This is a genomic window from Stenotrophomonas sp. Br8 (assembly GCF_014763005.1).
In the GTDB taxonomy this organism is placed as follows: Bacteria; Pseudomonadota; Gammaproteobacteria; order Xanthomonadales; family Xanthomonadaceae; genus Stenotrophomonas; species Stenotrophomonas lactitubi.
On sequence record NZ_JACGTN010000016.1, the window covers coordinates 1 to 54,987 of the forward strand.

Below are 54,987 nucleotides of genomic sequence, written 5' to 3' on the forward strand. Positions count from 1 at the left end.
AAAGAGGTTCCCGTCTATGTCACTCCGACCGCTGATGCCGCTTGCGCTGTGCCTGTTGGCTTCGTGCAGCTCCACAACGCCGCTGCGGCAGGCATCGCCCCCACCGGAACTGCCGGCGATCCTGATGCGCCCGCTGCCGGCGCTACGCTCTCTGCCGTCGCCGAAACCACCGCAGCCAACTACGGCCAGTACCACGCCGCCGCCGAGCAGGTGACGGCGCTGCAGCAGCTGGTCACCCAGCTGCACACCGCCCTGGCCGAGTGCGCGCGGCGATGAAGAAGCCCCAACTGCTCCGCCAGCACCTGGTCGCGGCCATGCCGTCACTGGCCACCGACCCGGAACGCCTGCTGGTGTTCGTGGACGACGGCGGGCTGGTGGCCAGCTTCACGGCGGGCCTGTCCTTCCAGTACCGCTATACCCTCGAACTGATCCTGCGCGACTTCGCCGGCCCACCGGAATCCGTCATGGTGCCGCTGCTGCAGTGGCTGACGCGGCACCAGCCCGAGCTGCTGGCCAACCCCGACAACCGCGAGAAGCTGGCCTTCGAGGTGGATGTGCTGAGCGACACCGTTGTCGACCTGGCCATTCGGTTGCCGCTCACGGAGCGCGTGCGTGTCGCGCAGGACGATGCCGGCGTGTTCCAGATGCAGTACCTGCCCGAGCCACCCGCAGAGTGGGAACACCGCCATTCGCTGGCTGGCGGCCCGCTGGTGGCCGATGGCCAGCTGCTGGCAACACTGCCGGCGGTCGACGCGTGAGCGAGGATCTGCAGCGCCTTGAGGCATGGGTGGCACCGCTGCTGCAGCGGCTCAAGCCTGCCGAGCGCAGCCGCCTGGCTCGCAAGGTCGGTACCGCCGTGCGCCGCTCGCAGCAGAAACGCATCGCCGGCCAGCAGAACCCTGACGGCACACCGTTTGCCAGGCGCCGCAACACACCCCCGCGCCGGGCCAAAGCGGGCCGCATCAAGCGCGGCGCCATGTTCGGCAAGATCCGGCAGGCCAAGCACCTGCGGGTGCGCGGCAGCGCCAACGAGGCGGCTGTGGGCTTCGCGGGGCGCGTCTCGCGCATTGCTCGCATCCACCAAGAAGGCCGCACCGATAGCGTGAGCAAAGGTGGTCCCCGCGTCACCTACGCGCGCCGCGTGCTGCTCGGCTTCACCAATGCCGACGAACAGCTGATACGCGAGCTGATCCTCGATCACCTGCACACGCTCTAGCGTAAGCGGCGGCGCTACACGCCACATTCCACGGCCTCGCGCGCGCGCGATGGGAATCTGGACCGGACCCATCAGCCGGTGCATCCGTGTCCTCATTTACCGCCATCGAAGTCGACAAGCTGCCGGCGCCGGATATCTTCGAGCAGCGAACGTTCGAGGCCATCTTGGCCGAGCGCCTGACCGAGTTCCGGCGCCTGTGCCCCGACTACACCGCCCTGGTCGAATCCGATCCGGTGATGAAGCTGCTGCAGGCCAGCGCATACCGCGAGCTGGTGCTGCGCGAACAGTTCAACCAGCGCGCTCGGGGCCTGCTGCTGCCCTACTCGAACGGCGCCGATCTGGACAACCTCGCTGTGCCGTTCGGCGTGCAGCGCAAGCTGCTGACCCCCGCAGACCCCAAGACCAACACCCCGGCCGTCTACGAGAACGACACAGCGTTTCGCCGCCGCATCCAGCTGGCGCCGGAAAGCCTGTCGGTGGCCGGTCCCGAGGGCGCCTACATCTTCCACACGCTCTCCGCACACTCGGACGTGCTCGATGCGAGCGTGGCCAGCCCGTCGCCGGGCAAGGTGGTGGTCACGGTGCTATCGCGGCAGGGCAATGGCACGCCGTCGGCGGCGCTGTTGAAGACCGTCGAGGCTGCGCTGCTCAACGACAACGTGCGCCCCCTGACCGACTACGTGACCGTGGCCCCGGCCACCGTGAAGCCCTTCGAGATTCGCGCGCGGCTGGTCACCTTCAACGGTCCCGACAGCGCCCTGGTGTTGGCCGAGGCCCGCCGCCGCGTGTCGCTGTTCCTGCAGCAGACCCAGCGCCTGGGCCGCGACGTGCCCCTGTCGGCGCTCTACTCCGCCCTGCACGTCGATGGCGTCCACCGCGTGCAGCTGCAGATGCCCACGGCGGATATGCCGGTGGATGCGCAGTCGGCGCCGTTCTGCACCAGCGTGGTGATCGAACACGGCGGCACCGATGCCTGACGCCACGTCCCTACTGCCCCCCAACTCGACGCGGCTGGAACGCGCAGTGGAGCGCGCCGATGCTCAGCTGTCGGCAGTGCCCATGGTTCACGACACGCTCTGGAACCCGTGGAACTGCCCGGCGGAGTTCCTGCCGTTCCTCGCGTGGAGCGTGTCCGTAGACACCTGGGACAGCAACTGGCCAGAGCGCATCAAGCGCGCCCGCATCGCCAGCTCGTTCCAGATCCAGCGCCACAAGGGCACCGCCAAGAGCATCGCAGACCTGATCGCCAGCTTTGGCGGTCAGATGCAGATCCGCGAGTGGTGGCAGACAACGCCGCAGGGTGAGCCGCACACGTTCAACCTGTTTCTGACCACCAGCGGCGACGGCGGACAGGAGTCGTCAGCCGAGTTCGTCCACCAAATCGTGGACGCGGTGAACCGCACCAAGCCCGTGCGCTCGCACTTCACTTTCACCCAAGGCATTCAGGCCGACAGCCAAGTCGGAACCGTCGCAGGTGCCCAAGCGGCGGTCTACCGCCGCCTGACGATGACCGGAGATTGACCCCCATGCGCATGAAGATCACCAACGCCGGCCGCGCCAAGCTGGTCAACGGCACCAACACCGGCACCAACACGGTGCTGATTTCTCAGATCGGGCTGACCTCTACCGGCTTCACCCCCACTGCGGCGATGACGGCGCTGCCGGGGGAGTTCAAGCGGATGACCAGCTTCGGCGGCGAGTCGGTCGCGGCCGATACGATCCACGTCACGCTGCAGGACAGCGGTACCGACAAGTACCCGCTGCGCGGCTTCGGCCTCTACCTGGCCGACGGCACGTTGTTTGCTGTGTACGGCCAGGCCGACGCGATCATGGAGAAGGCGAGCATTTCAACGCTGCTGCTTTCGGCCGACGTGGTATTCGCCGATATCGACACGGCGCAGATCAAGTTCGGCAGCACGCAGTTCCTGAATCCGCCGGCGACTGAAACGGTCGCAGGTGTGGTGGAGCTGGCTGATGGGGCAGAGACCACCAACGGCACGGATGCGGTTCGTGCGGTGACTCCGCGTGGCCTGAAGACCGCGCTGAACAATCGCTTCGGCGGCGACGCTCCGACCCCGTTCGTCAAAACGCTGCTATCCCTGGCCACCGCCGCGGCTATCCGTGCCTCCCTCGAATTGAAAGGCGCTGCGCTCAAGGACATGGGCCACGGCAAGGGACTGGACGCCGACACGCTCGACGGCATGCACGCCGCTGACTTCCCGCAGGTGGGGAAGGTGCAGACCTATGACGCTATCCCCGGAACGTTCAATCAGACACGCTGGATCAAGCTGGGCACGCTGCCTTGGACCGGCACTGCTGCCAGCGTACTGATGCTGGAACTCACCAACGGAGGTGTGGGTAGCCCGCGATATGTGTGGGAGCAGGTCGCTGCTTCGACCCGCTCGGCCGTCGACACCATCACCACGCTCAGCCAGGCGCAGGCCGATGGCATGGTCCACCAGACCCGCATCGGCCTCGGTGACGCTCTCGACCGTCCGTCGCGCGTCGGCCTCACGTTGACCCGCGATTCCGCAGGCAAGTCCACAGGCGTGGATCTGTGGCTGCAGCAGCGTGAGTACAGCCACGGTCATGCCGTGCGCGTGGTCAACGTCACGGGCACGACGTACCACGGGGTTGAGACGTTCGTCACCACGGAGCCTGCAGGCATCGTCTACGTCACGCCGCAACCCGTCGCCTACATGAGCGACGTACGCCGCCTGGTCGATGCGACGGAGAATCGCTGGGGCCGGCGCCAGACGTTCGCCCTGGGTGCGGCACTGGCAGACGATCAGACCATCGACCTTGGTAGCACAGGGGCGGCGCTGCGCGGTAGCGCGGTCGGCAGCGTGGTTCTGTCTGCCGCCGCCAGTGGCGACGGTGGCTTCGTCTACCTGCGCCCCAATGGCAACACCAGCACAGCGGGCCAGCTGGTGGTCTACAAGAACGGCGTGGCGGAGATGGCCAGTGCGCGTGTGGGTACTGGCGCGGGCGATGGCAGCGTGCTGCTTGAGCTGTATTCCCAGCGTCCGTGGCAGTTCAAGCAGGGAGGCGTTGACGGCCTCACCGGCTTGGAACTGCACGACACCACCGGTGGAAAAGAGTTCCGACTGACCACAACCGCCAACGCCAGCAAGATCGTGCTTAACCCCACCGGCAGCTGGATCAGCGCCGCCGAGTTCAGGGGCAAGCTGACGGGCAACGCGGACACTGCCAGCAAACTCGCCGCGCCACGCTCGATCAATGGGACCAACTTCGACGGGGCGAACGGCATCACTACTACGACGTGGGGTACTGCGCGCACGATCCAGATCGGCGATGCGTCCAAGTCGGTCAATGGTGGCGCGAACGTGTCGTTCACGCTGGCCGAGATTGGCGCCGGGTCCGCAGCCGATGTAGCTGCGCGCGTGGCCTACCTCACCCCGACCAACAACGATGACACCTGGCTCGATACGTGGAACGCGCTGCGAATCAACAGGCAGAGCAACCCCTCGCCTACCACCATGCCGGCGCAGTACACCATCGCCTGGTCACTGCCGAGCTATGACAACTCCCGTGGCCTTGCCCTCGCTGCCGACTACGGCGGCAGCAATCGCTTCTGGTTGCGCTCGCGCCGCGATACCGCACCGGCCGATCAGCGCTGGAAGGCTTGGGTGGAGGTGTGGACAGATGCCAATTTCAACCCAGCCACCAAGGCAAGCCTTGCCGGTGCCGATTTCACCGGAGCCGTTACAGCCCCGTCCTTCAAGGCAACGTCGAACGGGTTCATCGGCGGCGCAAAGTACGCAGTGCTCGCCCCCGATGCGCAGGACGGTGAAGTTCTGCTGCGCCCGAATGGCGGCGGCTCCGTTGTCGGCCAGCTGAGCATCACCAAGGCGGGCATGCGCTGGGATCAGAAAACCGTCTGGCACTCGGGCGTCTTTGATCCGGGCACCAAGGCCAATCGCATCGCTGGCCAGGTCATCATGTTCGCCGGCAAAAGCGCCCCGGCCGGCACCCTGCTGTGCGACGGCGCCCCCGTGTCCCGAACCACGTATGCCGACCTGTTTGCAGCTATCGGCACGTTGTACGGCTCAGGCGACGGCAAGACGACCTTCAACCTGCCGAACATGCACGAAGGTGCCGTCGTCGCGCACACCACCAAGCCCGATTCGGTCGGCACCGCGACCGTAGGCGAAGTGATCGGCCACACCCACACCGGTAGCGCCGCGAGCGCCGGCGCACACACCCACACCGTAAGCGTCGCAGCTGGTGGCGCGCACTCCCATGGCGCGAGCGCCAGCGCAGTAGGCGACCATGCGCACGGTGCTTGGACCGACCAACAGGGTCACCACGCGCACACTGGCGGCACGTCCTGGATAGGCGATCACCAGCATTTGACCGCGTTCGCCGAGTCGGGCATCGCTTACCCGTGGGGCGCTGACTACGGCCAGCACGCCGGCTCACGCGGTAATGCCGACAACGACAATCCGTGGCCGAACACCAGTCCGGCCGGTGGTCATGCGCACAGCTTCACCACGGACGGCGCTGGTGGTCACGCCCATAACATCGGCATGAATGGGGCCGGCGCTCACTCGCACGACATTTCCATCGCCCAGGTCGGCGACCACGGCCATACCGCAACTGCTGCCAGCGGTGGTGCTCACGCGCACACCGTCACCGTGGACAGCACTGGCGGCGAGCGCAACCTGGCTGCAGGTCTGCGAATGATCTACTGCATCACGTACTGAGGAACGGAGCATGTCCAACCAACCCCGCTTTGCCCACGCCTTCGACCCCATCACCCGCGCCTACATGGGCGCGGTGCGGCTGCAGCCATCCCCGGACGGCGCCTGGCACCTGCCGGAGCGCACTGTGGACGTGGCACCCAAGAGAAGCGCTGGCGAGTGCCAGGCACTGCGCCTTTCCGACGACGGTAAGCGGTGGGATGTGTTGGCCGACTACCGCAACCGGATGCTGTGGGACACGCGCACCGCGATGCCGGTCCCCAACCGCCTCACGCTCGGGGAGCTGCTGCCCGAAGGGCTCACCCTTGCCGAGCCGTTCCGGCTCGATGGCACCACGCCACAGTGCAACGCGTGGGACGATGGCAAGGCCGCGTGGGTACTGCTCCCCGACTACAGCGGCCGGCCGATCTGGAACAAGGCCGATGGCACCTTTGCGGCCCCGGTCACGCGTGGCCAGCACCTGCCGCCGTCGGTCACAGACCACGCCCCGCCGTCAAACCGCAGCGCGCCGATCACCTACGACGACGCGACAGAAATGTGGGTTGCCACCGCAGTGGCCGAGCCGGAGGATGCTCCACCGGCCAGCTGATCCGGTACTGATCGGATCTCGGCGGCGCGACACGCTCGCCCGCCGTTGTAGCAGCCCTATCTACCGCCCGCGCCACGTGCGCGCGCGAGGGGGCGTCGGGAATATGGGGGCATGGATAGTGCGCTGCCCCAACAGATCAACAACCTGCTCCGCGACGGCGTGGTGACCGAGGTCGATTACGACCGGCATCTGTGCCGCGTGCAGACGGGCGAGGCGCACACCGACTTCCTTCCGTGGTTCAGCGCTGCCGCCGGCGAGCTGCGCACCTGGGCACCGCCGAGTAGTGGCGAGCAGGTGGCACTGCTGTGCTGCGACGGCGACCTGGCCAACGCCATCGTGCTGCGAGGGCTGTACTGCGCGCAGTACCCAGCACCCTCGGCCAGCGCAAGCCTGACCCTGATCCAGTTCAAGGATGGCGCCGTGGTCAGCTATGACCACGACGCGCACGCACTGTCCGCCGTTCTGCCCGCCGGCGGAACCATCGCCATCACCGCCGACGGCGGAACCACCATCACCGGCCCGGTGACTATCAAGGGCGCCACCCGCATTGAAGGCGCGGTGACGGTCAGCGGCAAGGTCGAAGTGCGCGATGACGTGACTGCCGCCGGCATCAGCCTGACCAAGCACAAGCACCCCGGCGTGCAGCCGGGCGGTGGCACCACCGGGGCGCCGGCATGATCGGCATGGACGGCCGCACTGGCGTTTTCAGCGACGACCTGGCGCACCTGCGCCAGTCCATCGCCGACATTCTGACCACGCCCATCGGCTCGCGCGTGCAGCGCCGCGAGTACGGCTCGCTGCTGCCCGAGCTGATCGACCAGCCCTTCAACGATGAGACCCGCCTGCGCCTGTTCGGCGCCACGGCCACCGCGCTGATGCGTTGGGAGCCGCGCATCAGCCTCACCCGTATCGACCTGGCCCACGGCGACGTGGCCGGCTCGTTCGTCCTCGATCTACAGGGCCAGCTGGCCACACCGAGCGGCGCTTCGCGCAACACCCGCCTTTCCGTACCACTCCGCTTTCACACCCCCTAACCGAAGGAGAAGCCCATGGCCGCCAGTGGCTATCATCACGGCGTTCGCGTCATCGAAATCAACGGCGGCGTCCGGCCGATCCGTACCGTATCCACCGCCGTGATCGGCGTCGTCTGCACGGGCGAAGACGCAGACAAGACCGTATTCCCGCTGGATCGTCCGGTGCTGATTACCGACGTGCTGAGCGCAGTCGGCAAAGCCGGCATGACCGGCACCCTGCGCGCCACGCTGCAGGGCATCGCCGATCAGGGCAACCCGATTGTGGTCGTGGTGCGCGTGGCCAGCGCCAGCAATGACACCGACACCACTGCAAAGGTCATCGGCGGCGCCAATGGCGGCAGCTACACCGGCCTGCACGCACTGCTGGTTGCGCAGGCACAGCTGGGCGTCCGTCCGCGCATCCTGGGCGCGCCGGGGCTGGACACCCAGCCGGTGACCGCCGCCATGGTTCCCATCGCCAAGAAGCTGCGCGCCATGATCTACGCCAGCTGCGCCGCCAGCGCCACGGTGTCGGAAGCCATCGCCTACCGCGAGCAGTTCGCGGCCCGCGAGCTGATGCTGATCTACCCCGACTTCATGGCGTTCAACACCACCTCCTCCTCGACCGGCATGGCCTTCGCCGTCGCCCGTGCACTGGGCGTGCGCGCCATGACCGACCAGCAGCAGGGCTGGCACAAGTCCATCTCGAACGTACCGGTTGCCGGCGTGACCGGCATCAGCCGCGACGTGCATTGGGATCTGCAAGACCCCAACACGGATGCCGGCCTGCTCAACGCCGGCGACGTGACCACCCTCGTCAATTCCAACGGCTACAAGTTCTGGGGCTCGCGCACCTGCAGCGAAGACCCGTTGTTCCAGTTCGAGACGGCAACCCGTACCGCACAGATCCTCGCCGACACCATCGCCGAGGCGCAGGAGATCTACATCGACAAGCCGCTGCACCCGACGCTGGTCCGCGATCTGCTGGAAAGCATCAACGCCAAGTTCCGCGAGCTGGTCTATGCCGGCTATCTGATCGGCGCCAGTGCTTGGTACGACGATGGCGCCAACCCGTCGCAGTCGCTGGCCAGCGGCCAGCTGGTGATCGACTTCGATTACACCCCGGTACCGCCGCTGGAAAGCCTGCAGCTGAACCAGCGCATCACCGACCGCTACTTCGCCGACTTCCCGGCCCGCATCAGCGGCTAAGGCCGCATAAGGAATCCATGCCATGGCTCTGCCCAGCAAGCTCAAAAACCTCAACCTGTTCAACGATGGCCTGAGCTACATCGGCCAGGTCACCGAATTCAAGCTGCCCACCTTGACTCGCAAGATGGAGGAATACCGCGCCGGCGGAATGCTCGGCCCCATCGACATCGACCTGGGCCAGGAAAAGATCGAAGCCGAATGGAAATGCGGCGGCCTGATGCTCGATGTGCTTCGCCAATACGGCGCTGTCTCGCACAACGCAGTGCAGCTGCGCTTTGCCGGCGGCTACCAGCGCGAGGACAGCGGCGAGGTGGATTCGGTCGAAATCGTCATCCGCGGCCGCCACACCGAGATCGACGCCGGCACCGGCAAGGTCGGCGATGACACCGAGTTCAGCGTCAAGACCACCGCCAGCTACTACAAGCTGACCGTCAACGGCCGCACCGAGATCGAAATCGACCTGGTCGGCATGGTCTTCATGGTCAACGGCGTTGACCGTCAGTCCGCCCTGCGTCGCGCCATCGGCGCCTGATCCCTTCCCCCCTTGCCCAGCCTTTCCCATGGCTGGGCCAACCCTGTGAGAGACACACCATGAACACCGAACCCACCACCACCGTCGCCGACGAAACTACCGGCACCAACGTGATCGTGCTCGAAACGCCGATCCAGCGCGGCGAGCAGGTGATCCGCTCGGTTCGCCTGCGCAAGCCCACCGCCGGCGACCTTCGCGGCATCAAGCTGTTCGACCTGGCACAGATGGATGTGACCGCGCTGACCACGGTCCTGCCGCGCATCAGTCAGCCGATCCTGACCACCGCCGACGCCGGCAAGCTGGAACCGGCCGATCTGATCGAGTTTGCCCGCGTCATCGGCGATTTTTTCGTGCCGAAAGCGGAGAGGGAATCCCTGTCTGCGTAGAGGATCTGATGGCCGATATCGCGGTGATTTTCTCCTTCACCCTCACCGAGCTTTCGGCCCTCTCCCTGTCTGAATTGATCCAGTGGCGTCAGCGCGCCTATGAACGAAGTGGAGCCCAGCAGTGATACAGTCCGCCCATGGACACCCTTATCGCCATCGTCTTTGCGCTGTTTCTGCTGACCACGGTCGGTGGGCTGTTGCTGTGGGCGTTCAGCGCTGCGTGTCGCCTCCTGGCCGCGCTGGTAGCCGATCCTACGGACACCACGACGCCGTAACACCCGCATCGGTTGTCGTCGCATGAGCGGCGGCAACCTTCGCCTGCAGGTGGTGCTGGAAGCGCTCGACCGTGCCAGCGCCCCGTTCAAGAAGGTCATGGCCGGCAGCAAGGGCCTGTCCACTGCCCTGCAGGAACAACAGGCCAACCTACGGCGCCTCAATGCCGCCCAGCGTGACGTTGCGGCCTACCGTCAGCAGCAGCAGGCTGTGCGTGCCACCGAACAGAGCCACCTGGCCGCGCAGCTGCGCGTTGCCGCTCTCGCCCGTCAGATCAAAGAGGCCGGCACCCCTACCCGCAAGCTGAGTCGTGAGTTCAATCAGGCGCGCGCCGCCGCCGCCCAACTCAAGGGCCAGCATCAGCAGCAGTCGGTTGAGCTGCAGCGCCTGCGCAGCGGTCTGGACCGTGCCGGCATCAGCACGCGGCAGCTCGGCACACATGAGCGCAAGCTGCGAGGCGAGATTGCCGCCGTCTCGACGCAGATGGATGCCCAGCGCACGCGCTTGGCTGCGCTCGATGCGGCGCAGGCCCGTAGCCGCAAGATCCACAGCGCCGGCATGAATGCTGCTGCCCACGGCACTGGCGTAGCGCTAGCCGCGTTCGGCGCCCTGCGCGCGCATACGCTGCCCATCGCGCAGGCCATGAGCTTCGAGTCGGCCATGGCCGACGTGAAAAAGGTGGTGGACTTCGACACGCCGGACGGCTTCGAGAAGATGGGCCGCGACATTGAGGAACTGTCGCGCCGCTTGCCGATGGTGCCCACTGATATCGCCAAGATCGTCGCGGCCGCTGGTCAGGCGGGTATCGCCAGCAACGAGCTGACGCGCTTCGCCGAGGATGCGGCGAAGATGGGCGTGGCCTTCGACACCACCGCCGAAGACGCCGGCCAGACGATGGCCACATGGCGTACCGCGTTCCGTATGGGTCAGGACGACGTTGTCGTGCTGGCCGACAAGATCAACTACTTGGGTAACACCGGCCCGGCCAGCGTCCAGAAAATCAGCGAGGTGGTGAACCGCATCGGTGCGCTTGGTGAGGTGGCCGGCCTCGGCAGCGGCCCGCTGGCTGCGCTGGGCGCCACCGTCGCCGGCATGGGCATCGAGTCGGAAGTGTCGGCCACCGGCATCAAGAACATGCTGCTCACGCTGTCTTCTGGCGAGGCGGCGACCTCGCGACAGATCGCATCGTTCGAGAAGCTGGGGCTGAAGGCCGGGGATATGGCCAAGGCGATGCAGGACGACGCCGGAGGCGCGATCCTGCAGGTACTGGAAAAGCTCAAGCAGCTGCCCAAGGCCGAGCAGGCGGCGACGATGACGCAGCTGTTCGGCCGCGAATCCATTGGCGCGATCGCGCCGCTGCTGACCAACCTCGATCTGCTGAAGGAGAACTTCGGCAAGGTCACCGACGCGCAGAAGTACGGCGGTTCAATGAACGCCGAGTACGCCGCGCGCGTGGGCACGGCAGAGAACGGCCTGGTGCTGCTCAAGAACAGCGCCACCGTGCTTTCCCAGCGCCTGGGTAAGACCCTGCTGCCGACGGTCAAGGAACTGGCCGCGCGCGTGGCCAAGGTCGCCGACCGGATGGCCGAATGGGTGACGAAGAACCCGCAGCTGGTGGCCACCATCGCCAAGCTGGCCATCGGCGGGACCGCCCTTGCCGCTGCGCTCGGCGGCCTGCTGGTGGCCGGCGGCGTCGGCGCCATGGCGCTGACACAGATCCACAAAGGCGTGATGCTGCTCAGCGGCGGCGGCGGCATTGGCAAGCTGGTCGGCCAGGTGCTGTCGCTGGGTGGCCGGGCATTCCCGATGCTGTTCAACGTTGGCCGCATGCTGCTGCCGCTGTTGGGTGGCATCAGCCTGCCAGTGCTGGCCATCGGCGCTGCGATTGCAGTGGTCGCCGCGCTGGTCTGGAAATACTGGGAGCCGATCAAAGCGTTCATGATCGGCGTCTGGCAAGGCGTGCTCGATGTGGTCAACCCGATCATGGCCGAGCTGATGACTGCTCTTGAACCGCTGGGCCCGGTGTGGGACACGATTTCCGGCGCCATGAGCCAGGCATGGGATTGGGCAAAGAAGCTGTTCACGCCGTTTGAAGCCACCAGCGAGCAGCTGCAGGGCGCAACTGACGCCGGCCGAGGCTTCGGCCAGATCCTGGGCACCGTGCTGACCGTAAACCTGCGCATGGCGGTGAAGGCCATCGGCTGGCTGGTCGATGCGTTCACCACAATTCTGCCGGTAATCCAGAACGCCGTCGGCGGTGCATGGACCTACCTGCAGGGCGCGTGGGATCTGATCGTGGGCCTGTTCACCCTCGACGGCGGCAAGATCCGCGCTGGCCTGACTGCCATGTGGGAGGGCGCCAACCAGATCCTGCTGGGCTGGCCCGCGAAGATGATGCAGGCGGGTGTCGACATGATTACCGGCCTCATCAACGGTGTGAAGTCGATGGGTGGCGCGGCGTTCGATGCCATCGCCGGTATCGCCGAGGGGGTGACGGTCAAGTTCAAGAGCATGCTCGGCATCCATAGCCCGTCGCGTGTCTTCGCGCAGTTTGGCGACTTCACCATGCAGGGCTTGGCTGGCGGTTTGGACCGCAGCCAGGGCGAGCCGCTGCAGCAGGTGACCAGCGTTGGCGACCGCATTACGCAGGCCGGCGCCGGCATGGGCGAGCGCATGCAGCAAGCGGGCATTGGCGGCACCGATGCGTCAACCAGCCGCCTTGATGAACTGCGGCAACGACGCATCGACCGGAATGGCCCTGATGCTGATACCGCACGTGCCACCGCCAGCCGTGACCGCCTGCGTGCTGCAGCAGTTGGGGGCGAGCGCGTGACGCAGATCGGCGCTGGCATGACGCAGCGCATGCAGGCCACCGATAGCGACACCGCACCCTCCCGGCTTGATGCGCTGCGCGAGCGTCGCATTGCGCGCGGTGGCGACACCGCCGCCGCCGCGCGTGCCACCAGCAGCAGGGACAAACTGCGTCAGGCATCGGCCGGGCTTGCGCTGGGGGCCGCTGCGTTGCCCGTCATGGCCGCAGCTGCTCCGGTGGTCGCTCCGGCGGCTGCGCAGGCCGCAGCGGGCGGCACAGGCGCTTCCAGCTACACCATCAAAATCCAACCGCCGTCCGGCGCCGACTCCCGCGAGATCGCGGATCTGGTGCGGCAGGCCATTGAACAGATCGAGCGCGACAAGGCCACCCGACGCGGTGCCCGGCTCAGCGACTGAGGACCACCACCATGCAGATGACCTGGGGCACATTCGTGTTTTCCCTCTCCACCGCCGCCTACGGCGAACTACAGCGCCAGATGACCTGGCGCCACGCCAGCAGCGAGCGCGTGGGCGCCCGCGCGGCCCGGCAGTACGTCGGGCCAGGCGATGACACCATCAGCCTGCAGGGCACCATTGCCGGCGAGCTTGTGGCCGACCTGCAGGTGCTGGACAAACTGCGCGAGCTCGGCGACCAGGGCAAACCGCAGGCGCTGGTGGAGGGCACGGGGCGCGTCTACGGCGCGTACCTGCTGACCAGCCTCAGCGAGACGCGGCGCGAGCTGTTCAACGATGGCACGCCGCGCCTGATCGACTTCCAGATGCAGCTGGAACGGGACGACGACGGCGCAAGCGAGGCCATCGCATGAGGGCGACGCCATATCCGATTCCCGCATGGCGGGTAGTGCTCGATGGCAAGGATCTGACCGACCGGCTCGCGCCGCGCCTGCTGGATCTGTCACTGACTGAGAGCCGTGGCGATGAAGCCGACCAAGTGGATCTGCGCGTGCATGACCACGACGGCATGCTTGCGCTGCCGCGCCGTGGCGTCACCCTGCAGGTGGCCATCGGCTATGAGGGTAGCGGTCTGTTCGACAAGGGCACCTTCAAGGTGGACGACGTGGAACACAGCGGCTCGCCGGACATCATCACGATTCGTGCGCGCTCGGCTGACCTGACCGGGGCTGTGCGTCGCCGTCGCGAACGCAGCTGGCACGACACCACCCTGGGCGACATTCTCGGCACCATCGCAGGCGAGCATTCGCTGCGTGCGTCGGTGGCTGCGGATCTGGCCAGCGTGCCGATTCCACACCTCGACCAGGCCAACGAGAGCGATATCAACCTGCTGACGCGACTCGGCAAACGCTTCGACGCCGTGGCCACGGTAAAGGCTGGAACACTGATCTTTGCGCCCATAGGTGCTGGTACCACCGCCAGCGGCCAGCCGCTGCCCGGCGTGCGGATCACGCGAGCATCGGGTGACCAGCACCGCTACAGCGTCGCCGACCGAGAGAAGTTCACCGGCGTTCGGGCCTACTGGGGCGACCGGCGTGCAGCACGGCGTACGGGGGTGCTGGTGGGCACGTCCGATAACGAGAAGAAGCTGCAGCCGACCTACGCCACCGCGCAGGAAGCGCGGCAGCACGCCGAGGCCGAGTTCAAGCGGCTGGACCGTGGCACTGCACAGCTGAGCTATCGGCTGGCAGTAGGCCGTGCCGATATCTACCCAGAGCAGACGGTGACGGTCAGCGGGTTCAAGCCGGAGATTGACGGCACCGATTGGTTGGTGGACAAGGCAACGCACACCATCGACGGCAGCGGCGGTTTCGTCACATCAATCGACTTGGATCGCTCATCCTAGCCACCAATTGAAAGCGTCTTCAACAGCGACAGTTGGGATTTGGCTGAATCTCTGAAAGCAATTACTTGCATCTGATACTGCGCCCCCTCGGGAACCGCGTTGAGCACCAGATTCCTGAACTCCCTCATCCTCTGAGGACGATTTGCAGTCTCAGCTGAACGCACAAGGAGATAGAACTCATACGTCTCGGCACCTTCGAGCAGATTCAAAACCTCAATGGCCTGCTTCAAACGAATAGTGTTATCAGCAATCAGCAGCCTTACCGGGAATACGAGGACACCGACGGCAACACCCGACGGCAATTTGTAGCAACCAGTGACGAGGTATGGACTCTGCTCCAAGATCGAGCAGGACATCAGCTCCAAAGCACGAACACATTCAGCCGCAGCGATTGGACGAACGAATCTCTTTAATTGATGCTGCGGCAGGGCGTCAAGCTGCTCGACTTGACTTGCGTCCTTAATTGTAAGATCCGAAACGTCAACCTTAAGTTGCCTCTCCGCGTCGATCAAGAACGTGTCCAACTGATACATCCAAAAATTCTTTACGCCTGCTTGAATCATCTCCTCGACGAGCATTTCGAGGGGGGCCAATCTCGCCCTGTTCTTTCCCTCGCCGGGAGCGAGTCTCCACCAGTCTTCTTTCGCGTCCCGTGTCACGAAGACAACGTCCTCGATATTGTTTTCCCTAACGTGCTCAAGGATCTGCATCCAAATGTACAGATCACCGTACTGACTTTGGTAAGTGACACCCTGGGCGTAGTACTGTGGCTCGTCGCCCTCTGCTTTGGTTCCATCTTCAAATCCAGGGCCTCGCTTCAGCGCAAAACGCTGTTCTGCAAGGGAATCCCAAGCAGTAACCTGCTCCTGCGTAGGTGCCGCTCCAACCTGATGGAAAAGTTCGTCCAAACTGTCACGAATGGAATCATGATCTGTCGGAGACAACTGCCCCGCTAATGTGGCTTCGACGGTACTTCTAACTTTGTTCGCTTCAGCCCGAATGGCGCTCAACGAGTCGTCCGCCTCGGTCACTCCGCGCTCTTTGAGCTCTGCCTTTTCAACGGCAGTGAAGTAAGAGGCGAGTGATTTATCAATTTCCTTCAGAACTGCGGCAGTTTTCTGATGCGCAGCGTGTATTGCGCCTAAGCGGCGCCGTTGGAACTCCAAGCCTACATGTCGCGGAATCCAAAGTCTCTCCTTCAGTTCTTGCAATGTAGACAGCACCTGCTCCCGCGTTGACTTCGGAACTCGGTAGAGGTGTAGCAGGACGTTGGTGTCGAATACGAACGTGCCGTGCTCCCAAAGTCTTTTGATCTCTTTTGCATCCGGCGCGTAGTAGCCCTTGAAGCTAGATTTCATGCAACCCCCTAAGTTTGTGCTTCACGGCCCGGCTCTCGTTCGTACGGGCCATCGGCATGCATCGTCAGTTGGAGAAAAGTTCAGTTCCGGCCAAATTCTCGGCGTAGTGCTGCCAGCACATCGCCGTACGCCTCTCTAATGCGACCTTTGGAGAATGGGATGTACTGAACCCCCTGCACGTTCGAGAATTGCGCCACTCCCTCTTCCAACAATATGATCGCGCGCGCGAAACCAAGACGCCCCTGAAACAGACCTGCTTCATGAATCACATTTTGTCGCGCGCGGACCTCTCCCGACTCCTGCATGTCTTCTCCCGTCATAACCAGGAGTGCGAAAGAGGATTTCTTAATCATTGACTCAAGAATGTCACGTATGGAATGCCCAGCACGAGCCCCTGATTCGTAACACTCGATGCGGTAGTCATGCTGATCCCGCAGATGGTCGCGAAGATCTCTCCACTCCGTGCTTCGCCCATGCCCGATGAATACAACAGGACTGTCCGCTGGAACAACCTCAGCCCCTTGATTCATATCGAACGGGCTGAAGATCCTCTGGATATGCGGCCGGCTTGGTGCTTTTACCTCTACAAGAGCGAAGCTTCGGAGCTGATTGACTCGAAAGCGCACCGATTGTGAGTTCATGTAAAGGACATAGGATCCGCCTTGCGGAACTGCAGAGAGGAACTCAGTCTCGTTATCGAACGCCCACTGCCCATCCGATAGGGTCACCTTAAGCGTCTCATCCACAACCTGTTCTTTCAGCTCGCTAACCAGTTGCCGGAAGCCATTGATCGCTGAGCGAATAGTGTCTACCGAGAACTTGACACCCTGATACTCCACACTTCGTTCCATTGCTCTTCCTTTCGATGAGGTTGCCCTATGCCAAGTTCGCTTTCGCTTCTTGCGGTTCGCTCGGCTGCTGGTGTAACGCTGACGTAGTGGAAGGCATGGAGTCACTTGCACAGGCCCCGTGAACACCTGACCGATCACGGCCCCGTCGAACAAGGTTTGACCACTGCAAACGCACACCACTGGATCTCGCCCCACACCATCACCGCAACTCATAATCCTTCGCTCCGTCTAGCGCGCCACACCGGCGCCTCATGCGGGCGAGTTAGCGGCCTGAAAGGAGCGCGGCGTGAGGGTTACGGAGCGGTCTTCTTTGATCTCTTCGGAGCCTTGACAACGATTTTCTGCGCGCGCAGATCGGCGTCGCCGCTGATCTGCTGGCCTATCGTTGCGTTCTGGAACATCGTGCGCCGTTCCGACCCAGCGGCAGCAGGTGCGGCACCGGTCAGCGCAGCCATGGCTGCGATGCGTGCCGATGGCGACGCGTTGCGCCAGGCATCGAGCAGATCTGCGTCGGCTTCGGACAGCCGATCACGTCGACCGACCAGCACATAAGCCACATCCACGCCAAGTTCGTCGGCGGCGGCGAAGTACGCCCCTCCCGGCACGTGCGCATCTTGCTCGAACAGGATCTGCGTGCGCTTGGCAACACCACAGGCCAATCCGATGGCCTCCTGAGTCAGACCCAGGCGCTTCCGTTCTTCTTTCAGGCGATTACCTACAGACACGCAATTCCCCCTTGACAGGTGTAGTTAACTTCACCACCATTTCGCCTAGAAATACACAGGGGAAACGGAATGAACGCCAAACGACGGACTACTGCGCCCACGCTGCGCACTGCTGAGCAGGCGCGCCAGTGGCTCATCGACAACGGCCTGTCGGTTACCGCCTTTGCAGAAGCCAACGGGTTGAGCCGCGATGCGGTGAACAACGCGCTGCGCAGCGACAGCAAGTGCCGGATCGGCAAGGCCCACGCCGCCGCAGTAGCCCTCGGCATGAAAGCCGCCCCTGATTCTCACACAGAATCGCCAAAAACCACCCGAATCCTCGCAAAGAAGGGCACAAGCAGCAAAGTCCCGGCGAAGAAGACCGCGGCCAAGAAGGCCGCTAAGCGCAGGGCCACGGTATGAGCGCATCTGTTGGACAGCGTGCTGTGTTCTGCTGCCCCGCCTGCAATGCTCGGCTGGTGAAGCGCACCAGTGCGTTGCAACACCCGTTCCTGCGCACAGATGCCTACGTTTGCCCGAACCCCATGTGCGGGGCCACCTACACCGGCAGTTCGGAACTGACGAACTTGGCCAGCCCGAGCGGCCTCCCAAGCGCTCCAGCATGCGAACTGCCCCCGACACCCGGATACCAGCGGACGATGCTGCAGACGCGCTGGAAGCAAGACCAGGGCGAGCTGCAAACCGACTGGATCGACGCAATCGAATCCTGTCCACCCGACGGCGACCAGCCCTCGGTCTGATCCACCTCCCCCCTTCCACAACCATCTGACCTGGCGCCCTATGGCGCCAGCAAGGGAGTGCTGCGCCTGTGATGCGCCACAAGACTCAATTTGACGGCTGGTCCTCGGCAATGGAGCCGAGCTTTGTCACCTCTCCAACGCGTGTCGAGTACGTGTCCTATGCGCAGAAGCAGCGCGACGCCGCCGAGCTTCGCGACTTGGTGAAAGCCCACATTGCACGTGGCGGCGCCTATGTGGTGCTGCCGTCGCACGCCGCTGCACAGGTGTCCGCATGAACCTGTCCGCAGCTGCAACCGATTCGCACATTTCTACACAGTTCTACTTGACTTCCCCATGGACGGGGAGCAGAGTTTGCCGCAAGGAGCTTAGAAACTCCGAAATCACAGCGGAAACCGCGCCCGTCAGCATTGCGGTTTTTTTGCGCCTGAAATCCAAGCGCACCGACGTTTTCTGCGTCGGGAGGGCGGCAGCCATACAACACCCGAAAGGGGAAAACTGCCTGCCGGTCTGTGATCCGGTTTCTAACCTCCCGACTCCCTCGGTGCGACGCTTAGAAACGTCTCGCCGAGGTCAATCCTCGATCACAGGAGACGTCTCCATGCCTCATGGCGCCCCTTCCACGCCCGGCAACCCGGCCGCGCGTCAAATCTCGCTCGCCTTCGGCCTGATCGCCGACACCCTCGAATGGCCCAACGACGACTATCAGGCGTTCATCGCCCGGCTGGTCGCCGTAGGTGTGTCTCCGCTCGCCATCACCCTGGGCGACGTGCTCATGGCCTACACCGCGCAGTGCGATGCCCGCCGGGGCGCGCCCAGCGCCGACGGCAAGGGGGTGCATTGATGGCCCCTACGAACGTGGTCATGCCGGCCGAGGCGCTGCGCCCGGTCATCGTGCTGGAAACGCAGATCCCCGGGTTCGGGCTGCGCGCCTCCTTCGACCAGCGCCGGGTGCTGTACCTCGCCCTGATACACATCGATTCGGACACCGCCGCAACCGTCTCCGCGCACAACTCGCGGAATGTGCAACGCGCCGCCACCGAGGGCATTCAGACCGGGACCGTGGTCTACCTGCTCGCCAAGGGCGAGGCCGACCGGTTCTTCGACTGGCTGCGCACCGGCGACAGCTATCCGGGCGGGGTGAACTGATGGCCAGCCACAACGGGCACACACCTCCTGCGCGCAACCCCGGCCCACCTGTGGCCGAGGATCGCGGGGCACAGGTGATCGGCGGCGACGACTACCAACGGCTGTGGCGCCTCAGCCACGCGGCCGATCTGCTCGGAAAGCTGCCGAGCGAGGCGGCGAAGATGCTGGAAATCGAAGCCGATCACACATCGGCCGTCGCCCACTACATCGCCGAGGACCTGGCCGCAATTCTGAGCCGGTCCCGCCCCGTAGACGAGTAATGCCCCACCCCGCCCCTAGCAGCGCACCACCGCCGCTAGGGGACGGTCAGGAGAGAGCCATGCAACACCAACGCACGTCCGCGAATGCGGCGACCAAGGGCTGAGCCGGTATGCAAGAAGAAATCCGCCAACAGGTACTGTCGCGCATCGAGCGCGACTATGGCCTGAAACACCGCGCCGGCACGCCGTATATGCGCGGCGGCAAGTGCCCCCATTGCGGCAAGAAGGAGCTATATACCAGCCACGTCACGCCGTGGGTGCTGCGCTGCGGCCGTCAGGCGAAGTGTGGTCAAGAGGTGCGCGTACGCGACCTCTACGACGATCTGTTCGACGACTACTCCAAGCACAACCCGCAGACGCCGCAGGCACCGCATGCTGCTGCCGATGCATACCTGGCTACCGGCCGAGGGTTCAACATCAAACCCCTACAGGGGCTGTATACGCAGGAGGACTACTACGACCGGACCAAGCGCCAGGGCACGGCCACCGTGCGATTTCCCCTGGTCAAGGGCGGCTGGTGGGAACGTCTGATCGACCGGCCACACCGGTTCGGGAAGATGAAAGCCCGATTCGCACCGGGCGAAAGCTACACCGGCGTGTGGTGGGGCGCAGCTGCCCGCGACCAGCTGCGCACCGCCCGCGAGGTATGGATTGTGGAGGGCATCTTCGACGCCATCGCGCTCCTGCAGCGCGGCATCTGCGCCGTTGCCGCAATGTCGAGCAACGCCTATCCGGAACTGTCCCTCAAGGAACTGAGCGCCGCGCGCCCCAATGACCTGCCCGTGTTGGTGTGGGCGCTGGACAACGAGCCCGGCGCACGCGGCTACACGGCCAAGCACATCCGCCGCGCTGAGAAGCTGGGCTATCGCTGTAGGGCCGCGCAGATCGAGCAGGTCGGCGAGAAGAAGACCGATTGGAACGACCTGCACTTGCGTGCGCAGGCTACGGAGGACGGCGACAGCCAGTGGCAGGCCGATATCGATCTGGCCTTGCACAACGGCGCGCTGCTCGTGGCCCGCACCGCGATGGACAAGGGCCTCATCATGTATGAGCGCGACAAGAACACCGAGTTTCACCTTGAGCACAACTCGCGCCTGTACTGGTTCGAGTTCGACGCCCTGCGTTACGAAAAGCTGTGCCGCGAACGCGCAGTGGACCGTGACCTGGCCAGCGAAGACGAACTGGAAGCCGAGGAGTTGGCCAAGATCCAGCGCGCAAGCGCCTCGATCCGGCAGATTGCCAACTGCTACCCGGAGGCGCTCTACTTCCAGAAGCACGAAGCCACCGATGAAAGCTGGTACTTCTTCCGTGTGGACTTCCCTCACGATGCCCCGTCCGTAAAGGGCACCTTTACCGGTGCACAGATCGCCAGCGCTACCGAGTTCAAGAAGCGCCTGCTGAGTCTTGCGCAGGGTGCGCTGTTCAGCGGCACCGGCAAGCACCTGGACAAGGTGATGGACGCGCAAACCTTTGGCATCAAGGACGTGGCCACGGTCGACTTCGTTGGTTACAGCCCCGACCACAAGGCCTACATTTTCGGCGACCTGGCCGTACGCAATGGGGAAGTCACCCTGGCCAACGCCGAGGACTACTTCGAGTTCCCCAAACTGCGTATCAAGACCACGCAGCGGTCGATCCGCATGGACATTCAGCGCGACCACGAAGCCTACCGGACCGAATGGCTGCAGTGGCTGTGGACGTGCTTTGGCACCAACGGCATGGTGGCGCTTACGTTCTGGTTCGGTTCCTTGTTCGCCAACCAAATCCGCAGCGCACACAAGTCCTTCCCGTTCTTGGAGGCTACCGGCGAGGCCGGCGCCGGCAAGACCACGCTGCTGACGTTCCTGTGGAAGCTGCTGGCCCGTAGCGACTACGAAGGTTTCGACCCGGCCAAGTCATCCAAGGCAGGACGTGCCCGCGCCATGGGCCAGACCTCGGGCATGCCGGTGGTACTGCTGGAAGCCGACCGCGATGCACCGGACAAGGCGCACGCAAAGTCCTTTGAATGGGATGAACTGAAGGACTACTACGGTGGCGGCACGCTGGCTACGCGCGGCGTGCGCAACGGCGGCAACGAAACCTACGAGCCGCCTTTCCGAGGCACGATTGTCATCAGCCAGAATGCAGCCGTGGACGCCAGCGAGGCGATCATGACGCGTATCGTCAAGCTGCATTTCCGCAAGCCCAACGCCACCACCGAAAGCCGGCTGGCGGCGGACAACCTCAACGCCCTGCAGGTCGAAGACCTGAGCCACTTCCTCATCAAGGCAGTGCGGGCAGAGGCGCAGGTGATGGAGAGGTTCGGCGAGCGCGTGCGGTTCTACGAGGCCAAGTTGCGCGAGAACAAGGATCTGCGCATGGAGCGCATCATCAAGAACCACTCGCAGATGCTTGCCTTGCTGGATGGGCTACGCCTGGTCATCGACATTCCCGAAGACTTGGTGACGGCGACACGCCAGGCACTGGTTAGCATGGCAATGGAGCGCCAATCGGCCGTCAGCGCAGACCATCCCCTGGTCAACGAGTTCTGGGAAGCCTACGAGTATCTGGAGAGCATCGGCAACGGCGAGCGCCCGGTAGTCAACCACTCCCGTGACACGCAGCGAATCGCCATCAACCTCAACGACTTCATCGCCAAGGCCGCGCACCACAGCCAGCCGGTGGCCGATCTGAAGCTGCTACGTGCATACCTGCGCGACTCGCGCCGCTACAAGCTGGTCGATACGAATCTGACGGTAAACAGCGCCATCAAGACCAACAGCACCGGCGCCGGTGTGGCTGTTCGCTGCTGGGTGTTCAAGAAATGACCCGGCCGAACAATGAAGCGGTGCGCGCAGCGTTCTGGCAGGTGGTCGAAGCCGGACTGGTATCGCGCGGCGTTGGAAACCACACCAGCGAACCTGCGCACCTAGCCATCTGCATGCCAGAGGTTAGGACCGAAGCAAAGCGGTTGGGTGTGCGGCTTCCGGCAGGCAAATCGCTTCTCGATGCAATGCGCACATGCCACCGCTTGGTGGACGTGATGCCGATCCGTAGCCGTATTCGACACAGCACCGTGACGTGCTGGATTTTCAGGAAGTAAGTGCAACAGCGGGCCGGCGGGAGGAGCACCACCTCCAACCCCAAGGCCATCCACCAACGAAGTTCAGGAGAGAACCATGCAACAGATGACAGGCAAAGCCATGACCACCCTCGCAAAGTCGCTGGATTCCAGCACCGAACCCGGAGCGGAGGCTATCACGGGTGTGCAGAACTGCGTGAATGCTGGTGGCGACGGGGATTCCGACGCCAGCGCCACTATCACGCTACACATCACCCACAACCGCGTGATCGCCACGGCGTTGCTGAACATGGGGCCGGCGAAGGTCGCGCAGTGCGTATTCGAGCGTCGGAAGGGAAGTAGGAAAGGCTGGGAGATGGTCAAGGGAACGGATTTCAACGACGAAACCAGCTGGATTTCGCCTGAGCTTGCCGACCTGGCCAGCCGCGTGCCGTTCCCCTACGAGGTAGCCAACATGCTTCCCGGCAAGCAGGCTACGGCCGCTGCCGTGGCGCAGGCCGCGCAGGAGGTGGCCAATGGCTGATTTGCTCGCGCTGCTGGCCATGTGCATCCTACTGCCGGTGGCAGGCGCCACCATGCTCAAGATGTGGCAAACGCGCCCACCGCGTCGGCGCAACAGCGGCTTGGCCGTCGGCCAGGTCCCGCAGCCGCTGCGCCGTCGTGCACCCATGGCAGTACGTCGGGGCGTGGTCCATGGCTGATATCGAAGCCGCCCGCCGATTCCTCGCCGCTGAGTTCGAGAGCGCCGGCCTGCCTCATACCGCAGGCAGCATCCTTGCCGGCATCAGCCCCTTTGGCAAGGGCGCATACATTGCTGCCGTGGCTGCTGCCCTCAAAGCATCGACGCCCCCGCTCGCTCCGGGTGAACGAGCGCGGTTCGAGGCGTGGGCCCATGCACAGAGCTACGGGGGCGGAAACATAATTTCGGACCCGCACCCGGATTATCCGGAGGTCTACGCCTGCCCCCTTGCTCAGCTGGCGTGGTGCTGTTGGCAAGCGGCTCTTGCCATCGGCCCTCGGCGCGACGAACGCTTCGTTTCCGGCCTGTGTAACCGGCTGGAGACGCTTAGCGCTACCGCGCAGCGCATGGCCGAGGGTGGTAACAGTGACCTGCCCGTGGTTGGCCTTCATCACGCCCAGCAGATGGTGCGCAAGGCCAACGCGGCCGGCAGGCCAGCCCTGGACCTGCATCGATTGATTCCGCCCCTGTGGCTCAGTGAACAGATTGGTGGACCACTTGATGATCTAACACCTGGCCAGGCATGGCGGAACGGATTCAACGAGTGTCGAACTCGCATGCAGCTGTTAGTCGACCAGATCATTGACCTTCACAAGCTGGAGGTGAGCCAGTGACACAGCAGCAGAAGACACCACCGCGCACCCTCCCTGCCTGCCCGGATAGCCACCCGGCGCGGTACATCCACGATCTACGCCGCGAGGGCGCGGGCGGTGGCCACCTCATCGAATGCCGTTGCAGCACCACGGCGAAGCACCCGTCGTTCGATCTGGCGTGGGCGCACTGGCACAAGCAACACGGCCTGCAGCCGACCGCCGCGGCGCTGGAGGAACCCTTGCAGAGCAACGTGTTGCAGATGAAATTGTTCACCGCAGGGAGGGCTTGAGCATGGCGCAGATACTGAACTTCACCGATCTACAACGGATCTGCGCCCCTGATGGTCCGCCCCCCACACCCACAACGGTGGAGCGGTGGGCGGACAGTCAAGGGATTTTGTATAAGTACGACCGGCGCGGGCGCATCTGGACCACCGTCGAGGCCATCAACGCGGCCTTGGGTCTGCCGGGCGTATCGGCGCTGCCACAGGCAACAACACTGCTGGAATTGGTCTGATGACACGCGGTCGGAAAAGGAAGTTCAACCCGGAGATCCCTGGTCATATTGACCAGGGATCGCTGCCACGCGGGGTGTATTGGGGCGAAGGCCGTTGGTACGTGCTCGATCCACACCCCGAAGGTATCGGGCAGAAGAAGGAAACGGTGGCCTCGCGGCGCGCCCGCCTTTCGGATCTGCACGCGATCATGGAGGCGCGAGCCGGCGGCAACGTTCGTGGAACCCTCGGCTACCTGGTCGAGGTGTTCAAGCGGTCCAGCGAGTACATCGACCTGGCGAAGAAGTCGAAGGAGGGCTACGACTACTGCGCAGCAAAGGCGTGCGGCTACCTCCTGCGCGATGGTCGCCCGCTGGGCCAACAGCGCATCGAGCATCTTTCGGTGCCGGTCCTGCAGCGAGTGGTGGAAACCATGGCCACCGGCCGGCCTGCCATAGGTAAGCTGCCCCTGATCGCGGCAACACCGGCGGCGGCCAACCGCGTGGCCAGCTATCTGCGGCGTCTGTTCGCTTGGGGAATCCGGCATGGCCACTGCACGTCGAACCCTGCCGACGGCATACGCAAGGTGCGTGAGAAGCGCGACGCGCGCATGCCTGACCACGACGCGTTCGACGCGGTGCTGCGATTCGCACGCGCGTGCGCCAGCCGGCAGGCGCATACCGCTGGCAGCTGCCCGCCCTATCTCCCTGCAGTCATGGTGCTGGCCTATGCGGTCCGCCTACGCGGCATTGAGGTGAACACTCTCACCGACGCCCACCTGCAGACTGAGGGCATTCGCAGCAATCGCCGAAAGGGTTCGCGCGACAACGTGACGCTGTGGACCAAGGATCTGCGCGCGGCCGTGAAATGGCTACAGGCCTACCGGGACGAACGGATGCGGGCCCATGGGCGGCCGGTACCGATCAAGCCTGAGCAACGATGCCTTCTGGTTTCGGAGTCCGGCACCCCGCTCACGAAATCAGCCCTCGACAGCGCCTGGCAACGCCTCGTCCGCCGCGCGGTTGCGGAAGACGTGATCGAGAAGGACCAGCGGTTCGCGCTCCATGGCTTGAAACATCGGGGAATTACCGACAGCGAGGATAAGAGCGCTGGCGGCCACGTGACCGAGGCCATGCGTCAGCTGTACGACCATTCCGTACCGGTGGTGAAAGCGGCCGTGAAACCAAAAAAGAAGGGCTAATTTTACCGGCAATTTTACCGGTGGATGCCAAAAGGCCAGCGCACCGCGCTGGCCTTTTTCGTTGAAACCCCTATTTTCAAGGCGTTTCGGCGTTTCCCATGTGGTGCCGCTTATCCGAATCGAACGGATGACCTACTGTTTACAAGACAGTTGCTCTACCAACTGAGCTAAAGCGGCACGGGGTGAAACGCCGACGGCAGTGCCGTGGTTTGGGAATTCTAGCGCAGTCGCGTGCATTCCAGCGACCGTTGCTGCGCGGCGCCGCTGCGCTGCTGCGCCTGGGCCGGTTCGGCGGCAGCCGCCAGCTGCCCTTCCAGCCACCATTGGCCGGCATCACCACTGGCGACCAGCCGCGGCTGGAAGCCAGCGGCCTGTACCGCGGCCATGCGCCGTTCGGCGCCCTCGCGGTTGCGGTACTGGCCCAGTGCAATGGCGTTGGTCTCTTCGCCCTGGCTGATGATGTAGTAGTCGCTCAGCCCGGCGGCGACGATGCGCTTGACCGTGGCCTGCGCGTCATCACGGTTGGCGGCGGCGGGCAGCAGCACGCGGTAACGGGCGCTGCCACTGGCGGCGGGCTGCTCGCGCAGGCGCACCTGGCTCAGCAGGGTGCCGGCACGGCCTTGTGCGGCGGTGGCGGCGGCACGGTCGGCGAACGGGCCCAGTGCCAGGCAGCGCGGCGTTGCGGCCGGGGCTGCGGGCTTCTCGGCCACCGGTTCCAGCGCTGGCTTGGCGATGGCGGCGACCGGTTCGGGCGCCTTCACCGGTTCGGCCGGCTTGCTGGATGCTGGGGGTATCGCCGGTGCCGGCGCAGGCGCAGCGGCCACTGCGGTAGCCGGCGCGGCCTCACGCTCCACCAATGCTTCTGTGGGTGCCGCTGCCGAGGCCTGTGCGGCCACGGCCGCATCGGTCCCGCCGGGCAGCCAACGCAGTTCGGCCACGCCGGTCGGGTGCGGCGGCAACGGCGCGCGCGCGGGCTCATCGCGCAGCAGCCACCAGGTGGCGACACCAAGATTGAGGATCGCCAGCACGACGATCAGGGCACGGGTCAGCATGCGCCGATACTAGCCTGCGGGCTGGTGCACCGCCCAGCGGGCGAGGCCATCCAGCACCAGCGACGGGTGGTAGTCGGCGCCGTCCAGCAGCGGCATCAGCGCGGGCGCGCCACCGCCATGCACCAGCAGCGACGGCATCACGCCCAGCAGCGCCTGCGCCTGGCGGGCACTGCGTTCGACCAATGCAACGGCAGCACCATCGCAGCCCGACGCCAACGCATCGGCAGTGTCGTTGGCGAATTCGCTGTAGTCACCACCGCTGGCCGGCAGTTGCACCGCGCGCGCGTGCAACGCTTCGCGCATGGTGGTCGGCGAGGCGGAAATACGTCCACCGTGATGCTGACCATCGGCATCAAGCAGGTCGATGGTCAGGGCGGTGCCGACACCGACCACCAGCACCGGCCGTTGCGCCTTGGCGGCGGCCAGCAGGGCCAGGAAACGGTCGACACCGAATTTTTCCGGCTTGGCGTAGGCAATGCGTACGCCTGCACACTGGGCGCTGGTGCGCACCACATGCACGTGCTCGAAGCGGCGCTGCAACTGATCCAGCATGGCGCTGGTCAGCGACGGCGCAGCGACGCTGGCGACAAACGCGGTTTCACCACTGGGCAGGCTGTGCGGCGGTTGCCCGGCCATGCCTTCGGCGCCGTGCGCCCAGGCTTGGACGTCGCCGGCGCGGTCGCCGTGCAAGGGGGCAAACTTGAAACGCGAATTGCCCAGGTCGAACAACCAGTCGCTCATGCTTTTCTCACACTGACTTCGCCGGCATGCAGCAGGCGCTCGCGGCCATCGATGTCAACGCGCAGCGCGCCATCGTCGGCCAGGCCGAGCGCGGTACCGTGCTGCCACTGTCCATCCAGCTGCACGCGCACTTCGCGACCGGCCAGCATGTCGAACGCTGCATAGCGCGGCAGGAACGGCGCCAGCCCTTCGCGATCGAATTCTTCCAGCGCCGGCAGCAGGCGTGCCAGCACCGCGGCCACCACCGTGTTGCGATCCACCGATGCGCCGGCCAGCGTGTCCAGGTCCACCCAAGGCTGGGTGATCTGTTCGGCGAAGGCCGGCGGCATGTGTACGTTGATGCCGATACCGATCACGGCGCGCGCCGGGCCGGCGTACTCGCCACCGCCCTCGGCCAGCAGGCCGACCAGCTTGCGGCCATCCACCAGCACATCGTTCGGCCATTTCAGCTGTGCCTGCGCATAGCCCAGGTCGTGCAGCGCTTCGGCCACGGCGACGCCAGCGACCAGGCTCAAGCCGGCCAAGCGGCCCAAGCCACCCTCGAACAGACGCAGCACCGACAGATACACATGCGCGGCCAACGGCGAGGCCCAGGTGCGGCCACGACGGCCACGGCCACCGGTCTGGCGCTCGGCCAGCAGGACGCTGACACCGCGCTGGGGCGCGCTGCACCGCAGCAATTCGGCGTTGGTGGAGTCCACCGTCCAGGCCACCTGCAGGTCGTGCAGCAGCGCGGCGGCGTCCTTGGGCAGGCCGGCGCGGATGGTCTTGGCCTCCAGCAGGTCGACCGGCCGGGTCAGCCCGTAGCCCTCGCCCGCACGCCCTTCCACCTCGACACCGGCGGCCCTAAGCCCTTGAATACGCTTCCAAATGGCGGCCCGGGTCTGGCCCAGCTCACGGGCCAGGGCGTCGCCGGACAGGCGACCGGCAGCGAGTTTGGCCAGCAGTTGGCGATCGTCCACGGCAGCTTCCACAAGGTCAGAACGGAATTATGCGGGAAAGCCGCCAGCGACGCCCGCCAGGCCCGGTTCCGGCGGGCTTCCAATCTGGCGCCGGGTTCGGGCTAGAATCGAGAGCTCACCCTCCCTTAACGTGGATGTCGTCAATGCGCCGTTATGCCCATTGCCTGATCCTGCTGACGATGCCCTTCGCGGCGTCTGCCACAGCAGCGCTTGATGACAGCCGTGGCGCCTGCGTCTATTCGGCAAGCGATGCGGCCTCGCAGCGCACACCGACCAGCGCGCCGGCCGCAGCCGCCGCCAAGCCGGCACCGGTACGCCCTGCAGCAACCACCAGCAGCAGCGGCGGTGGTGGTGACGACGATGTACTGCAGCGCATCCGCGCGCCGAAGTGGCACAGCTACCTGCCGGGTATGTTCCGCTGATCAAGTCGTTGCTGCAGTGGCTGCGGCCCGCGCCGCGGCCGATTGAAGACGCACACTGGAACGATGCCTGCCACCGCGCAGCATGGTTACGCGGCCTGGACGACGAACGGCGTACACGCCTGCGCGCGTTGACCACGCGCTTCCTGCATGAGAAGACCATCTCCCCGATCGGCGACCTGCAACTGCAGCCGGCCGATGGCGTGTTGCTGGCCGCACTGTGCTGCCTGCCGCTGCTGGAGTTCGGCGAAGTCGGACTGGAAGGCTGGTCGCAGCTGATCGTCTACCCCGATGCGTTCCGCGTGCATCGCAGCCACATGGATGCCGCCGGCGTACTGCATGAGTGGGATGACGAGTTGATCGGCGAGTCGTGGGACAGCGGCCCGTTGATTCTGTCGTGGGCCGATGTGCAGGCCGACCTGGCTTCACCGCATGAGGGTTACTGCGTGGCCGTGCATGAGATGGTGCACAAGCTGGATGGGCTGGACGGTGCGATGGACGGCACGCCGCCGTTGCCGCGTGCGTGGCAACGCGAGTGGGCTGCGGCTTTCCAGAAGTCCTACGACGCGTTCTGTGCGCAGGTGGATGCAGGCGTGGAAACGCTGATCGATCCGTACGCGGCGGAAGCACCGGAAGAGTTTTTTGCGGTGGCCAGCGAGTACCACTTCTCTGCGCCGGATCTGCTGGCCGAAGCGTTGCCGGAGGTGGCTGCGCATCTCAAGCGGTTTTACGGCGAGCCGCCGGTGATCGAAATACGGTAGTGCCGGCCGCTGGCCGGCAACCTGGCGATGCCACCGAAGATCATGAGGTTGCCGGCCAGCGGCCGGCACTACCGGGTTGCGTGGGCTTACGGCCCCGGCGGCAGCTGCACTTCGAAACGGGCGCCACCCAGTTCACTGGAACGGGACACCTGCAGCTCGCCGCGGTAATCCTTGATCAGGTCCTGCACGATCGACAGACCGATGCCGTGGCCCTGCACGCGCTCGTCGCCGCGCACGCCACGCTGCAGCACCTTGCCGATGTCTTCCGGGGCGATGCCCGGGCCATCGTCATCCACCGCCAGCAGCAGACCGGCGCGACGCGCGTTCGGCGCCGGCAGCGGCTGCGCGGTCAGCAGCACGCGGCGCTTGGCCCACTTGAACGCGTTCTCCAGCAGGTTGCCCAGCAGTTCCTGCAGGTCACCCGGTTCGCCGTGGAAGCGTGCGGCCGGGTCGATGTCGAATTCGCACAGCACGCCCTTCGACGCATAGACCTTCTCCAGGCCGCGAACGATTTCCTCGGCGTTGGATTCGATCGGCAACGGTGCCGAGAACAGCTTGTGGCCCGACGAGGCCGCACGTGCCAGCTGGTAGGACACCAGGTTGTTCATGCGCTGCAGCTGCACGTCCAGCTCTTCGCGCAGCGCGCCATCACCGGCACCGCTGTCCATCTGCGTGCGCAGCACCGCGATCGGCGTCTTCAGGCTGTGCGCCAGGTCGGCCAGGGTATTGCGCTGCCGCTCGAGGTTCTCACGCTCGCCCTCGATGAAGGCATTGATGCTGTCGGTCAACGGCTCCAGCTCGCGCGGGTGGCGCTCGCTCATGCGCTCGGTCTCGCCGCGCTGGACCTTGGTCAGCTCGGTGATCACCCGCCGCAACGGACGCAGGCTCCACTGCAGGATGACCGTCTGCAGCAGCAGCAGGATCAGGCCGATGCCGCCCAGGTAGAACCAGACCCGGCTGCGGAACACGCGCAGCTGTGCACCCAGCGCGCGCGAGTCTTCCATCACGTAGATGGTGTACGGGAATTCGGTGGCGGGGTCGGCGTCGGCATCCCACACCAGGCCCAGGCCATAGCGGTACACCGAGCCCTGGCTGCCGTCGATCTGGATCATCGGCAGCGGGCCTTCGAACACTTCCTGGCGCGGGGCCAGCAGGCCGCCACCGACGGTGGGCAGCATCGGGCCTTCGGCGGACATTGAATTGCCCTTGCCGTCGGGCATCACCACCTGCAGGTACAGGCCGCTGCCGGGCACGTCGAAACGCGGATCCGGCGGCTGCTCACGGATGTACAGCGAGCGATCGCGGGTGAAGTCGATGCCGGCCGCGTAGGAGGTGGCGTAGTTCTTCAGGCGCTCACGCAGGTTCGCCTTCGCCGTGTCGGCGAAGGCGGCATCGAGCGCGTAACCGGCCAGCGCCAGGAACGCGACCAGACCCACGGACGCGGCGAACATCTGGCGCGCCTGCAGAGAGCGCGGCCGCCAGCGTCGGAAGAACCACAGACGGCCGGACATCGTTTATCGCCTGCTGAAGGCCTCAGCCCTCGTTGCGTGGAATCGCGAAACGGTAACCACGACCGCGCACGGTCTCGATCGGCTTCAGTTCGCCATCCGGGTCCAGCTTCTTGCGCAGGCGGCCGATGAACACTTCCAGCACGTTCGAGTCACGATCGAAGTCCTGCTGGTAGATGTGCTCGGTGAGGTCGGCCTTGGAGACCAGTTCACCGGCATGCATCATCAGGTACTCCAGCACCTTGTACTCGTAGCTGGTGAGGTCGACATTGCTGCCGGCCACGCTGACGGTCTGCGCTGCCAGGTCCAGGGCGACCGGGCCGCATTCCAGCGTCGGCTTGCTCCAGCCTGCAGCGCGGCGCAGCAGCGCGTTGACGCGGGCCAGCAGCTCTTCCACATGGAACGGCTTGACCAGGTAATCGTCGGCGCCCTGCTTCAGGCCCTCGACCTTGTCCTGCCAGCTTGAACGCGCGGTCAGGATCAGCACCGGGAACTTCTTGCCTTCGTCGCGCAGGGCCTTGATCAGCTCCATGCCCGACATCTTGGGCAGGCCAAGGTCGATGATGCCGACGTCGAACGGTACTTCGCGGCCCATGTACAGGCCTTCTTCGCCGTCCTGCGCTGCATCGACGGCAAAACCTTCGCGCTTGAGCCGGGCTGCCAGGGTCTCACGCAGCGGGGCTTCGTCTTCGACCAGAAGGATACGCATGAACTCTCCCTAGTGTGCTGGGTGCGGCCCGGAGGCCTGTGGGTACGGGTTGATAGCGACAACTATCCCTGTTCAGGGGTTATCGCCGCGTAGTGATGACATATCCGACCGCGGCGTGCGCGGTTGTGAACGTGCCGGGGCGGGGTCGTCCATGTAGCGGACCCGACCGCGGTCGTCCATGTATTTGACCCGGTTGATGTCACGACCATCGAACGGCACCCGCTCGGCGCCCAGGATGTGGCCGCCGGTGGTGCGCTGCACGCGGCGCACGGCATCGGACAGCGAGCGCTCGTTGTTGGCCGCACGGCCACCGCGCTCCATCATTTCAGCGCGCCCCTGCTCCCGCTGCGGGTCCTGCGCCAGCGCCGAAGACAGCGGGGCAGCCGCCAGGACCACACAGGTGGCCAGGGCAAAACAGCGGTGGAAGGGAGCGGAAGACATCGATGCGATCCTAGCCGAGCACGGCGATTCGTTCAAAAGTCGTAAATCCGGGCACCGGAATGGAACCCGGCGTTTTACAAATCTTTTGCAAATTCTTGGTTTCGGGCGGTGAATCCGGTCTGAACTTTTCGGGATGCTCCGTCGTGTCGTTCAGCTAAGTGAACATTCGGAACGAATCCGCTCCGCTTGTCAAGTCAGGAATGTGACGACGATCACGCTGCAGCGCGATCAGCGCCACGATCGGTCACTTCCAGCGCCTGCTCGATCAGGGCCCAGCCGGCGCCCGGGCGGTGTGCGCCCTCGCTCAGTACCTGGCGGAATGCGCGGCCACCGGGTTGGCCGTGGAACAGGCCAAGGATGTGGCGGGTGATGTGCTTCAGGGCCAGGCCCTCGCCCAGGCGGGCTTCGATGTAAGGACGCAGGGCGCGCAGCAGTTCGCCGCGCGGTCGCAGCGGCGCGCCGGTGTGCAGGGCCTCCAGCTGATGCAGCAGATAGGGGTCGTGGTAGGCCGCGCGGCCGAGCATCACGCCATCGACGTGCGCGGCCTGCGCCTGCACCGCCTCGATGCTGGCCAGGCCGCCATTGAGCACCACCGGCAGCGCCGGGCGCTCCTGCTTCAGCCGATAGGCCCAGTCGTACTTCAGCGGAGGAACCTCGCGGTTCTCCTTCGGCGACAGGCCCTTCAACCAGGCATTGCGGGCGTGCACCACCACCATCGCGGCACCGGCATCGACCTGGCGGTCGACGAAGCTGGCGAATACGTCGTAGTTGTCGTCCTCGTCCACGCCCAGGCGGCACTTCACCGTCACCGGGATGTCCACCGCCTCGACCATGGCCGATACGCACTCGGCCACCAGCACCGGCTCGCGCATCAGGCAGGCACCGAAACGGCCGGCCTGCACGCGGTCGGACGGGCAGCCGCAGTTGAGATTGACCTCGTCATAGCCCCACTCGGCGGCGATGCGCGCGGCCTGTGCCAACAGGGCCGGATCGCTGCCACCGAGCTGCAGCGCCAGCGGTTGTTCGCTGGCGTCGAAACCAAGCAGGCGCTGGCGATCACCGTGGATCACCGCGTTGGCGTGCACCATTTCGGTGTACAGCCGCGCACCCGGCGCCAGCAGGCGGTGGAACACCCGGCAATGGCGGTCGGTCCAGTCCATCATCGGGGCGACGGACAGGCGCAGGGAATCAGCGTAACGGGCGGTGGCGGACGTCATCGGGCGGTTGATCGTGGAGACTGGCATTGCCAGTGAGATCAATAGTTTACACCGCCGGGCTGAACGGCGACGGCGGGCCCGGAGTTCTGCCCGGAGCCGGCGTAAGACCGGCCCCGGGAACCCACCGCGGCGACCTTACTGCGCGCGCCCCTTCACCTGCTCCTGCTGCTGTTCCTGCACGCGCTGGTTGAACTGGATATCCAGTTCCTCGGTCTGGCGGGTGCTGGCCTCGACCGACTGCGACACGGCCTGTCGGCTGTCGACGAAGGTGCGCTGCGCGGCCGGGTCGCCGACGTTGCCCTGCACGGCGAACAGACCGCTGCCATCCGGGCGCGCGACCACGTGGTCGATCTGGCGCATGCCGGCGACCTTGCTCTCGTAGGCCAGCTGGCCCGCAGCACGTTCGGTTTCCTGCGCGTTGGCGAACAGCGGGCAGAGCCCGGCCTGCACGCGCTGCTGTTGCAGCACCTGCAGTTTCTCCAGCGCCTGGTTGAAGCGCGGATTCTCGGCATGCGAAGGGTCACGCATGCTGGGAGCTGCCGGTGCGGTCGGCTCCGCCTTTGCCGGCGCAGCAGGCTGACCTGCGGCCTTCACTGCGGCCGGGTCATCCAATCGGCCCAGGGTCTGGCGGCCGGCCTTGCCATCCTGCTCGAGGCCGTTGTTGGCCTGGAACTGCTTGACCGCCGCAAAGGTGTCCTTGCCGTAGATGCCATCGGTCGCCAGCGGCTTGCCGTCGGCGCCCACGTGGCCCAGTGCTGCCAGCTTGCCCTGCAGCGCCTTGACCTCGTCACCGCGTTCGCCCTTCACCAGCATGCCATCGGCCATCGGCGCCTGCTGCGTGGTGCGTGCGGCCTGCGCGGCTTCGGGCCCCTGCGCTTGCACCTTGCCACCGAGGGTGATGCGGTCGTTGAGCATGTCGCCGAGGTAGCGCCGGAACTGCGCCGGCTCCACTTCGATATGCGCGTGCACCGCGCCGGGCGATCCCACATCGGACTGGCGCACCAGCGGCGCACCGTACTCGACGAAATCGCCGGTCTTGTACGGGATGGAGCCGACAGCGCCGTGCAACACCTGGCCCACCAGCTCACGGCGGGCATCGCCGACCGGATGGCTGTAGATGCTGATGGAATTGGTGCCGTCGTTGTTGAGCTTGACGTAGCCAGCCACCGGACTGGGAATCATCAGGCTGCGCCCGCCGGCACGGTCAGTCAGGATCAGGTCCTTCTGCACCAGCGGAATGCCGTTGATGTCCTCGCGCTTGCGCACGGCCTCCAGTTCGCCGTCAACCATGTCCGCGGTGCGGTCAACCTTGCTGGCATCGCCGGCGCGCACGGCGGCGGCATTGGTTTTGGGATGGTGGATCTTCAGCTCGCGGAACGCGTCCTCGCCGCTGATGCCATGGCGAAGGACGCGGTTGCTGCTGCCGTTGCCGAAGGGTTCCACCACGGAAATGCGCCCGCCACCGGGCGCTGCGGCGCCGGCAGGACCGGTGTGCTGCTGCGCTGCGGGTGGCGCAGCCCTCGTCGGTGCTGCCGGCGCAGTCGGGGCTGCCGGGGCGGCAGGCGAAGGCGCAGCAGGGCGATGCTGTGCGGCCTCGGCATCGATGGCGCGGCGCGTCTGTGCGTCGGCCATGCCGGTGGCCGGCAGATGGTGCTGCTGCTGGAACACATTGATGGCGTGCTGGCTGCCAGCCCCCAGGTAGCCATCGGCGGTGATCGCTTTGCCATGCGCATCGGTCAGGCCCAGCGCGGCCATGTCACGTTGCAGCGCGCGCGCCTCGCGGTCGATCGCACCCAGCGTCGCAGGCCCCACCTTGCCATCGACCGGATTCAGACGGTGGTCGCGCTGGAAGGCTTCGACGGCCTGCCGGGTGCTGGCATCGAACTGGCGATCAGGGTGGATCGCCTGGGCGCCTGCACCGCCGTAACCCAAGGCATGCAGGTTGTGCTCCAGCTTCTCCACCGCGCGGCCGGTAGAACCCTCTTTCAGCACCTGCGGGCCAGCGCCACCGTGCTTGTGCGAGCGCGCCTGTTCCAGCGCTACGCGGATATCGGGATCGTTGCCTTCGTTGGCCGGCGCGAAGTCGCGGCGACCCACTTTCAGATGCGCGCGATCCATCTCCGCCGAGTGGCGGGGATAGGCCTCTTCATAGCCAGCGGCGACGTCAGCGGCCGCCAGGCCGGCATAGTATTTCTTGTCCTGGCGGATCTCGGCCGCCTTGTCGCGCAGGTCCTGGTAGTCGCCGCCCCGCTTCAGTACCGCTTCCAGCTGCGGCAGTGTCCCCGGCAACTGGTTGGCGGACTTGGCGATCAGCGCGATCGCTTCGAAACGCTTGTCTTCTGCAATGCCACTACCGTGCTTGTCCAGCATGGTCATGGCGATGCGGGTGGCGTTGCGCACCTGCGGGTAGTCCACGTGGGTGTGGATCCACTGCTTGCCTTCGGGCGACCCGGCCCAAGCGTTGATGCTGTCGCGGGTCGGGACATCGATGAAGCGGATCGAGGAGCGCTTGCCCTCGCCGTCGCCGTGGCTGAGCAGGTCCGCACGCAGGTCGGCGCGGTCGCTGGTGAAGGGCAGATGGTGCGCCTTGGCGTAGCTGCTGGCCTGCTGGATGACCGCGTCCACGTAGGTCGTCTCGCCGGGCTTCAGCGCACGCTCTTCGGTGGCGCCCAGCGGCCATTTGCCACGCTGGCCGAAGTCGACCTGGATGGTCCCCAGCGAATAGCCACTGTTGGCGGCCACCGCGCTGACCGTGCCCCACTTCGGCTCATCCAGTCCCTTGGTGATGCCGGCGATGCTGAGGTGGTACGACGATCCGCCACCTTCGGTGCCGCGTCCGACGGCGAAAAACACCGCGCCGGCGGTTGCGTCCAGGTTACGGGTATCGATGTTGTTTGGCATGGCTCACTTCCTGATCCGTGGAGGGATGACCGTGTTGCGGATTACGGACCGATCAGGCGCAGGTAGGTTTCCAGCTGATCGGCGCGCGCGCGCAGGCGCTCGGTGTCATTCAATTTCTGTTGCAGGTTGCCCGGCTGCGAATCGTCGTACAGCACGGTTTCCAGTTCGCCATCGCGTTGGCGCGACTGCAGCCACGCCCGTTGCGCGGCCAGCAGGTGGGTCTTGGCCGTGGCGTCGAGGCGTCCCTGCAACTGCTGGTACGCCTGGTTCAACCGGCGGTCCTGCCGGTCCGATTCGCTGGACAGGCAGGCGGCTTCTTCGATGGTGCCCTGCGCGCGGCCTGAGCACGCCTGGTAGGCCGCGCTCAGCGCGGACGCGGCATGCACCTGGCCGGTGCACAGCACCACCATCGCCGCCACCACAATGCCCAAGGTCCTGCTCGCCATGGTCTGCTTCCTACCGGTCAATGCTTCGATGCGCTGCACACGCCGGAGGCCCCGTCAGGGGGCCAGCATGCGCTTCTGCAGTTCCACTGCGCGGTTGGCGTAGCGGTTGATGCGGCACGACTGCGCGTCCAGCGCCTGACCCACGCTCTCCGTGGCCGCACTGCAGCGCTTGTCGGTGTCCTCGGCCCAGTTGGCCTGCTCGTCCATCCAGCGGTCCTTGGCCGGGCCGTCAGGGCTGTCCATCAGCCGCGCAACCTGTGCTTCCAGCAGCGCTTTGTGGTGGGCGAGCTCGGTCGTGTCGCAGACTTCCAGCTGGTCGTCCATGCCCCGGGCATCCTGCACGCAACGGGTGTATTCGGGCCGCAACGTTGCCTGGGTATAGGAGGTATCCGGCGGCGCACTCTGCGCCAGCAATGCGTCAGCGCGGTTGGCCACGCGGAACAGGCGGCACTCCTGTGCCTTCTGCAGGTCATCCACCCCGGCATTGGCCGGAGCGGCGCAATGACGGTCGGTATCGCTGCGCCAGGTCGCCTGGGTGGCCAGGAACGCATTCTTCGCAGCAGCATCGAGCCCGGTCACGGCTTTGCTGGCACCCTCCTGCAGGCGCCCTTCCTGATAGGCCAGTTCATCCTTGCCGCAGGCCTGCAGCTTGCCCGCATCCTCCACGCCATCCACGCACCAGCCATAAGCCGGGCGCAGACGACCGTCCGTGTAGGACGCATCGGGGTACCCGGAGGAATCACCAGACGCTGGGTTGGGGGTCGCTGCCGGCGATGCCGCGGCGAGCGGTGCCGGGGTGGGCGCCGCTTCGGCCGACGCAGGGGAAGAAGGTGCCTGGCACGCGGTGAGCGCCAGGCACAGGGCCAGCACCTTCCAGTACCGACGGCCGGAGGCGATCTGTTCATTGCCCCGACGGGCATCCATTGCCTGCATTGCTTGTATCTCCCTTGCGTGTCGCCAGCGGTCGCCGGCCGGGAGGGGCCGTCCATCGGCCCCATCACGGTGGCAATCCTACGACAGCGGCGGTTTCAGATGGCTGACTGGATTCAGCTTGCGCGGACGGCATCGCAGAAATCCGGCTTGCCAGACCGATGCCTGGATCCCGGCACAGGTTTGGACCGGGCGCGCGGTCAATGTGCGCCGCCGCGCCCTCCCACCCGTTCGATCAGCGTCTGGCTGGCGGCGTTGAGGCCGACAACGCTGACCTCGGCGCCGTGCGCGGCGAGCTTTTCCTGCGCGTGTTGCAGCGCTGCGACCGCGGTCAGATCCCACAGGTGGGCCTCGCGCAGGTCGATCTGCACCTTCGCTGCCACATGCTGGTAATCAAACGCCGCCCCGAGCTGTCCGGCCGAGGCGAAGAACACCTGGCCGCGTACACGGTAGACCTGCATGTCCGCAACGTCTTCGAGTTGCACGTCCAGCATGCGGCCCACCTTGCGGGCGAAGAACAGGGCGGACAACAACACGCCGCTGAGCACACCCTTGGCCAGGTCGTGGGTGGCCACGGTGACCACCACGGTCAGCAGCATCACCGCCGACGAACTGCGCGGATGCGTGCGCAGGTCACGCAGCGAGCGCCAGCTGAAGGTACCGATGCTGACCATGATCATCACCGCCACCAACGCCGCCATCGGAATCTGCTGCACCAGATCGCTGCCGTACACCACCAGCACCAGCAGCAGTACACCGGCCACCAGGCAGGACAGCCGGCCTCGACCGCCGGAGGTCACGTTGATGACCGACTGGCCGATCATCGCGCAGCCGGCCATGCCACCGAGGAAACCGGTGACCGTATTGGCCAGGCCCTGGCCGACGCATTCGCGGTTGCGTTCGCTGGGCGTCTCGGTGATGTCCTCGACAATCTGCAGGGTCATCATCGATTCGAGCAGCCCGACCACCGCCAGCGTCGCCGACACCGGCAGCAGGATGCGCAGGGTGTCCCACGTCATCGGCACGTCGGGGATGAAGAAGTGCGGCAGGCTGTCGGGCAGCCGGCCCATGTCGCCGACACTGCGTACGTCGATGCCGAACCCCATCACCACCGCTGTCAACACGGCAATGGCCACCAGCGGCGAAGGTACGGCGCGGGTAACCCGTGGCAGCAGGTAGATGATCGCCAGCGCGGCGGCGCACAGGACGTAGACGGTGGGGCCGCGGCCGATCAGTTCCGGCATCTGCGCCAGGAAGATCAGTATGGCCAGTGCGTTGACGAAGCCGGTGATGACCGAGCGCGAGACGAAGCGCATCAACGAACCGAGTTTGAACACGCCGGCCACTACCTGCAGCAGGCCGGCCAGGATGCTGGCGGCGAACAGGTACTGCAGGCCGTGATCACGAACGAGGTCGACCATCACCAATGCCATCGCACCGGTGGCAGCGGAAATCATGCCCGGCCGGCCACCGGCGATGGCGGTGATCACGGCGATGGAGAACGCGGCATACAGGCCGACCTTGGGGTCGACGCCCGCGATCAGCGAGAACGCGATGGCTTCGGGAATCAGCGCCAGGGCGACAACGGCACCGGACAGCAGATCACCACGGAGATTGCCGAGCCATTGCTGGCGCAGGGGATAGGACGTTTGCATGGAAAAGCTCCGCGCACACGCGGGCGGGGCCACGTGGCGCTGCAGTGGAAAGACACGGGTTCCTGAGCCGGATGGGCCGGCTGCCGAAGGGCGGCAAGGTTCAGGGTGGCGTGATCACTGCAGTGCGTCGTCTGGGAGCGTGGGAGGGGCGCAGTCTACGGGAAGGGACCGGGGGGCTCAAATGGCTCCCCCGGCTGCGCGGCCAAGGAAACCGCTGCCCGCCGCGCTAATAGCCCGTCACGTCGATCACGGCAAGAGCCGCGTTGTTCGAGGCATAGGTGAATCCGGCTGGCAAGGGACTCCCGTAGTAGGGGCCATAGGTACGCCGGCTCTTCTGCGTCATCCCGAAGGTTATGGTGCCACCATTTACCGCGCCTCCCGAGATGCTCACATCCTCGTATTGCAGATACTCCTGCGGATCACCCCAGCGCCGGAACGTATTGACCGAATCGAACGCATAGATCAGTGGCATCACTGCCCAGGCTCGCCCCGGATCGAATCCGGCGGTGCCCTGCCAGCCGGGCCGGCTCGAAGACGAACGCAACCCGGCAACGCGTGCAGCCTTCCTGCCCGCATCGAACGTCAACCGCCCTGTACCGTCGCGAATGATCAATCCGAAGTTGCTCGGTGGCTCCTGTGGCGGTGCGTAGACATACCACTCCACGACCGCTCCAGGCGGACCGAACAGGAATAGTCCTCGGGGATAGCCATCAATCTCATTGAAGTACTGATAGCCCACAACTGACGTCGATCGCACCGCGACGGTGCCTGAATGATTGCCAATGTACCGGCTGCCCTCACTATCCAGCGTAGTGGTTCCCTGGGCGAGCATGGCAAGCGTGGGAAAGGTGTCGTCGATCAACACCGTACCCCAGTCATTGATGATCTTGATTCCTGCGGTCATGTCAGCGCGTCCATATTTCGACAGTGCCACCGTAGCGGCGGTTGAGAGGAACATTGACGTGTCGCCAGCTGATGGTGCCGGCAGCCATGTCGATGCTGAAGTCCGGGGCATACCAGCCGAGGGCTACCGGCGTCAGATCCGTATCCTCCGGTTGCCGGGAAAACGCGGCACTGCCATCGACCACGCTATATTGGATACGCGCAAGGACGCGGAACAGCCTGCCCCGAGGGTCGTAACCCAGGCTGCCGTCGGCATTGAATACTTGAATTCCTGCAGGCATCACCACACCCCCATCTGTACGCGCAGCGTTCCGGCTGCATCAAATACCTGGATGACGTTGTTAACGATGGTCAGATAGCCCCCGTTGTCCGGGCCTGTCATGGTCATCGCACCGCTCTTGTCCAACCGCCAACGCGGCAAGCCCTTGGCACCCACCGCGTTGGACTGGATGAAGTCACCGATCATCGCGTTCTGGATCCTGCCGTTGCCGATCAACGCCTGACTGATGAAGGTCTGCCCGTTCTCGACTACGAAGGGCGTGGTGATCTGCCCGTTCCTCTCATTGATCAGCGCGAAGCGGTCGGCCTGCATCAGGATCTGGCTCTGGTAGCTGCCATCAGGCTGCTGCTCCACGCCCAGGCCCATACCGGCCATGTAGATCTGCCCGGCGCTGGTGATCTGTGCCTTGACCGTATAGGTCGCGCTGACCTTGCCATCCAGGTTGACCACGGCCTGTGAGACCTGCTGCACGGCCGCGCTGACACCTTCAATCTTGCCAGGAACACCATCGATGGATGCCTCGACCGTATCCACCCGCTTGGCCAGCGCCGCGTCCTTCTCCGCCATTACGCTGTAGACGGTGATGGCACCGGCAGTAACGTCGTTCTCACCGACGTTGTAGTCCTCCTCGCCCGCGCTGTGGTCACTGACCTGGGCGAACAATCCGTCGACCTTCTGACCCTGTGCGGCCACCTTGCCATCAACCTCGGTGACGTCCATCTCAAGCTGGTCGACACGACCAACAACGGCGCCAGCGTCAGCGATGGCATCACCCACGTCCTTCCAGTGGGTACCGGGTGGCGTTTCGTTGCCCGCTGCGGTTCCCTGCCAGCTCCAGATCCGGCCGTCGTGGATGACGGTCTGGCCCGGACTGTACGAAGCAGCCGCGTCCCAGACCAGCGGCAATACCTCGGTGACACGCTCGATCTTGTGCTGCAACTGCTGACCCAAGGCGCTTTCGTTGATGCGGCCAGCGAAGTAGCTGTCGTAGTCGTCTGGGTTGCTGCTCGATTCGCCGATCACCCCGACATCCAGGGGATACCAGGGCCCGATGTTGCCGCTGCGGTCCACCAAGCGCCCCCAGAACCAGAACCGCACGCCTGCGGCCAGACCGTTCATCTGGTGCTGCGCCTGCGGATAGGCGAAGTCACCGAGCTTGATCGCGCTCTCACGGTTGGGACCGGTGCTGTACCAGAGTTCGGTACGCTCGGTGTCGGTTGCGCCTTCAGGGAAGCCCCAGGACAGTGCGATGCCGAAGGGGCGACTGGTACTGGTCAACGATGAGAGCGCAGGCGGTGGCGTGGTCTTGCCCTCAATCGTCGTCAGTGCGCTGACCATCGGCTGCGACACCGCACCCAGCGCATTGACCGCACGCACCCGGGCCAGGTACTGGCCGGCATACACGCCGCGCACCTCCAGGCTCTGCGTACCCACGCGACCGGCGCGTACCCAGTTGAGATCGCCACGACGCCATTCCACGTCATAGGCGATCGCCTTGTCTGCCGCATCCCACTCGATGGTAAGCATCGACGTGGCGATACCCTGATCGACCACGACATGCGAGGCCATCCGCACGTTGTTCGGCGGCGGCTGCACGCTGGGTGGCACGATGCTGATCGGCAGTTGCTCCAGGCGCGTACCATCGTCGATGGCAGCGTACTTGCCCGGCACATGCTTGAGCGCGGTGATCTGGTAGGTCAGCTCTTCGCCTTCACTGATCGACAGCACGCGGTACTGCTGTAGTGCCAGCTCCGGCGACTCCAATGCCCAGACCGACTGCGCGACCGGCACTGCCGACCACGGTGCAGTAACCATGACCGTATCGCCGTCAACCGACTGCACCGTGCGCGCTTCGGAATGGCCGTTGGGGAGGGTGGCGCGCAGGGTGTCACCGGCAACGACCTGTTCCGGCATGCGATCCAGCACCAGGCTGCGTGTACCTGCACTGCGGATGCGACCCGCGTTGCGGCGACCGGCGCGGTTCGGGTCGGCCACCTGGATCACGTCACCCGGCATGCAGCCCAGTGCATCGAGCCCCACGGAGAAGCTGATCGTCTCGGTCTCCAGCATCTCGGTATGCAGGATATGGTTGCCCACGCGCTGCGCCTGCGAGCGCGAATGGCAACCCACCGCCGTTACTTCAGTCTGGTTGATGCCATAGCGGGCAACACCAGGCAGATGCTGCACCACTTCAACCTTCTGCCGGCCGAAGTCATCCGGATCGATCCAGGACACCAGAGCGACGGTATGCCGCGCCGTACGGCTGCTGCCCGCATAGTGGAAGCGGCCTTCGATGACGTTGGCCTGGCTGTAGGTGAGCAGCGGGTCCTTGGGCATATCGGCCGAAGCCATGACCTGCCCGGCCGCATAGAAGCTGATGCCACGGAACATGGTGGCGATGTCCTGCAGCACTCTGTATGCCTCAGCGCGGGTCTGCAGATACAGGCTGCAGGTGAAGCGGGGTTCCTTGCCGCCTTGGCCGTTGCTGACCAGCTCGTCGCAGTAGCGGGCGATCTGGTACAGGCGCCACTTGTCCACCCAGTCCAGCGGGATGCGATGTCCCAGGCCGAAGCGATCGTTGGTGACGATGTCGAAGAACACCCACGCCGGGTTGTTGGTCCAGCCACTCTTGAAGGTGCCGTCCCACACGCCACTGTAGATGCGACTGAGCGGATCGTAGTTGGACGGGATGCGCACGATGCGCCCCCACAACTGATAGGAGCGGGTTGGAATGTTCTGGAACTGGCTGGCATCGACCTGCACCGCCGCCAACGCGCAGTTGGGATAGCGCAGCTTGGCATCGATGATCTCGGTCATCGACAGCACATTGACGGTGTCGGCGATGGTGCTGCTGTTGGCGTTCGCGGTCAGCCGGCGGATGCGCACCTGCCACTGGCTGCCCGCCGGAAGATCGATGCGGCGGCTGCGCTCGTACTGGCTGGTGGTCTTGCCACTGAAGGCATCGTTCAGCACGGTGCTGAACGGGCCACCATCGGTGGACAGGTCCACCGCATACATGATGCGGTAGCCCTCGGTATCACCGTTTTCGGTGTTGGTCTTCTGCAGCGCGGGCACCGCAAAACGGATACGGACCGCTGACAGATCGGCACCGGACACGGTGCGTACCACGGGCGCATCGCTGCGCAGTTCGACGTTGACGCCGACTTCGTTCTCGATCGAGGGGAAGCCGCTGATGTGCTCCTGGTCCTGGGTACCCGAACGCGTCTGCACGTCCACGCCGGAGAAGTTCAGCGTGCCGTCCGGATTCTCGATCGGCACCTGGTCCAGGTAGATGGACTGCTTGCCCGCTACCAGACCGCGGATCTCACCTTCACTGGCAAGATCGATGATGCGGGCAACCGCCATCGAGTGCAGGCTGTCTGGCGTTTCCACGGGTGTACGTGCGTTGCTGGAGCCTTTCTTTGCACCTGCCAGTACAGGCGGGGGTGCACCGCGCTCGCGCGGTTTGATTTGAATGATCTGGTTCAAAACTGGTCCTCCGCCAGGATGCCGCCGCTGATCACGGCCGAGCCGATGAACATGCCTTTCTTGTCATGCCCGCCGTAAGCGACGGGTACGGGATTGCCCTGCGCCTGGGTGTTGACGGTGCCGTTCATGCTGTAGCTGGGGGCGTTGTCGGGGCTGTCTTTTGCCGCCAGCCCCTTGGGCTGGGGAGAGAGCATCTGCGTTACGCCGCCAATGACCATGGACACGCCCATCTTGATCATTGGCTCGCCGATTGCTCCGTATCCATAGGCCGATGCAATCGCGCCGACGACGATCAGAACGACACCCGCAATCGTCTGCAGCACACCGCCTCGTTTGCTACCCACCATCACCGGCGCGATACGGATATCGTCCTGGCCAGGCGGATCGTGCAACTGTTCCTTCGACAAGTTCTGCCTGCCAGCGAAAACGGCGAATTCAATGCCCTTGGACTTTGCACCCATCAGGTACTGCTGGAAGCCCGGCAGCATCACGCACAGTGCATGCACAGCCTCGGCGGGGCTGTTCACCGCCAGCCGGAATTTGCGCCCGAAGCGCGCACCCAGCTTGCCGTACAGGCGGATGGTACGAAGACGGTCAGTCATGGCGCACCTCGCGATGGCGGACGATGCAACGGGTGCGCTCGGCCCACATTCCGCCGTAGGGCACGGTTTCGGACAGGCGGCCATGCAGGTGATGCAGCATCTGCCCGTCGCCCAGGTAGACGCCGGCGTGATTGGTCACCGGCGAGCGGATCTGCATCAGGATCATGTCGCCCCGCCGCGGCTCGCCTTCGATCAGGTCGAAGCCTTCCGCATGCAGTCGCTCAAGGCTGTACAGGTCCTGGCCCTTGTCCCACCAGTCGTCGTCGCGGGTGTAGTCGGACAACGAAATGCCCAGTTCACGTTCGTGGAAGTCACGCACCAGGCTGTAGCAGTCCAGCACACCGTGGGCGAACTGGCGGCCGACCAGCGGCGCGACATAGCCAGCCGGATGGATGGTCTGCAGATCACCGCATTCGGGCGCCTCGCCGTCCACCTGACCGACGCTGACAATGTGCCAGGTCAGGCCACTGTGCTCGCACATCACCCGATCCGCGTCCGACGGTGTGGCCGCCGCGTCCGGATGGCTGTGCACCAGGGCCAGCACCTCGCCCTTGTCCTCGGCGACGGCATAGTCCTCGGCCGGCAGGCGGAAGTGTTCACTGGGCGTGCCCGCGAGGTTGCGGCACGGCAGATAGTGCTCGCGGCCTTCGATGGCCACGATCAGCCCGCAGCACTCGCGCGGGTACTCGGCCACGGCATGTGCCTGTATGGCCTGCAGGGTTGTTGGTTGCATGTTTCACCCAAAAAAATAGCCCGCGCGAGCGGGCCTGGAAGTGGAGAATCGGAAGCGCTGGATCAGGAGCGAAGCAGACCGGCCGCCGGGAAGCCGCCATAGGGCAAAGGCTTGTCCTGGCCGAAGCGCATCTTGCAGCTGCGCACACGGCCGCCGCACTGGTCGCGGGCGGGATCGTCGGTGGCAACGTCGTCGCCATCGGCAACTGCGGGACCGTTGTAGCCGCAGTAAGGGCCGCGGTAGCCACCGCGTACCAGCCAACCACACATGCCGGCGATGATCTGCCGGCCGGGCAGCTGTTCGCCGTTGAGATCGATGGCTGTAGTCAGCTCGAACTCAACCGTCTGCTTGTCTTCGCCAATCTTGCGCTCGATGAACCAGACCTCGTCGGGGAAGTGCTCGGCGGGGTCGGCAGTCGGATTGCCCTCTTCGAAGTTGGCAGTATCCAGGTACTTGGCCAGCGTCTGCCGGCGTATGACGCGGGCGCCGACCAGATCATCGAACAGCAGGCACATCGCGGTGATGCGGCCATCGATGTTGCTGACCCGAAGCTTCGGGTTCGGCGGCTGGTCGCTGGTTCGTTCAAAGCCGCTGGCTTCGATCGGCCAGGGGCCGTATTCCTGACCTTGCCAGGTGATCACACCGCTCTGCAGGTGTGCGTGGAAGAACAGCTGGTCGGCACCGAAACTGCTGGCGTCCAGTTCGAAGACGGTAATGCGGCCACCCGGCTCGAGTTGCTGGGCATCGGCGGTGATCATGAGTGGGTCTCCTGTGCGGCGACGGGAAGAGGTGGTAAGGGTTGGGCGGACGGGCCGCATGGCACGATGAGGTGGTGCCCGGGGCGCAGTGAGGCATTGGTGGTGAAGCAGGCGATGCGACCGGCTTCGGTGGTGGACTCGCTCATGGATCAGAGCTCCGCATCGGCGTACACAAGGATCTGCGATGTGGTTGACCACACCACCACAGCGCCCCACTGCTGCATGTTGTTGGACATCGACGACAGCACGGCCGCGTCCACGGTGGACTGCCAGCCGGGATTCCCGCCGTTGAAGTTGATGAGGCTACCCTCGGAGCCGAAACCCACCAGATTGAGCGCCGTAGGTGGTGAGGCGGTAATGGGCGGCACCCGCTTGCGCACCTTGAACGGGATGCAGGCGCGTGAATCGCCGTTTGCCGTGTAGGTGATGCCCAGGATCCGGTTCACCTCGACCGTTTCGTAGTAGCGCTGGCACAACAGCAGTTCCAGTGCCTCCGGCCGGCGATCAAAGTCGGTCGCGGTATCGCCCTCCTCGATCTGTACTTCAGCCAGATAGACCACGCCACTCTTCTGCCCCGCCCCGAAGGCGCGGCCGGCGAAGGTGGCGCCGGCGTCAAGCCACAGGCTGAGCTGCAGGTAGTCGTTGGTTCCAAGGGTTCTGCCGGCGATGCCAGGGACATCCACGGTCAACTGATGCCAACGCCACATCGTATCGAGCGTGATCGCACCGCCAATACTGTCAGCGGCCGTCGATCCATTGGTGCCGAAGGATTGCTGGAACTCAAGACCGACCTTGAAATTATCGACCGTGGCCCGCGCCTTGAAGCTGATCGTGACCCGTTTCCCGGCGAACGTCCGCACATCCTCGATGCGCTGCTGGACCAGTGCCATGTTGTCCGCACCTGCAGCGCTTTCAACGGCGAGCTTCAGCATGTGCCTGGAGCCCGCAAGCAACCTTCCACCCGCGCCGCCACCTGCGGCGATATCGTCGCGTGATGCCGAGATGGTGCTGCCCTGCGCATTCACCCGCCATCGATCTGCGGTGTAGCGCGCCCCTGTCGCGGCCGCGAAGGTGCTTCCACGTTGCCACACCCGGAAGTCGCCATTGATCAGGCGGTTGCGGCCTGCCATGCGGCTGTCCAGGCTGTCGACCGCTGCCTGGACCTCGTCCAGGCCCGCGTAGACGTCGGCGAAATTCTCGTTGACCTTGGTGAACGCCGGGCGCTGTGTTTCCCCTCGCTTACCATTCGCTTGAATGGTATCGAGGTCGATTGTCTTTCTAGCCATTGCTGTGTTCCCGATTCTGGGCGATCCGCACTGCGGCTGGCCCTGGTGCTCTGGCCACTATGGCCAGCGCTGAGTGCCTCAGATCTCGGCCTCGAAGATGATGCTGATGCCACCGGATTTCGGCGCGACATAGCCCGAGGCACCTGGTGACATGCCACCTGTTGCAACGCCAGCTGTGATCGCCGCGCCCGATACCGAAACCGGGATGACGTTGAACGACGAGCCAGGAGCATTGCCACCGTTGATGCCAAATCCGGTCATGTTCACACCGCTGCCAAGGGTCCGCGCCGAGGGTTTGCTGCGCATCGGTTGAAATGCCAGCTGGCCTACGCAGTCGAACTGCCCCAGGGCCGTACACACCGAAAATGCGTCTCCCGCATTGATGTCGATGCGCTGCGCGTACCAGCCACACAGCGCCGCTTCATGGGAAAGAAGCCGGGTGTCATAGCCGGTCGCCGTGCCTCCCTCCTCCCACTGCAACTGCCCGAAGAACAGCTGCCCCGACTGCGCCCCGAGACCGGCGTTCCGCACGTCGAATCCGCTACCGGATGACAGCCATACGGCCACTGCCACGTAGTGATTCGTGCTCGCCACTGTCTTGCCGGAGACCGACGGTAGCGTGGTCGTCTTGCTGATGTGGTTGATACCTACATCCAGGCTGAAGACCTCTGCGTTCAACCCAAGTATCGTCTCTGAGCCACCGGTACCGAAATTCTGCAGGAACTCAACCGCGATCTTTCGCCCAGGCGCCCCTGAGTTGTAGACGGTGAAGGACACAGTGCTGAGTACGCCAGCAAACGTGCGGACATTCTCAACCCGTTGTTCGAACACAAAGTAATGCCCGAAGGCATCGGTGTTGTCGTTCGAATTGGCACCCATCGAGAGACGCGCATCACCGAATACACCGTCCCCTGGCACATTGTTGTTTGCAAAAAGCCCAGCGTCGACCATCGATCCAATCTGAACGAACCACCGATCCGGACCATAGCCGGTCTGCGTCACCGGCGTTCCTCTTGTCCAGAAGTCGAAATTGCCATTGATAAGCCGGTTCTTGCCGGGAATGCGCCCATGAATGGCATTGTCAACAGCAGCAGGAAGCGTTCCTATGGCCGCTTGAACCTCCGCCTTTGCCTGGTCTGCTTCAGCCTGGATCTCCGTCTTCAGTTGCTCGACGTCTTCCACGATGGTCGCAACACTGCCCAAGGCGCCATACACCTCGGCGAAATTCTCGTTGATCTTGGTAAAGGCCGGGCGCTGTGTTTCACCCCGTTTACCATTCGCCTGAATGGTATCGAGGTCGATTATCTTTCTTGTCATGTTCTGGTCCTCGTTGCCTACGACATGCCTCAGGCACGATGGCAACAATGGCGTTTGTGGGTCACGAGGCAGCGTCCGCCGCTGGCCATTCGAATGCCTCGGGCTGTGGTAACAACACCTTCAGCTGCTCCCAGGTCTGCAGTCCGTGCGTGCACTCGATCGCCATTCGCTGCAGGGCAATGCTCACCGCATCACGCCAGGCGACCATGGCGGCAGCCTCCTGGGCAAAGCGCTGAACGGAGCTGTTGATGTAACTGCAGCAACTCTCGATGGAGTCGTAGCCGCGCGCTTGAATGTGCGTCAGCATCCATTCCCACGCGTGCCCACGCAGCACCCGCTGATGTTCGGGCGAATTGACTGCGTAGGGAGGCGGAGCCGGCTGCGCTACATTTCCGGCCATCAGCCACTCCTGGTAGCCCCCCCACATCCAGTGTCCGCGAGGAATGAAGGTGCCGGTCTCCGTGCACTTGATGATGTCGGCTTGGTCGGTAAGTTGATACATGTCAGATCTCCGCGTCCGCCGTCCAATGGAAGGAAGAACCCCAGGTTCCCGCAGCCGAAACGTAATTGACCTGCGCGCCGGACTGGCCTGGATTGACGATCGCGGTAACTGTGCCAACGCCACCATCTGCACCCGCTATTCTTCCGGCCGCGCCGGTGACATCGCTGTAGACGGTGTAGGCCGGCGTCGCCCGCTTCAGCACCCGGCATCGGATATGCGATGTACTGCCTACACCGACCGACCGGTCATAGAACTGGTTGTCTCGACCGGCACCATCGGCAGTTCCCGGAGCAACGTCGACGTTGTAGCTCTTCTCGTAGTAGCGCTGGCACAGAAGCAGCTCCTCCGAATCGTTGCGATGCTCGTACTCGGTTGCCACGGCGCCCTTCTGCAGCTGCATGCAGGTGAACGAGAAGGAGCCAGACTGAGCCGTGAGCGCACCTGCGTAGGCCGCCGGTGCGGCCAGGTCCACGATCACATGGAGCTTGCTGTTCGGCCCCACTTTCTTGCCTGTGATGCTCGGCAGATCAACAGTGAAGGAGCGTAGGGATGCTGCCGTTCCGATCTCCTGTGCCTGGGCGTGAACGATGACGTCGGTCGATCCATTCGCCCCGAAATTCTGGATGAAGCGCACACCGATCTTCTTCCCGGGCGTGCTCGCCCAGGTCTGCATGCTCAACGTCACCTTCGAACCTGCCAGTGTCTGTACACCTTCTACCGGCTGGGTGAAGAACGCCTCGGTGGAGGCCGTCGATCCGGAGAGATCGCAGTTCATGTAGCTGGCTACACCGAACTCCGGCGTTGCAAATTCCTGCCGGCTTGCCGCTATCTGCCCGGCACCGGTGCACACGATCTGGAACCTGTCCGGAACATACACCGCAAGAGGGGAGACAACCGTCCTGCTCAACCCTCGCTGCCAGAAGCGGAAGGCACCATTGATCAGACGGTTCCCCGCTGAGATCCGCAGGCCGGTGGCCCCATCCAACGTCTCTCGGATTGCGTCCTGCACATCATCCAGACCGTCGTAAACCTCCGCAAAGTTCTCGTTGATCTTGGTGAACGCCGGGCGCTGTGTTTCACCTCGCTTTCCATTCGGCTGAATGGAATCAAGGTCGATCGTCTTTCTTGCCATTGCTGGTTTCCTGAAGTCTGGATGGCCGCGAGGTACAACGTCGTGGCCGTTGATGGGCTGGCCTTTCCTGATCAGAGCTCAGCGTCGGCCCACCAGTGCCACCACCCGCCCCATCGGCCTGGGTTGTTGGTCCAGCTCACTTCGTAGCCGGATGGAGATGCGTAGTTGACCAGGCAGGGAACGCGAGAGATGTTGTCTTCCGCGATGTGTCCATCCTGCTGAATGTTGTCGGCCGAGATGATCATCACGTACGGATGGGCGCGCTTGCTGACCTGGAATCGCACGCTCTGGTAGTGGGCCACCCCCTGGGTGTTCAGCGAGAATGCCTCACGGCCCTCGTTGTGCGGCGTATTGGGCTGGATCTCCAGGTTGTAGCTCTTCTCGTAATAGCGCTGACACAGGGCCAGTTCCACGCCGGGTGGTCGCCAATCGAATCGCGTCGCGGCACGCCCGGACTCGACCTGGAACTGGGTGAAACCGAATGAGCCGTTCTGGCCTGCCAGTGCACCTCCGTAGCCACCGGCGCAGAGATCGAAGACCACGTAGATGTGGTCGTTACCGTTGCTACCCAGCTGCTTGCCCTTGGTGCTCGGCAACGTAACGGTAAGCGACTGCCGCGTTGCCCCGGTGGTCAACGTCAGCACACCCGCCTCGGTTGATGTCTGTGCCGCAGGCGATCCACCGGTTCCGAAATCCTGGATGACCCGCACCCCCACCTTGCGGCCGGCCACGTCGCCGTTCGCCCAGACCGAAATCGTGATTGCGCCGCCGGCACTGCGCACACCTTCGATCCTCTGCCCCATCCAGGCACCACTGCTGGCGACGGCCCCGGAGACCGTGCAGACAAGGATGGAGCGGGTGTCGTCCGGATAGCCGATCTGCTGGCCGTCATACACCACGCGCTGGATGTCCTGGCTGCAGTTCAACGCAGAGTTGGAGAAGCGATCGGCGAAGAATGTTTCCGCCCCGAGCGTTCCTGCCCCGCTGCCGACCCGGCCAGAGTTCCGGCGTTGCCAGAACTGCAGGCCACCGTTGATGAGGAGATTTCTTCCCGGGACGCGCTCAGTAATGGCATCGTCCACGGTCTCCGGGATCTTCGCCACGTCGACCAAGGCATCGTAGACCTCCGCGAAGTTCTCATTGATCTTGGTGAATGCCGGGCGCTGTGTTTCACCCCGCTTTCCGTTCGGCTGAACGGAATCGAGGTCGATGATTTTCCTTGCCATTGCCATCTCCTACGGCTGGTACGTCTGTTCGAACGTCGCGGTGATACTGAACACCGATCCACCCAGATGGCTGTCGGTGTAGGTGTCGCAGCCGTACAGACCGGTTCCCAGCGGACCTCGCCAGAAGAAGCTCTGGCCCACATGGCCATCCAGGAAGGCCACGATCTCGCTGATCGTCCTGCGATTGCCGACGAACTGCAGCTGGTAGCTGCGCAGGCGGGCATTGAGCCCATCCGGCGCGGCCTGAGCGTATCCATCGCCGAAGCGTGCACGCTTGACGGTGGCGGTGGTGGTGCCGGTGCTCTGACTGGTTGCTGCCCAGGTAAAGGTGTCGGTCATCGTGCTGCACTCCTGCTGAGGACGCCGCCAGCCTTCATGTCACGCATCTGCAGGTCGCGGTACTTGCGTTCCACGAACTGGCCGATCTCGTTGCCGAACTGCTGCAGCATGCTTTCGTTGCTGGTGACTTCCTTGCCGCCGTTGTTGTCGATGCGGATGTTGACTCCCACACCGCCACCGCCACCGTGTGCCGCCACTCCCAGGCGCCCGTCGGGCCCTCGCTGCAGCGGCATGATCGCTTCAGGCCCCGCTTCACCGAATACGCCTGCGCCCTTGGCGAAGGCGAACAACTGCGGGGTGTTGTAGATGCCACCGGAGTAAGCCGACAGGCTGGGCGATGCATAGACGCCGCCGAGTGCATTGGGTGTCATGTTGCCGCCGCTCAACCAGCCCGTGTTGTTGCCGAACCCGCTCGCAAAGCTGGAACTGGGTGCTGCGCTGGCTCCGCCAAAGAAGCTGGCGATGGTCTTCACCCCCCATACGATCGCCTGCTGCAGGGCGATGCGTTCGAGATCGGCAATGATGGCCTTGGTGAGGTCGCGGAAGCCGGACTTGCCCGTGGTCACGAACTTGTAGAGCGCCGTCTCGGCGCCGGCGAAGGCCTTGTCGAAGGCAGCCTTCGTCGTTGTCGCGGTGTCTTCAGCCTTGCTCAGATAGCTGTCAAATGCAGCCTCCACGCCTTTTCCTGCACCGGCAAAGCCCGTCTTCTTGTCTGCTTCTTCAGTCGCTTCTTTCTTCGCGGGCGGAAGCAGGGGCACGCCGTTGAGCATTCCACTGCCGTACTTCCGCTGTTTTTCAACGAAGTCGGGTACGTTGATCGAAGCAAACGGCGCGACGCCCAGCGCACCCGTGCTCAGAGGGTTGGCCTGTCGGCTCTCGATAGCTGCCTGCGTGGCAGCCGCTTTCATTGCCGTCGCGGTCAGTTGCTGCACCAGTGTGCTCATCATGGAAACACTGCTGCTCATGACAGTATTCAGTGCCTGGTGCAGCACCGTGGCCTGGGTGAGCTGGACGGGCAGCTGCTGTGCAGCGGTGGCGAGCTGGCTCACGCTCTGCGTTGCCGCTTGTGCGGCGGAGGCGACGATCGCGCTGACCTTGACAGCGGCAGCCGAGTCACTGAGCGTTGTATCGCTCATGAAATTCTCCTGGCATGAAGGAGGCCCCGCGCGGTGGCGGGGCCATGATAGAGCCATCGGCAGGTGCCGATGGCGGCTTAGTGCTGTTGCATGTGCTCCAGAGCCGCGCGTTCGATGATGCGGATTCCCGCCATCACTTCATCGCGCTTGTCCGGCGCGAGTGCCTCGCGCTCCAGCTCCTGGTAGACCACGTTGTAGTCCAGCCCGATCGGGCCACCTGCGCCGACGCGCCACTGGGTGGCAACCCGCGAGAAAAGTTCGATGGGAAGCACGCACTCCGGCCACAACTCGACCTGTGGTGGCGGAAAGTGCTTTGCCTTCAATCCAAGCTGCATCAGCTCGGATTCGGTGGGGGCCCGCCAGTACAGGGCCCCCACCGCCTCGATCAGTTTCCCTTGCGTGCGACCTGCAGGGCCTGGGTGTAGCCACCGATGATCGCGCCATCGAGGCCGGCCTGCTGCTGCAGCGCCAGCTCGACGCCGGCGGTGTCCAGCGCCACATCGGCATCCCAATCCACCACGATGTCCAGGATCGCCTGTGCCACGCTCAGCTCGTCCTCGGCCAACCGCTCCAGCAGACTGGCGTAGTCAGCCACCGGCAGATGACGGTAGGTCAGGTTGAGCTTCTGCTCGCGACCGTGACCGATGATGGTCAGGGTGCTCCTGAAACTCTCCGGCGCCTTTACCTGGAACATCAGGCGCCCTCGACCAGAATGGAGTCAGCCAGCGCGGTGAAGGTCGCGGTGGTGCCCATCGGGGTGTTGGCGGCCATGGTCGGGTCGCCGTTGTAGCTCAGGTAGCCGTACCAGTACAGCACGTCGCCGCCGACCAGCTTGGCACGCAGGATCACCGGTTCGCCCTTGGCGTCGACGTTCTTCAGGGCCGAGTACCACGGCTTCTTCGGATCGTAGAACAGCGGCAGGGTGATGGTCTTGGCGTTCTTGAAGGTCGGCATCTGCACCTGGCGGCCGGTCGGGTCCTCCAGCAGCGTGCCGCTCCAGTACTGCTGCTCGCCACCGGCGGTGGTCGGGTCGCCCTGCTGGTCCAGGTCGACGAAGACACCGGCCTTGCGCAGCACGCCGGCACCGCTGGTGGCGGGGAACAGCACGTTGTCGGTGGTGTCGATGCCCAGCAGTTCAACGCTGCCGGTGGCTTCAGCACCGGCACGGGTCGCACGGTTGTTCAGGGCCGGCCAGCCCGGCAGTTCAATGACCACCACATCGCCGGTGTCGACGCTGTTGGCGGCGACGCTGGCCAGTGCCGGCGCGGCCTTGGAGATGGCGGTGGTAGCGATGGCGGTGGAGATGACCGGTGCGAAGCCGAACTGGGTGCCCTTGGGAAGCTTGAGTGCCATGGTGTATTTCCTCGTTGGATAAGAAAAACCCGGCGGTTGCCGGGTTGGGGTGTTGCACGGATGAAGCGGTTTACAGGTCGGCGTACCACAGGCCGAAATCGAGCCGCGCGCCGTACTTGCGCAGCACGGGTTCATGCACGGCGATTGCAGCGCCGAATGACTCGGCCGTCGGCGGTCCCGCGCAGACCTTGTCTTCGATGTCGCGGATCAGGGTGTTGGCCTGGGCGCGACTGTCTGCCCAGACCGTCAGCTGCACGCGAGCGTGTTTCTGTCCGGGAATGGAACCTTCGTTGAACCACACGGACTGTCCACCCACCTGCTGGTAGACAGCACACGGGTAGATGACCGGTTCCGGCGGAACATCGGGATGCAGCCGGCCCTGCAGCAGGGGGCCCAGCAACGCATGCAGCTGTGCTTCGTAACTCATCGCAGTGTCCTGGTTGGCGTCA

At 64.6% G+C, this 54,987-nt stretch carries 62 protein-coding genes, 1 tRNA gene and 1 pseudogene; 32 read left to right on the top strand and 32 right to left on the bottom strand.

What is annotated here, in order from left to right:
• From H3005_RS14020 to H3005_RS14100, 17 genes and pseudogenes are all read left to right on the top strand, one after another.
• Window positions 1–276: pseudogene (locus H3005_RS14020) on the top strand (hypothetical protein); the annotation flags it as partial.
• Window positions 273–758 carry a phage tail protein gene (locus H3005_RS14025; RefSeq protein WP_191078429.1) on the top strand — a complete coding sequence of 162 codons (486 nt, stop codon included), beginning with the start codon at window positions 273–275 and terminating at the stop codon, window positions 756–758. The pseudogene H3005_RS14020 and the gene H3005_RS14025, both read left to right, overlap by 4 nt.
• The gene (locus H3005_RS14030; RefSeq protein WP_100553318.1) at window positions 755–1,216 is read left to right on the top strand and encodes a phage virion morphogenesis protein; all 462 of its coding nucleotides are present in this window, start codon (window positions 755–757) and stop codon (window positions 1,214–1,216) included. Before H3005_RS14025 ends, H3005_RS14030 begins: the two co-directional genes overlap by 4 nt.
• A gap of 86 nt (window positions 1,217–1,302) precedes the next feature.
• Window positions 1,303–2,193 carry a baseplate J/gp47 family protein gene (locus H3005_RS14035; RefSeq protein WP_191078430.1) on the top strand — a complete coding sequence of 297 codons (891 nt, stop codon included), beginning with the start codon at window positions 1,303–1,305 and terminating at the stop codon, window positions 2,191–2,193.
• Window positions 2,186–2,737, top strand: a complete 552-nt coding sequence (locus H3005_RS14040; protein WP_191078431.1) for a phage tail protein I — start codon at window positions 2,186–2,188, stop codon at window positions 2,735–2,737. Before H3005_RS14035 ends, H3005_RS14040 begins: the two co-directional genes overlap by 8 nt.
• 5 nt (window positions 2,738–2,742) lie before the next feature.
• Window positions 2,743–5,943, top strand: a complete 3,201-nt coding sequence (locus tag H3005_RS20970) for a tail fiber protein (protein ID WP_223880254.1) — start codon at window positions 2,743–2,745, stop codon at window positions 5,941–5,943.
• Between the two features lie 10 nt (window positions 5,944–5,953).
• Window positions 5,954–6,529 carry a hypothetical protein gene (locus H3005_RS14050; RefSeq protein WP_191078432.1) on the top strand — a complete coding sequence of 192 codons (576 nt, stop codon included), beginning with the start codon at window positions 5,954–5,956 and terminating at the stop codon, window positions 6,527–6,529.
• Between the two features lie 111 nt (window positions 6,530–6,640).
• A complete protein-coding gene (locus tag H3005_RS14055; RefSeq protein ID WP_191078433.1) occupies window positions 6,641–7,207 on the top strand; it encodes a phage baseplate assembly protein V in 567 nt (188 codons plus the stop codon).
• Window positions 7,204–7,563 (top strand): GPW/gp25 family protein, encoded by a 360-nt coding sequence (locus H3005_RS14060; RefSeq protein WP_100553323.1) that lies wholly within the window; start codon window positions 7,204–7,206, stop codon window positions 7,561–7,563. The genes H3005_RS14055 and H3005_RS14060 overlap by 4 nt, the downstream gene beginning before the upstream one ends.
• A gap of 15 nt (window positions 7,564–7,578) precedes the next feature.
• Window positions 7,579–8,751: a phage tail sheath protein gene (locus H3005_RS14065; RefSeq protein WP_100553324.1), complete on the top strand. Its 1,173-nt coding sequence runs from the start codon at window positions 7,579–7,581 to the stop codon at window positions 8,749–8,751.
• 22 nt (window positions 8,752–8,773) lie between these two features.
• Window positions 8,774–9,283: a phage major tail tube protein gene (locus tag H3005_RS14070; protein WP_100553325.1), complete on the top strand. Its 510-nt coding sequence runs from the start codon at window positions 8,774–8,776 to the stop codon at window positions 9,281–9,283.
• 59 nt (window positions 9,284–9,342) lie between these two features.
• Window positions 9,343–9,669 (top strand): phage tail assembly protein, encoded by a 327-nt coding sequence (locus H3005_RS14075; RefSeq protein WP_100553326.1) that lies wholly within the window; start codon window positions 9,343–9,345, stop codon window positions 9,667–9,669.
• Between the two features lie 8 nt (window positions 9,670–9,677).
• Window positions 9,678–9,794: a GpE family phage tail protein gene (locus H3005_RS14080; protein ID WP_033833491.1), complete on the top strand. Its 117-nt coding sequence runs from the start codon at window positions 9,678–9,680 to the stop codon at window positions 9,792–9,794.
• A 12-nt stretch (window positions 9,795–9,806) separates the two neighbouring features.
• Window positions 9,807–9,944, top strand: coding sequence for a hypothetical protein (locus H3005_RS14085; RefSeq protein WP_165780998.1), 138 nt, complete (start codon window positions 9,807–9,809; stop codon window positions 9,942–9,944).
• Between the two features lie 22 nt (window positions 9,945–9,966).
• On the top strand, window positions 9,967–13,170 hold the full coding sequence (locus tag H3005_RS14090; protein ID WP_191078434.1) for a phage tail tape measure protein: 3,204 nt from the start codon (window positions 9,967–9,969) through the stop codon (window positions 13,168–13,170).
• A gap of 11 nt (window positions 13,171–13,181) precedes the next feature.
• Window positions 13,182–13,580, top strand: a complete 399-nt coding sequence (locus H3005_RS14095; RefSeq protein WP_100553329.1) for a phage tail protein — start codon at window positions 13,182–13,184, stop codon at window positions 13,578–13,580.
• Entirely contained in the window at window positions 13,577–14,572 is a 996-nt protein-coding gene (locus H3005_RS14100) for a phage late control D family protein (protein ID WP_191078435.1), read from the top strand. Before H3005_RS14095 ends, H3005_RS14100 begins: the two co-directional genes overlap by 4 nt.
• Here H3005_RS14100 and H3005_RS14105 read toward each other — a convergent pair.
• The 3 genes from H3005_RS14105 to H3005_RS14115 all read right to left on the bottom strand — a co-directional run bounded on the left by H3005_RS14105 (window position 14,569) and on the right by H3005_RS14115 (window position 17,506).
• Window positions 14,569–15,930, bottom strand: a complete 1,362-nt coding sequence (locus tag H3005_RS14105; protein WP_191078436.1) for a PIN domain-containing protein — start codon at window positions 15,928–15,930, stop codon at window positions 14,569–14,571. The genes H3005_RS14100 and H3005_RS14105 overlap by 4 nt on opposite strands.
• An 80-nt stretch (window positions 15,931–16,010) precedes the next feature.
• On the bottom strand, window positions 16,011–16,781 hold the full coding sequence (locus H3005_RS14110; protein ID WP_191078437.1) for a nucleotide-binding protein: 771 nt from the start codon (window positions 16,779–16,781) through the stop codon (window positions 16,011–16,013).
• Window positions 16,782–17,074: 293 nt separating this feature from the next.
• Window positions 17,075–17,506 (bottom strand): helix-turn-helix domain-containing protein, encoded by a 432-nt coding sequence (locus tag H3005_RS14115; protein WP_191078438.1) that lies wholly within the window; start codon window positions 17,504–17,506, stop codon window positions 17,075–17,077.
• 69 nt (window positions 17,507–17,575) lie between these two features.
• Here H3005_RS14115 and H3005_RS14120 point away from each other — a divergent pair, with 69 nt between their 5' ends.
• From H3005_RS14120 to H3005_RS14175, 13 genes are all read left to right on the top strand, one after another.
• Window positions 17,576–17,908 (top strand): DNA-binding protein, encoded by a 333-nt coding sequence (locus H3005_RS14120; RefSeq protein ID WP_191078439.1) that lies wholly within the window; start codon window positions 17,576–17,578, stop codon window positions 17,906–17,908.
• A complete protein-coding gene (locus H3005_RS14125; RefSeq protein WP_191078440.1) occupies window positions 17,905–18,246 on the top strand; it encodes an ogr/Delta-like zinc finger family protein in 342 nt (113 codons plus the stop codon). The genes H3005_RS14120 and H3005_RS14125 overlap by 4 nt, the downstream gene beginning before the upstream one ends.
• Window positions 18,247–18,317: 71 nt before the next feature.
• On the top strand, window positions 18,318–18,521 hold the full coding sequence (locus H3005_RS14130) for a hypothetical protein (RefSeq protein ID WP_223880255.1): 204 nt from the start codon (window positions 18,318–18,320) through the stop codon (window positions 18,519–18,521).
• Window positions 18,518–19,087: a hypothetical protein gene (locus H3005_RS20975; protein ID WP_223880256.1), complete on the top strand. Its 570-nt coding sequence runs from the start codon at window positions 18,518–18,520 to the stop codon at window positions 19,085–19,087. The genes H3005_RS14130 and H3005_RS20975 overlap by 4 nt, the downstream gene beginning before the upstream one ends.
• A complete protein-coding gene (locus tag H3005_RS14140; RefSeq protein WP_223880257.1) occupies window positions 19,087–19,392 on the top strand; it encodes a hypothetical protein in 306 nt (101 codons plus the stop codon). Before H3005_RS20975 ends, H3005_RS14140 begins: the two co-directional genes overlap by 1 nt.
• Window positions 19,392–19,652: a hypothetical protein gene (locus tag H3005_RS14145; protein ID WP_044569385.1), complete on the top strand. Its 261-nt coding sequence runs from the start codon at window positions 19,392–19,394 to the stop codon at window positions 19,650–19,652. The genes H3005_RS14140 and H3005_RS14145 overlap by 1 nt, the downstream gene beginning before the upstream one ends.
• Window positions 19,653–19,762: 110 nt before the next feature.
• Window positions 19,763–22,459: a toprim domain-containing protein gene (locus H3005_RS14150; RefSeq protein ID WP_191078443.1), complete on the top strand. Its 2,697-nt coding sequence runs from the start codon at window positions 19,763–19,765 to the stop codon at window positions 22,457–22,459.
• 351 nt (window positions 22,460–22,810) lie between these two features.
• Window positions 22,811–23,236: a hypothetical protein gene (locus H3005_RS14155; RefSeq protein WP_191078444.1), complete on the top strand. Its 426-nt coding sequence runs from the start codon at window positions 22,811–22,813 to the stop codon at window positions 23,234–23,236.
• Window positions 23,229–23,414, top strand: a complete 186-nt coding sequence (locus H3005_RS20980) for a hypothetical protein (RefSeq protein ID WP_223880258.1) — start codon at window positions 23,229–23,231, stop codon at window positions 23,412–23,414. Before H3005_RS14155 ends, H3005_RS20980 begins: the two co-directional genes overlap by 8 nt.
• Window positions 23,407–24,066, top strand: coding sequence for a hypothetical protein (locus H3005_RS14160; protein WP_191078445.1), 660 nt, complete (start codon window positions 23,407–23,409; stop codon window positions 24,064–24,066). The genes H3005_RS20980 and H3005_RS14160 overlap by 8 nt, the downstream gene beginning before the upstream one ends.
• Window positions 24,063–24,335, top strand: coding sequence for a hypothetical protein (locus H3005_RS14165; protein WP_191078446.1), 273 nt, complete (start codon window positions 24,063–24,065; stop codon window positions 24,333–24,335). The genes H3005_RS14160 and H3005_RS14165 overlap by 4 nt, the downstream gene beginning before the upstream one ends.
• Before the next feature lie 2 nt (window positions 24,336–24,337).
• Window positions 24,338–24,562 carry a hypothetical protein gene (locus tag H3005_RS14170; RefSeq protein ID WP_191078447.1) on the top strand — a complete coding sequence of 75 codons (225 nt, stop codon included), beginning with the start codon at window positions 24,338–24,340 and terminating at the stop codon, window positions 24,560–24,562.
• On the top strand, window positions 24,562–25,740 hold the full coding sequence (locus H3005_RS14175; protein WP_191078448.1) for an integrase: 1,179 nt from the start codon (window positions 24,562–24,564) through the stop codon (window positions 25,738–25,740). The genes H3005_RS14170 and H3005_RS14175 overlap by 1 nt, the downstream gene beginning before the upstream one ends.
• 101 nt (window positions 25,741–25,841) lie before the next feature.
• Here the strand turns inward: H3005_RS14175 and H3005_RS14180 are convergent.
• The 4 genes from H3005_RS14180 to birA all read right to left on the bottom strand — a co-directional run bounded on the left by H3005_RS14180 (window position 25,842) and on the right by birA (window position 28,495).
• A tRNA-Thr gene (locus H3005_RS14180) sits at window positions 25,842–25,917 on the bottom strand.
• 41 nt (window positions 25,918–25,958) lie between these two features.
• Window positions 25,959–26,792 (bottom strand): SPOR domain-containing protein, encoded by an 834-nt coding sequence (locus H3005_RS14185; RefSeq protein WP_191078449.1) that lies wholly within the window; start codon window positions 26,790–26,792, stop codon window positions 25,959–25,961.
• A 9-nt stretch (window positions 26,793–26,801) separates the two neighbouring features.
• Window positions 26,802–27,533, bottom strand: coding sequence for a type III pantothenate kinase (locus H3005_RS14190; RefSeq protein WP_089241444.1), 732 nt, complete (start codon window positions 27,531–27,533; stop codon window positions 26,802–26,804).
• Window positions 27,530–28,495 carry a bifunctional biotin--[acetyl-CoA-carboxylase] ligase/biotin operon repressor BirA gene (gene birA / locus H3005_RS14195; RefSeq protein ID WP_089242004.1) on the bottom strand — a complete coding sequence of 322 codons (966 nt, stop codon included), beginning with the start codon at window positions 28,493–28,495 and terminating at the stop codon, window positions 27,530–27,532. Before birA ends, H3005_RS14190 begins: the two co-directional genes overlap by 4 nt.
• 143 nt (window positions 28,496–28,638) lie before the next feature.
• Between birA and H3005_RS14200 the strand changes: the two genes are divergently transcribed.
• Window positions 28,639–28,917, top strand: coding sequence for a hypothetical protein (locus tag H3005_RS14200; protein WP_191078450.1), 279 nt, complete (start codon window positions 28,639–28,641; stop codon window positions 28,915–28,917).
• Window positions 28,884–29,675: a M90 family metallopeptidase gene (locus H3005_RS14205; RefSeq protein ID WP_191078451.1), complete on the top strand. Its 792-nt coding sequence runs from the start codon at window positions 28,884–28,886 to the stop codon at window positions 29,673–29,675. The genes H3005_RS14200 and H3005_RS14205 overlap by 34 nt, the downstream gene beginning before the upstream one ends.
• Window positions 29,676–29,761: 86 nt before the next feature.
• Here the strand turns inward: H3005_RS14205 and H3005_RS14210 are convergent, their stop codons facing one another.
• The 25 genes from H3005_RS14210 to H3005_RS14330 all read right to left on the bottom strand — a co-directional run bounded on the left by H3005_RS14210 (window position 29,762) and on the right by H3005_RS14330 (window position 54,965).
• Window positions 29,762–31,186, bottom strand: coding sequence for a sensor histidine kinase (locus H3005_RS14210; RefSeq protein ID WP_089241450.1), 1,425 nt, complete (start codon window positions 31,184–31,186; stop codon window positions 29,762–29,764).
• A gap of 22 nt (window positions 31,187–31,208) precedes the next feature.
• The gene (locus H3005_RS14215) at window positions 31,209–31,892 is read right to left on the bottom strand and encodes a response regulator transcription factor (RefSeq protein WP_004136763.1); all 684 of its coding nucleotides are present in this window, start codon (window positions 31,890–31,892) and stop codon (window positions 31,209–31,211) included.
• Between the two features lie 72 nt (window positions 31,893–31,964).
• The gene (locus H3005_RS14220; RefSeq protein ID WP_089241452.1) at window positions 31,965–32,333 is read right to left on the bottom strand and encodes a hypothetical protein; all 369 of its coding nucleotides are present in this window, start codon (window positions 32,331–32,333) and stop codon (window positions 31,965–31,967) included.
• Between the two features lie 212 nt (window positions 32,334–32,545).
• The gene (gene dusA, locus H3005_RS14225; RefSeq protein WP_100554458.1) at window positions 32,546–33,577 is read right to left on the bottom strand and encodes a tRNA dihydrouridine(20/20a) synthase DusA; all 1,032 of its coding nucleotides are present in this window, start codon (window positions 33,575–33,577) and stop codon (window positions 32,546–32,548) included.
• 108 nt (window positions 33,578–33,685) lie between these two features.
• Entirely contained in the window at window positions 33,686–36,451 is a 2,766-nt protein-coding gene (locus tag H3005_RS14230; RefSeq protein ID WP_191078452.1) for a peptidoglycan-binding protein, read from the bottom strand.
• Window positions 36,452–36,492: 41 nt separating this feature from the next.
• The gene (locus tag H3005_RS14235) at window positions 36,493–36,897 is read right to left on the bottom strand and encodes a lysozyme inhibitor LprI family protein (protein ID WP_191078453.1); all 405 of its coding nucleotides are present in this window, start codon (window positions 36,895–36,897) and stop codon (window positions 36,493–36,495) included.
• Between the two features lie 54 nt (window positions 36,898–36,951).
• A complete protein-coding gene (locus H3005_RS14240) occupies window positions 36,952–37,821 on the bottom strand; it encodes a hypothetical protein (protein ID WP_191078454.1) in 870 nt (289 codons plus the stop codon).
• Window positions 37,822–38,027: 206 nt separating this feature from the next.
• Window positions 38,028–39,482, bottom strand: a complete 1,455-nt coding sequence (locus tag H3005_RS14245; RefSeq protein ID WP_100554454.1) for a SulP family inorganic anion transporter — start codon at window positions 39,480–39,482, stop codon at window positions 38,028–38,030.
• A 226-nt stretch (window positions 39,483–39,708) separates the two neighbouring features.
• Window positions 39,709–40,386 (bottom strand): hypothetical protein, encoded by a 678-nt coding sequence (locus H3005_RS14250; RefSeq protein ID WP_100554453.1) that lies wholly within the window; start codon window positions 40,384–40,386, stop codon window positions 39,709–39,711.
• Window position 40,387: 1 nt separating this feature from the next.
• Window positions 40,388–40,666, bottom strand: a complete 279-nt coding sequence (locus H3005_RS14255) for a hypothetical protein (protein ID WP_100554452.1) — start codon at window positions 40,664–40,666, stop codon at window positions 40,388–40,390.
• Entirely contained in the window at window positions 40,666–44,058 is a 3,393-nt protein-coding gene (locus H3005_RS14260; RefSeq protein ID WP_243382168.1) for a host specificity protein J, read from the bottom strand. Before H3005_RS14260 ends, H3005_RS14255 begins: the two co-directional genes overlap by 1 nt.
• Window positions 44,059–44,150: 92 nt before the next feature.
• A complete protein-coding gene (locus tag H3005_RS14265; RefSeq protein ID WP_180164439.1) occupies window positions 44,151–44,756 on the bottom strand; it encodes a tail assembly protein in 606 nt (201 codons plus the stop codon).
• Window positions 44,749–45,489 carry a C40 family peptidase gene (locus tag H3005_RS14270; protein ID WP_100554449.1) on the bottom strand — a complete coding sequence of 247 codons (741 nt, stop codon included), beginning with the start codon at window positions 45,487–45,489 and terminating at the stop codon, window positions 44,749–44,751. Before H3005_RS14270 ends, H3005_RS14265 begins: the two co-directional genes overlap by 8 nt.
• 62 nt (window positions 45,490–45,551) lie before the next feature.
• Window positions 45,552–46,247: a phage minor tail protein L gene (locus H3005_RS14275; RefSeq protein ID WP_191078455.1), complete on the bottom strand. Its 696-nt coding sequence runs from the start codon at window positions 46,245–46,247 to the stop codon at window positions 45,552–45,554.
• A 149-nt stretch (window positions 46,248–46,396) separates the two neighbouring features.
• Window positions 46,397–47,533, bottom strand: a complete 1,137-nt coding sequence (locus tag H3005_RS14280; RefSeq protein ID WP_191078456.1) for a hypothetical protein — start codon at window positions 47,531–47,533, stop codon at window positions 46,397–46,399.
• Window positions 47,534–47,611: 78 nt separating this feature from the next.
• The gene (locus tag H3005_RS14285; RefSeq protein WP_191078457.1) at window positions 47,612–48,850 is read right to left on the bottom strand and encodes a hypothetical protein; all 1,239 of its coding nucleotides are present in this window, start codon (window positions 48,848–48,850) and stop codon (window positions 47,612–47,614) included.
• A gap of 61 nt (window positions 48,851–48,911) precedes the next feature.
• Window positions 48,912–49,352, bottom strand: coding sequence for a hypothetical protein (locus H3005_RS14290; RefSeq protein ID WP_191078458.1), 441 nt, complete (start codon window positions 49,350–49,352; stop codon window positions 48,912–48,914).
• A 1-nt stretch (window position 49,353) separates the two neighbouring features.
• Window positions 49,354–50,484 carry a hypothetical protein gene (locus H3005_RS14295; RefSeq protein WP_191078459.1) on the bottom strand — a complete coding sequence of 377 codons (1,131 nt, stop codon included), beginning with the start codon at window positions 50,482–50,484 and terminating at the stop codon, window positions 49,354–49,356.
• 71 nt (window positions 50,485–50,555) lie between these two features.
• Complete coding sequence (locus tag H3005_RS14300) at window positions 50,556–51,710, bottom strand: hypothetical protein (protein WP_191078460.1); 1,155 nt, start codon at window positions 51,708–51,710, stop codon at window positions 50,556–50,558.
• 9 nt (window positions 51,711–51,719) lie between these two features.
• Complete coding sequence (locus H3005_RS14305; protein ID WP_100554442.1) at window positions 51,720–52,049, bottom strand: phage tail protein; 330 nt, start codon at window positions 52,047–52,049, stop codon at window positions 51,720–51,722.
• Window positions 52,046–53,185 (bottom strand): phage tail tape measure protein, encoded by a 1,140-nt coding sequence (locus H3005_RS14310; protein WP_191078461.1) that lies wholly within the window; start codon window positions 53,183–53,185, stop codon window positions 52,046–52,048. Before H3005_RS14310 ends, H3005_RS14305 begins: the two co-directional genes overlap by 4 nt.
• Window positions 53,186–53,262: 77 nt before the next feature.
• The gene (locus H3005_RS14315; RefSeq protein WP_100554523.1) at window positions 53,263–53,520 is read right to left on the bottom strand and encodes a DUF1799 domain-containing protein; all 258 of its coding nucleotides are present in this window, start codon (window positions 53,518–53,520) and stop codon (window positions 53,263–53,265) included.
• 50 nt (window positions 53,521–53,570) lie between these two features.
• Window positions 53,571–53,879 carry a phage tail assembly chaperone gene (locus tag H3005_RS14320; protein WP_100554440.1) on the bottom strand — a complete coding sequence of 103 codons (309 nt, stop codon included), beginning with the start codon at window positions 53,877–53,879 and terminating at the stop codon, window positions 53,571–53,573.
• Complete coding sequence (locus H3005_RS14325) at window positions 53,879–54,538, bottom strand: phage tail protein (protein ID WP_100554439.1); 660 nt, start codon at window positions 54,536–54,538, stop codon at window positions 53,879–53,881. The genes H3005_RS14320 and H3005_RS14325 overlap by 1 nt, the downstream gene beginning before the upstream one ends.
• A 70-nt stretch (window positions 54,539–54,608) precedes the next feature.
• Window positions 54,609–54,965: a DUF3168 domain-containing protein gene (locus tag H3005_RS14330; protein WP_191078462.1), complete on the bottom strand. Its 357-nt coding sequence runs from the start codon at window positions 54,963–54,965 to the stop codon at window positions 54,609–54,611.
• Window positions 54,966–54,987 lie beyond the last annotated feature (22 nt).

Bases quoted from the DNA above. Each gene is read 5' to 3' on its own strand.
- H3005_RS14025 (WP_191078429.1), top strand. From the start codon at position 273: ATGAAGAAGCCCCAACTGCTCCGCCAGCACCTGGTCGCGGCCATGCCG.
- H3005_RS14040 (WP_191078431.1), top strand. From the start codon at position 2,186: ATGCCTGACGCCACGTCCCTACTGCCCCCCAACTCGACGCGGCTGGAA.
- H3005_RS20970 (WP_223880254.1), top strand. From the start codon at position 2,743: ATGCGCATGAAGATCACCAACGCCGGCCGCGCCAAGCTGGTCAACGGC.
- H3005_RS14050 (WP_191078432.1), top strand. From the start codon at position 5,954: ATGTCCAACCAACCCCGCTTTGCCCACGCCTTCGACCCCATCACCCGC.
- H3005_RS14055 (WP_191078433.1), top strand. From the start codon at position 6,641: ATGGATAGTGCGCTGCCCCAACAGATCAACAACCTGCTCCGCGACGGC.
- H3005_RS14060 (WP_100553323.1), top strand. From the start codon at position 7,204: ATGATCGGCATGGACGGCCGCACTGGCGTTTTCAGCGACGACCTGGCG.
- H3005_RS14065 (WP_100553324.1), top strand. From the start codon at position 7,579: ATGGCCGCCAGTGGCTATCATCACGGCGTTCGCGTCATCGAAATCAAC.
- H3005_RS14070 (WP_100553325.1), top strand. From the start codon at position 8,774: ATGGCTCTGCCCAGCAAGCTCAAAAACCTCAACCTGTTCAACGATGGC.
- H3005_RS14075 (WP_100553326.1), top strand. From the start codon at position 9,343: ATGAACACCGAACCCACCACCACCGTCGCCGACGAAACTACCGGCACC.
- H3005_RS14080 (WP_033833491.1), top strand. From the start codon at position 9,678: ATGGCCGATATCGCGGTGATTTTCTCCTTCACCCTCACCGAGCTTTCG.
- H3005_RS14085 (WP_165780998.1), top strand. From the start codon at position 9,807: ATGGACACCCTTATCGCCATCGTCTTTGCGCTGTTTCTGCTGACCACG.
- H3005_RS14090 (WP_191078434.1), top strand. From the start codon at position 9,967: ATGAGCGGCGGCAACCTTCGCCTGCAGGTGGTGCTGGAAGCGCTCGAC.
- H3005_RS14095 (WP_100553329.1), top strand. From the start codon at position 13,182: ATGCAGATGACCTGGGGCACATTCGTGTTTTCCCTCTCCACCGCCGCC.
- H3005_RS14100 (WP_191078435.1), top strand. From the start codon at position 13,577: ATGAGGGCGACGCCATATCCGATTCCCGCATGGCGGGTAGTGCTCGAT.
- H3005_RS14105 (WP_191078436.1), bottom strand. From the start codon at position 15,930: ATGAAATCTAGCTTCAAGGGCTACTACGCGCCGGATGCAAAAGAGATC.
- H3005_RS14110 (WP_191078437.1), bottom strand. From the start codon at position 16,781: ATGGAACGAAGTGTGGAGTATCAGGGTGTCAAGTTCTCGGTAGACACT.
- H3005_RS14120 (WP_191078439.1), top strand. From the start codon at position 17,576: ATGAACGCCAAACGACGGACTACTGCGCCCACGCTGCGCACTGCTGAG.
- H3005_RS14125 (WP_191078440.1), top strand. From the start codon at position 17,905: ATGAGCGCATCTGTTGGACAGCGTGCTGTGTTCTGCTGCCCCGCCTGC.
- H3005_RS14130 (WP_223880255.1), top strand. From the start codon at position 18,318: ATGCGCCACAAGACTCAATTTGACGGCTGGTCCTCGGCAATGGAGCCG.
- H3005_RS20975 (WP_223880256.1), top strand. From the start codon at position 18,518: ATGAACCTGTCCGCAGCTGCAACCGATTCGCACATTTCTACACAGTTC.
- H3005_RS14140 (WP_223880257.1), top strand. From the start codon at position 19,087: ATGGCCCCTACGAACGTGGTCATGCCGGCCGAGGCGCTGCGCCCGGTC.
- H3005_RS14145 (WP_044569385.1), top strand. From the start codon at position 19,392: ATGGCCAGCCACAACGGGCACACACCTCCTGCGCGCAACCCCGGCCCA.
- H3005_RS14150 (WP_191078443.1), top strand. From the start codon at position 19,763: ATGCAAGAAGAAATCCGCCAACAGGTACTGTCGCGCATCGAGCGCGAC.
- H3005_RS14155 (WP_191078444.1), top strand. From the start codon at position 22,811: ATGCAACAGATGACAGGCAAAGCCATGACCACCCTCGCAAAGTCGCTG.
- H3005_RS20980 (WP_223880258.1), top strand. From the start codon at position 23,229: ATGGCTGATTTGCTCGCGCTGCTGGCCATGTGCATCCTACTGCCGGTG.
- H3005_RS14160 (WP_191078445.1), top strand. From the start codon at position 23,407: ATGGCTGATATCGAAGCCGCCCGCCGATTCCTCGCCGCTGAGTTCGAG.
- H3005_RS14170 (WP_191078447.1), top strand. From the start codon at position 24,338: ATGGCGCAGATACTGAACTTCACCGATCTACAACGGATCTGCGCCCCT.
- H3005_RS14175 (WP_191078448.1), top strand. From the start codon at position 24,562: ATGACACGCGGTCGGAAAAGGAAGTTCAACCCGGAGATCCCTGGTCAT.
- H3005_RS14185 (WP_191078449.1), bottom strand. From the start codon at position 26,792: ATGCTGACCCGTGCCCTGATCGTCGTGCTGGCGATCCTCAATCTTGGT.
- H3005_RS14190 (WP_089241444.1), bottom strand. From the start codon at position 27,533: ATGAGCGACTGGTTGTTCGACCTGGGCAATTCGCGTTTCAAGTTTGCC.
- H3005_RS14200 (WP_191078450.1), top strand. From the start codon at position 28,639: ATGCGCCGTTATGCCCATTGCCTGATCCTGCTGACGATGCCCTTCGCG.
- H3005_RS14210 (WP_089241450.1), bottom strand. From the start codon at position 31,186: ATGTCCGGCCGTCTGTGGTTCTTCCGACGCTGGCGGCCGCGCTCTCTG.
- H3005_RS14215 (WP_004136763.1), bottom strand. From the start codon at position 31,892: ATGCGTATCCTTCTGGTCGAAGACGAAGCCCCGCTGCGTGAGACCCTG.
- H3005_RS14220 (WP_089241452.1), bottom strand. From the start codon at position 32,333: ATGTCTTCCGCTCCCTTCCACCGCTGTTTTGCCCTGGCCACCTGTGTG.
- dusA (WP_100554458.1), bottom strand. From the start codon at position 33,577: ATGCCAGTCTCCACGATCAACCGCCCGATGACGTCCGCCACCGCCCGT.
- H3005_RS14230 (WP_191078452.1), bottom strand. From the start codon at position 36,451: ATGCCAAACAACATCGATACCCGTAACCTGGACGCAACCGCCGGCGCG.
- H3005_RS14235 (WP_191078453.1), bottom strand. From the start codon at position 36,897: ATGGCGAGCAGGACCTTGGGCATTGTGGTGGCGGCGATGGTGGTGCTG.
- H3005_RS14240 (WP_191078454.1), bottom strand. From the start codon at position 37,821: ATGGATGCCCGTCGGGGCAATGAACAGATCGCCTCCGGCCGTCGGTAC.
- H3005_RS14245 (WP_100554454.1), bottom strand. From the start codon at position 39,482: ATGCAAACGTCCTATCCCCTGCGCCAGCAATGGCTCGGCAATCTCCGT.
- H3005_RS14250 (WP_100554453.1), bottom strand. From the start codon at position 40,386: ATGACCGCAGGAATCAAGATCATCAATGACTGGGGTACGGTGTTGATC.
- H3005_RS14255 (WP_100554452.1), bottom strand. From the start codon at position 40,666: ATGCCTGCAGGAATTCAAGTATTCAATGCCGACGGCAGCCTGGGTTAC.
- H3005_RS14265 (WP_180164439.1), bottom strand. From the start codon at position 44,756: ATGACTGACCGTCTTCGTACCATCCGCCTGTACGGCAAGCTGGGTGCG.
- H3005_RS14270 (WP_100554449.1), bottom strand. From the start codon at position 45,489: ATGCAACCAACAACCCTGCAGGCCATACAGGCACATGCCGTGGCCGAG.
- H3005_RS14275 (WP_191078455.1), bottom strand. From the start codon at position 46,247: ATGATCACCGCCGATGCCCAGCAACTCGAGCCGGGTGGCCGCATTACC.
- H3005_RS14280 (WP_191078456.1), bottom strand. From the start codon at position 47,533: ATGGCTAGAAAGACAATCGACCTCGATACCATTCAAGCGAATGGTAAG.
- H3005_RS14285 (WP_191078457.1), bottom strand. From the start codon at position 48,850: ATGACAAGAAAGATAATCGACCTCGATACCATTCAGGCGAATGGTAAA.
- H3005_RS14290 (WP_191078458.1), bottom strand. From the start codon at position 49,352: ATGTATCAACTTACCGACCAAGCCGACATCATCAAGTGCACGGAGACC.
- H3005_RS14295 (WP_191078459.1), bottom strand. From the start codon at position 50,484: ATGGCAAGAAAGACGATCGACCTTGATTCCATTCAGCCGAATGGAAAG.
- H3005_RS14300 (WP_191078460.1), bottom strand. From the start codon at position 51,710: ATGGCAAGGAAAATCATCGACCTCGATTCCGTTCAGCCGAACGGAAAG.
- H3005_RS14305 (WP_100554442.1), bottom strand. From the start codon at position 52,049: ATGACCGACACCTTTACCTGGGCAGCAACCAGTCAGAGCACCGGCACC.
- H3005_RS14310 (WP_191078461.1), bottom strand. From the start codon at position 53,185: ATGAGCGATACAACGCTCAGTGACTCGGCTGCCGCTGTCAAGGTCAGC.
- H3005_RS14315 (WP_100554523.1), bottom strand. From the start codon at position 53,520: ATGCAGCTTGGATTGAAGGCAAAGCACTTTCCGCCACCACAGGTCGAG.
- H3005_RS14320 (WP_100554440.1), bottom strand. From the start codon at position 53,879: ATGTTCCAGGTAAAGGCGCCGGAGAGTTTCAGGAGCACCCTGACCATC.
- H3005_RS14325 (WP_100554439.1), bottom strand. From the start codon at position 54,538: ATGGCACTCAAGCTTCCCAAGGGCACCCAGTTCGGCTTCGCACCGGTC.
- H3005_RS14330 (WP_191078462.1), bottom strand. From the start codon at position 54,965: ATGAGTTACGAAGCACAGCTGCATGCGTTGCTGGGCCCCCTGCTGCAG.